Consider the following 56,493-nt stretch of genomic DNA (forward strand, 5'->3'; position numbering starts at 1 on the left):
GCACAACCTCCCCGCCGAAACGGCTCGTGATGTGCCGAAATTCGACGAGACGAACATCACTTCGCCCTCGGGTGACTTTTGGAGAGTTTAAGAACTAACTCTTGCCATGACGGCCGACTGCAAGTTACAGCTTTTTGTCATGCCCAACCGACCTATCGAAATAGGCCCCGCCGGCCTCCACACCGCCCGCGCTATCGAGCACCTACGCCTCGTGCGCAGCCAGCTCGCGACCCCGCCCGCAGTCCTGTTGCTCCCGTGGCTGACGCGCATCGCCACGCCCTACGCCACCGCCCAGTCCCCTAACCCCATCCAGGAGGCCCTTCTTGGCTGACGTGTACGACCGCTGGCACAAGTCCCACCCCAAGCCCGCCGAGGCCGAGTGCGGCGAACACAAGAGCCGTACGAAGCGGATGGTCCCCACCGCCGACCACGGCATCGGCAAGCGCTGGCAGGTCCGTTACCGCGACCTGGACGGCCATCAGCGCAAGGAGAACTTCCACACGAAGGCCGAGGCGGACAACCGCGCCGCCGAGGTCGACGTCGAAATCCGGCGCGGCTCCTACGTCGTCCCGGCCGAGACGAAGCAGACGCTCGGCGCCTACGCGCAGAAGTGGCTCGACGCGAACTCCGTCGGCCCGACGACCGCGCTCCGCTACGAGGCTACGGTCCGCAACCACATCGTCGAGCACCTCGGCCGACGCGAGCTGCGGTCCCTCAACCAGCCCTCGATCATTCAGGGTTGGATTCGCACGCTCCAAGACGCCGAACTGGAGGTGTCGACGATCGAGGGCATCTTCGACATCCTCTCCAGCATCCTCGGCATGGCCGTGGAGGACGGGCTGCTGCCGAAGAACCCCTGCAAGGCGAAGTCGGTCAAGTTGCCGACGGCGACCAAGAAGAGGATCATCCCTTGGTCGTTGGAGCGCGTGCGAGCGGTCATCGCCGCTCTCCCGAAGCGCTTCCAGGCCGGCGGCAAGCTCGCCTTCGGCTGTGGCCTGCGCCAGGGCGAGGTGTTCGGCTTCGCCGTCGAGGACATCGACTTCAAGGGCGGCTGGATCCACATCAACCGCCAGGTGCGGCTCGTCGGCACGAAGCCCGTCTTTGCCCTCCCCAAGGGCAACAAGATCCGGTCGGTGCCCCTACCGGCCCAGCTTGCCGTCGCCGTCAAGGCCCACATGAAGGAGTTCCCGGCGGTCGAGGTCACCCTGCCCTGGGCCAAGCCGGACGGTGAGCCGAAGACCTTCCACCTCCTCTTCGTCGACGCGAAGGAGCGGGCGTACAACCGCAGCGTCTTCAACATGGGCGACTGGAAGCGCGCCCTGGCCGCCGCCGGCGTGATCCCTCCCCGCGAGCGCGGCGCGCGCTACCTCCAGGCGGCCCCCGAGGACGGCATGCACGCCCTCCGGCACGCTTACGCCTCCGTACTCCTGGACGCGGGGGAAAGCATCAAGGCGCTCTCCGAGTACCTCGGTCACTCGGACCCGGGTTTCACGCTGCGGACGTACACGCACCTGCTGCCGTCCAGCGAGACCCGCACCCGCAAGGCGATCGACGACGCTTTCACGGAAACGGAAGCCGAGGCGAAAGACGACGGCCCCCCGCCCGCCGCCCAGGGCACATCCGTGCCCCCAACGAAACCAATGTGCCCTCAATGTGCCCTGGCCGTCTGACGGCCCCTCTCCGGCACTGAAAAGGGCGAGGCCCGAAGACCCCGCCCGAACCGACCAAAACCCCAGTTCAGGGCCACACCAGGCAGTACGCCTGATGCCCCGCCTCATGCAGCCGGTGCGAGAAGTCCTGCCACTCGTGCAGCAGTCGGTACACGTTGAACGCGTCCCGCGGGCCGCCCCGGTCCGGGACGGTCGACCAGATGAAGGCCGCGGCGCCGACGGCTTCCTCGCCGATGCCGCGGAGGGGGTCCACGACGGTCATGGGGAGTTTGACGACGGCGTAGTCGGGGTGCAGGACGACCAGTTCGAGGGGCGGGACCTTGTGCAGGGGGATGCCCTCGATGCCGGTCAGGACCATCGCGGCCATCGTCTCCGGCTTGATCTTGGTGAACATGCCGTTCATGCCCAGTTCGTCGCCGCCGAGTTCCTCCGGGCGCATCGAGATGGGGACGCGGGCCGCGGTCGCGCCGTCCGGTGCGCCGAAGTACTTGTAGGTCACCCCCACCCGGCCACCACTCCCGCTCCCCGCCTCCAGGCGCTCGGCCCGGGGCCCGGGGCCGCGCCGACGGCCGCCCGCGCGACCGGGGCGCCGCTCCGACGGAGGTTCCTGGGGGAGGTCCCGGGGGAGGCCCGACGGGCCGTCGGCCACGTTCCGCGGAAGGTCCGCCGCACGGTCCGGGGTACGGGGGAGGTCCGAAGGGCCGCCGCCCACGTTCCGCGGAAGGTCCGCCGCGCGGTCCGCGACCCGGTCCCCCCGAAGGTCTCTGGGGAAGTCCGCGGCCCGGTCCGCCCGGAGGTCTCTGGGAAAGTCCGCCGTCCGATCTCCCCGAACCTCTCTCGGGACGTCCACCGGCCGCTCGGCGCCCCGCTCGGTCTGCTGGTCGTGCAGACGCTCGCCCTGCCGCTCGTACCGCTCGGGCTCAGCCGCCGCACCCTGTGTGTGCCGTGCTTCGGTCGCTTCCTCCGCTTCGCGCCGGTGCCTTCCCCGCCGGGCACGTCGAGGACCGAGGTCATCGGTCCCCTCGCCCAGTCCGCCACCGCGATGCATATCTCCACCCGACTGCTTTTCTAGGACGCGTGGCCCCCGCCGCGCAACCCGATCATCGTGTCAGTGACCTCCCCCACGGCCGCCCGCCGAAACGTGCGGTGGAACAACAGTCCACGGGGATCCGCCCGGTCCCTGATCCTTCCGTGCCCAGGAGCTGTGTGTGTCAGGTCTCAGTCTCGCAGATGGCGGACCGGAGCGGCGCGGAACCGCGGGCGGGCCGTCACCACACCCGGTCGGCGGCCTACCCTGAGGAGGTCACCCTGCAACCGGAGTCCGAGAAGCCGGAGAAGCCGCACGTCATGAGCGCCCTGAGCGAAACGCCCTATCCCTACGACGCGCCCGTCTCCCAGGCGCTCTTCGACCGTGCCTCCGCCGTCACGCCCGGGGGTGTGAACTCCCCGGTGCGCGCCTTCCGCGCCGTCGGCGGCACGCCCCGCTTCATGGTGTCCGGCCGTGGCCCCTACCTCACCGACGCCGACGGGCGGGAGTACGTCGACCTCGTCTGCTCCTGGGGTCCGATGATCCTCGGCCACGCGCACCCCGAGGTCATCGCCGCCGTCCAGGAGGCCGTCGCCCGCGGTACGAGCTTCGGCACCCCCGGCGAGGGCGAGGTCGCGCTCGCCGAGGAGATCGTCGCCCGGGTCGAGCCCGTGGAGCAGGTACGGCTGGTCAGCAGCGGCACCGAGGCGACCATGAGCGCCATCCGGCTCGCCCGCGGCTTCACCGGGCGGTCCAAGGTGATCAAGTTCGCCGGCTGCTACCACGGGCACGTGGACGCCCTGCTGGCCGCCGCGGGCTCCGGCGTGGCCACCTTCGCGCTGCCCGACACCCCCGGGGTCACCGGTGCCCAGGCGAGCGACACGATCGTGCTGCCGTACAACGACCTGGAGGCCGTGCAGGAGGCGTTCCACCGCCACCCCGGCGAGATCGCCTGCGTGATCACCGAGGCATCGCCGGGCAACATGGGTGTCGTGCCGCCGGCCCCCGGGTTCAACCAGGGCCTCAGGGACGCCTGCCACAAGAACGGCGCCCTCTACATCTCCGACGAGGTCATGACCGGCTTCCGTACCAGCCGCGCCGGCTGGTACGGCGTCGACGGGGTCAAGCCCGACCTGATGACCTTCGGCAAGGTGATGGGCGGCGGGTTCCCCGCCGCCGCCTTCGGCGGCCGGGCGGACGTCATGGCGCATCTCGCGCCCGCCGGGCCCGTCTACCAGGCCGGCACCCTCTCCGGGAACCCCGTCGCCACCGCCGCCGGCGTCGCGCAGCTGCGGCTGCTGGACGAGGCGGCGTACGACACCGTCGACGCCGTCTCCGCGCAGATCCAGTCCCTGGTCACCGAGGCGCTGAGCAAGGAGGGCGTGGCGCACCGGCTGCAGAACGCGTCCAACATGTTCTCCGTGTTCTTCACCGACCGTCAGGTGCGCAACTACGAGGACGCCAAGCGGCAGGAGTCGTACCGCTTCACCGCGTTCTTCCACTCGCTGCTGTCGAACGGCGTCTACCTGCCGCCGTCGTCCTTCGAGTCCTGGTTCGTGTCCACGGCCCATGACGAGCGGGCCGTCCAGAAGATCGCCGACGCCCTTCCGGCGGCGGCCCGTGCGGCTGCGGAGGCCACCGCGTGACCATCGGAGACAGCGTGAGCGGCAGCGCCAAGGACGTCACCGTCGTCCATCTCATGCGTCACGGGGAGGTGGAGAACCCGAGCGGCGTGCTGTACGGCCGGCTGCCCGGCTACCACCTCTCCGAGCTGGGGCGGCGGATGGCCGACCGGGTCGCCGAGCACCTCGCCCCGCGCGACATCACCTACGTCTGCGCCTCCCCGCTGGAGCGGGCGCAGGAGACCGCCACCCCGATCGCCAAGGCGCACGGCCTCGACCTGGACACCGACGAGCGGCTGATCGAGGCCGAGAACGTCTTCCAGGGCAAGACCTTCGGCGTGGGCGACGGCGCGCTCCGGCGGCCGGAGAACTGGAAGCACCTCGTCAACCCGTTCCGGCCGTCCTGGGGCGAGCCCTACGTGGACCAGGTCGTACGGATGATGGGCGCGTTGAACGCGGCCAAGGACCAGGCGCGCGGCCACGAGGCGGTGCTGGTCAGTCATCAGCTGCCGGTGTGGATCGTGCGGTCGTACGTCGAGCGGCGGCGGCTGTGGCACGATCCGCGCAAGCGTCAGTGCACCCTGGCGTCGCTGACGACCTTCACCTACCTCGGCGACAAGATCGTGTCCGTGGGCTACAGCGAGCCCGCCATCGATCTGGTGCCCGCGCACCTGCGGGCCGGGGCCCAGCCGCAGAAGGGCGGCGGCAAGGCCTTCGGCGCCTGACCCGCGACGGCGCTTAGGGCACTTTTGCCTGGACTATTACGAAAAACATACAAGTTCACGGAACCGCCCCGATCGTCGCGCCCTCTGTCTGGGTGACCACCAGCACGCGCGACGAATCGGGGATTCTTCATGCGCACCGTCTCCCGGAACCTCTCCCGCAGGGGAATGCTCGGCCTCGGCGCGGGTGCGGCGGCCGCCGCCACGCTGTCCGGCTGCGGAAGCCTCACATCGTCGGACGGCGACGGGCACACGGGCGGTTCCCGTCAGGTGCAGGGCGGCAAGGGCCGGCCGGCCAAACTGATCGGCGACGGCTCCACCTCCTTCACCGGCAAGCAGCCGGGCCGGCCCGCGAAGCCCGAGCCGCTGGAGCCGGGGCAGACCCCTCCGCAGTTCGTCGTCTTCTCCTGGGACGGCGCCGGCGAGGTCGGCAACGGCCTCTTCCCGCGCTTCCTGGACCTCGCCAAGGAACACGGCGCGCACATGACCTTCTTCCTCTCGGGGCTGTACCTGCTCCCCGAGGGCAAGAAGCGGATGTACGAGCCTCCGAACAACCCGCGCGGCGCCTCCGCCATCGGCTACCTCACCGACGAGCACGTCAAGGCCACCCTCGCCAACGTCCACCGGGCGTGGCTGGAGGGCCACGAGATAGGCACCCACTTCAACGGGCACTTCTGCGGCGAGACGCACGGTTCGGTCAAGTGGTGGACGCCACAGCAGTGGCGGAGCGAGATCGAGCAGGCGAAGTCCTTCGTCAAGGAGTGGAAGACCAACACCGGCTGGCACGACCTGCCCGCGCTCCCCTTCGACTACGACAAGGAACTGGCCGGCGGCCGTACCCCCTGTCTGCTGGGCCAGGACAACCTGCTGCCCACCGCCCGCGAGCTGGGCTGGCGTTACGACGCCTCGTCCCCGGGCGGCCTCCAGGTGTGGCCGGTGAAGCGGCGGGGGATCTGGGACCTGCCGTTGCAGCAGGTGCCGTTCCCAGGGCGCAGCTTCGAAGTGCTGTCCATGGACTACAACATGCTGGCGAACCAGTCCGTGAACACCACCAAGGCGCCCGCCTACAACTACCCGGGCTGGCGCAAGCAGTCCGCGGCGGCGTACGTCGCCGGCTTCCAGCGGGCCTACGAGACGAACCGGGCGCCGTTCTTCGTCGGCAACCACTTCGAGCAGTGGAACGGCGGCATCTACATGGACTCCGTCGAGGAGGCCTTCAAGCACATCGCCGCCCAGCGGGACAAGGGCGCCGACGTGCGGCTCGTCTCCTTCAAGGAGTTCGTGGACTGGATCGACGTCCAGAAGCCCGAGGTGCTCGCCAAGCTGCGCACGCTGGGGGTCGGGCAGCAGCCCGTGGGTGGCTGGAAGACGTTCCTCGCCTGACGTGCCCGCAGATGGCCGCCGCCCGAAATGTCCCGTGTAAATAGCTCCTGAAATGCGGTTTTCCGCACCGCAGGGGGGGTGCGCGAGAACCCCGGGAGCGACATGCGAAACTTTTCACATGAGTACCCGTAGCCGCGCCGTCCTGCTCAGCGCTGTGGCCGTCACCGCGGCCCTGTCCCTGTCCGCGTGCGGTAAGGGCGGCACTTCGGGCGGCGGCGGCAACACCAACTTCGTCACCGGCAACAACGGCATCGACACCGCGCCGGCGAACGAGCGCGCCGCGGCCCCGGACCTGTCCGGCAGGACGATCGACGGCAAGAACCTGGACGTGGCCGACTACAAGGGCCAGGTCGTCGTCATCAACGTCTGGGGCTCGTGGTGCAGCCCCTGCCGGGAAGAGGCCCAGTACTTCGCCAAGGTGTCCAAGGCGTACGAGGGCAAGGGCGTGCAGTTCGTCGGGATCAACACCCGTGACACCAGCACGACTCCCGCGGTCGAGTTCGAGAAGTCGCACGGGATCACCTACCCGAGCCTGTACGACCCCACGGGCAAGCTCATGCTGCGCTTCAAGAAGGGCACCCTGAACCCCCAGCTGATCCCCTCCACGCTCGTCATCGACCGGCACGGGAAGGTCGCCGCGCGAGCCCTGGAGGCGCTGGACGACACCACGCTGCTGAAGATGCTCAAGCCGGTCGTCGCGGAGAAGTGACGTGGTCGCGACCGTGACGCTGGGCCAGACGATGACGCTGGCCGCGAACAACCAGACAGTGCTCCACGGGGCACTGCTGGTCGCGCTGCCCGTGGCCCTGCTCGGCGGCCTCGTCTCCTTCTTCTCGCCCTGCGTGCTGCCGCTGGTGCCCGGCTACCTCTCCTACGTCACCGGCGTGGTCGGCACCGACCTGGCCGAGGCCCGGCGGGGGCGCATGGTGGCCGGCGCCGCCCTGTTCGTGCTCGGCTTCAGCGCGGTGTTCGTCTCCGGCGGTGCGCTGTTCGGGTCCTTCGGCTGGACCCTCCAGGAGCACAAGGAGACGCTGTCCAAGGTGCTCGGCGTCGTCATGGTCCTCATGGGCGTCTTCTTCATGGGGCTGATGCCCTGGTTCACCCAGCGCGAGTTCCGCTTCCACAAGCGCCCCTCCACCGGCCTGGTCGGCGCGCCGATAGTGGGCGCGCTGTTCGGGATCGGCTGGACGCCCTGCATCGGTCCGACCCTCGCGTCGGTGAACATGCTGGCGATGCAGGAGTCGAGCGCCGGGCGCGGGGCCGTCCTGATGATCGCCTACTGCCTGGGCCTCGGCGTCCCCTTCGTCCTGGCGGCCGTGGCCTTCCGCAAGGCCCTGGGCGCCTTCGGCTGGGTCAAACGCCACTATGTGTGGGTGATGCGCATCGGCGGCACGATGATGATCGTGACCGGTGTGCTGCTGCTGACCGGTGCCTGGGACAGTCTGGTGCAGCAGATGCAGACCTGGTCCAACGGCTTCACTGTGGGGATCTGATCGATGAGCAAGACCGAAACCGACGCCGGCCGGGACCAGGAGGAGCTCGGCGCCGCCGGCTCCCAGCTGTCCACCGCCCCGCCCGAGGAGACACTCTCCGGCATGCCCGCCCTCGGGGTCGTCGGCTGGATCCGCTGGTTCTGGCGGCAGCTGACGTCCATGCGGGTCGCGCTGCTGCTGCTCCTGCTGCTGTCGCTCGCCGCGATCCCCGGCTCGCTGATCCCGCAGACCGGCGCCGACGTCAACAAGGTCGACGCCTTCAAGGACATGCACAAGTCGCTGGCGCCGGTCTACGACAAGCTCGGCCTGTTCCACGTCTACAGCTCGGTGTGGTTCTCCGCGATCTACATCCTGCTGTTCATCTCCCTCATCGGCTGCATCGTGCCGCGCACCTGGCAGTTCGTCGGCCAGCTGCGCGGCCGTCCGCCGGGCGCGCCCAAGCGGCTCACCCGGCTGCCCGCGTACACGACGTGGCGTACGACGGCCGAGCCCGAGGAGGTGCGCGCGGCCGCGCTCGCGCTGCTGCGCAAGCGCCGCTTCCGCGCCCACACCGAGGGCGACGCGGTCGCCGCCGAGAAGGGCTATGTGCGTGAACTGGGCAACCTGGTCTTCCACGTCGCCCTGATCGTGCTGCTGATCTCCTTCGCCTGGGGACAGATGTACAAGTCGGACGGCACCAAGCTGATGGTGGAGGGCGACGGCTTCTCCAACGCGCTGCCGATGTACGACGACTTCAAGTCGGGCAGCCTGTTCCAGCCGGACGAGCTGGTGCCCTTCAGCTTCGACCTGAAGAAGTTCACCGGCACCTACGAGGTCAGCGGGCCCAACCGGGGCACGCCCCGCACCTACCAGGCGAAGATCGACTACAGCGTGGGGGCGGACGGCGCGCGGAAGACGACGACCATCAAGGTCAACGAGCCGCTGCACATCGGCGACTCCAAGGTCTACCTCGTCAGCCACGGCTACGCCCCCGTCGTCACGGTCCGCGACGGCAAGGGCAAGATCGTCTACAAGGACGCCGTGCCCCTGCTGCCGCTCGACGGCAACGTCACGTCCAACGGCGTGGTCAAGGTGATGGACGGCTACACGAACCCGCAGGGCAAGACCGAGCAGCTCGGCTTCCAGGCGTTCTTCGTGCCCACCTTCGACCCGAAGGCCGGCACGATGCTGTCGCAGTTCCCCGCGCTGGTGAACCCGCTGCTCGCGGTGAACGCCTACCACGGCGACCTGGGCGTGGACGCGGGCATCCCGCAGAGCGTGTACCAGCTCGACAAGACCCACATGAAGGCGTTCAAGGACGACAACGGACAGCTGCTGAAGAAGCTGCTCAAGCCCGGCGACACCCTGACGCTGCCGAACGGCGCCGGCTCGATCACCTTCGAGAAGGACGTCAAGCAGTGGGCCGGCTTCGAGATCGTCCAGGAGCCGGGCAGCGCCTGGGCCCTGGCCGGCGCGCTCGCCGCCATCTTCGGCCTGGCCGCGTCCCTGTTCATCCAGCGCCGCCGCGTGTGGGTGCGGGCGGTGCGCGGTGCCGACGGCGTGACGGTCGTCGAGATGGCCGGGCTCGGCCGCAGCGAGTCCGCGAAGCTGCCGGAGGAACTGGGCGACCTCGCCGGAATCCTCTACGACCAGGCGCCGGGGACACCCGACCCCGACGACGACCCTTCCACCTCCCCCGACCCTCACGTCGTACCTGCCGAAGGGGCTGAGAAGTGACTCTCGCCGCCGCAACACAGTTGGCCGTCGCGACCAACGAGCATCTCGCGAGCATGAGCAACACGCTCATCTACTCCGCGATGGCCGTCTACACCCTGGCGTTCTTCGCCTACATCGCCGAATGGATCTTCGGTAGTCGCAGCAAGGTGGGCCGTACCGCCAACGCGCTCACCGCCGGCGCCGCCGACACCGTCCAGCGGGTGAGCCGCCCCGCCGTCACCGTCCAGAAGGCGGGCGGCACCGCCGTGCTGGAGCGTCCGAAGGTCGTCGTCCGCTCGGCGACCGGTTCCCGCGACGTGCCGGACGGGCCCGGCGCGCACGGCGGGGACGTCCAGGGCGACCTGTACGGCCGGATCGCCGTGTCGCTGACCGTGCTGGCCTTCGTGGTGCAGCTGGCCGGTGTGGTCGCCCGCGCGGCCTCGGTGCAGCGGGCGCCGTGGGGCAACATGTACGAGTTCAGCATCACGTTCACCGCGGTCGCCGTGGGCGTGTACCTGGCGCTGCTGGGTCTGAAGAAGAACGTGCGCTGGCTGGGCCTGTTCCTCACCACCACGGTGCTGCTGCTCCTCGGCCTCGCCGTGACCGTGCTCTACACGGCCAGCGACCAGCTGGTCCCGGCCCTGCACTCGTACTGGCTGTACATCCACGTCTCCACCGCGATCTTCTGCGGCGCGGTGTTCTACGTCGGCGCGGTCGCCACCATCCTGTACCTGTTCAAGGACTCGTACGAGAACAAGCTGGAGGCCGGGATCAAGCCGGGCTCCTTCGCGTCCTCGGTCCTGGAGCGGCTGCCCGCCTCCGCGTCCCTGGACAAGTTCGCCTACCGCGTCAACGCGGCCGTCTTCCCGCTGTGGACGTTCACGATCATCGCGGGCGCGATCTGGGCGGGCGACGCCTGGGGCCGTTACTGGAACTGGGACCCGAAGGAGACCTGGTCGTTCATCACCTGGGTCGCCTACGCCTGCTACCTGCACGCCCGCGCGACGGCCGGCTGGAAGGGCCGCAAGGCCGCCTACCTGGCGATGATCGCGTTCGCGTGCTGGCTGTTCAACTTCTACGGCGTGAACATCTTCGTCAGCGGCAAGCACTCCTACGCGGGCGTGTGAGCCGAGGGTCGCCCACACTGGAGTCATGAGCGGTTCCATCGCACAGGGCACCAGTCAGACCCACGGGAACACGCACATACTGCACTTCCTGGTGCGGCTCCCGAGGCCCATGGAAGACGTCTGGACGGCGGTGGCCACCCCCGAGGGGATCGGGGCGTGGTGCACCGCCGTCGGCGCTCTCGAACCCCGGCTGGACGGCGCCGTCTCGCTGCGGGGCCTCGGCTCGGGGCGGGTCACCGCCTGGGACGTGGACCGGGTCGCGGAGTACACCCTCGACGAGGGCGGCGGGCGGCTGCGGTTCCACCTGGAGCGGGACGGGGCGGCGGAGTGCGTGCTGCGCTTCACCCATGAGTTCCAGGGCGAGGGCCCCTCGGACATGGACTGGCGCCGTAAATTCGAACAACTGATCACCGTGCTGGGGTCGGCGGTGTGACGCGGGGCACCGGAACCCGGTGCCCGCCGCGGACGCCGGGCGGCGTGCACCGCTCGCGGCACGCCCGCCGGGCGGCCGGTGCCCGCGCGTACCGCCGCCCCCTGCCGCCCCGAGGCGAGGATCCCCGGCGTCGTGGGGGTCCCGCGCTCCCAGGACGCCGCCGGGCGCGGTCACCGACCGCCCGGCGTTCCCGGAGCGCGCCGTGGTGGACGCGGAGGAGCGGCGGCCCGCGTCCGGCAAGGCGTCCTGGCCCCGCCCTCAGGTCATCGGGCAGTTCTCGGTCGGGGGCTTGCCCTGCGGCCAGGCCAGCTGGACGAACTGCGTGCCGTTCTTCGAGTTGAGCCGCACGATCGGGACGGCCTTGTCATAGGGGTTGCCGTGCCCGTCCAGGCAGATCCAGCCGCTCGCCCCGTGCACCTTCAGCGGTCCCCTGACGTGCGACCAGGCGCGTCCGACAGCCGAGAGAGGGGGCGTCGTCCCGCCCCGCGGCACCGAGTGGTGGATGCCGTTCACCGCGAGCTGCATCGCGTCGTAGCCGATGATCAGCTGGCCGTCGTCGAGCGCGACCGGGCCGATCGGCCTCCGCTTGTCGTTGTCCAGCAGCCCCTTCAGGATGTCGTAGTCCGCCGTGGATCCGCCGGTCTTCGGCGGGTTCTCCGCCCAGGCGTCCGGGTGGGCGAGGGACGTGTAGAGCAGGGTGATGTTGTTCCCCAGGGCGTCCCGGTCCAGGTTCTTGTCGTAGGTGAGGTAGGAGGCCTCGTCACCGGTGAGGACCTGGAAGGAGTTGCCGGGGCAGCCGTTGTGGCCGCCCAGCGCGTTGATGAACTGCTGGAGCTGGGCGTGCCGTCCCGCGAACAGGATCGTGCGGGTGCCCTGGGTGGTGCTGCACAGCGTGGGCACGATGTTCCCGAACTCCGTCGAGGCGTCGGACCGGGCGAAGGACTGCTGTCTGTCGTACGAGATGTCCAGCAGGGAGGTGAGCGACCGCTTGAGCGAGTTCGTGTACGGGTCGCCCGGCTCGTCGTACACCAGGATGGGCTTGCTCGCGTTCTTCTTGGCGAAGGAGGCGAGCGCGCGGGCCTCGTCGGTGTTGGTCGGCGCCACCCGGGCGAGGCCGGGGTAGGGGTCCGGGTTCCTGCCGGGCCGTCCGTTGGCCAGGTCGTCGGCGGTGATGGAGGAGCCGACCACCGGGATGCGGTACTTGGTCAGTGCCGCGACGGCGTCCTTGTTGGGGTCGGTGCTCTGCCCTATGCCGACCACCGCCCGCAGCCGGTCCGCGCTCCGGGTCATGCGGTCCAGCTGATCGACCGTCGGCTTCCAGCTGTCCTTGCCCGTGCCCGAGTTGGCGAGCACCAGGCGGATCTTCGGGGGCTGCCCGGTGGGGTCGTGGTTGGCCGCGTACTGCGCGAGATAGGCGCCCTGGAGCTGGTGCTCGATGTCGTTCAGATCGGTCGGCGCGGTGGAGGTGAACGGCAGCATCAGCGCCACCGTCACGTAACTGCCCGGCTCCAGCGTGGAGTTCTCCTTGCGGATCGAATCCACCACCTGGTGGAACTGGTCCTGCCCGAAGTCGTACGGCCCGGTCGCCACGCCCAGGCACTCCTCGCCGCCCGCGGGCCGCGACACTCCCGGCGCGCACTGGCGGGCCTCGCGCATCGCGGTGCGCACCCCGAAGACCCCGGCGGCCACCAGCACCGCCGCCAGCGCCAGGGACAGATACCGGCGCAGCGGGATCTCCCACACGTGCTCGCGTACCCAGCTCCCCATGCCCCCGCCCGCCATCAGGCCTCCCCACGCCCGTCGTCCTCAGGATCCTCCGGGCCCTCCAGCGGGCGCCCGGCCAGCACGGCGGCCGGCCAGTCCCGGGAGGCCCGCCACAGCAGCGCGCCCGCCGCGGGGCGCAGATTGGACAGCTGTTCCAGCTCGAAGCGGAGCCGGTCGCACACCTTCGGGTCGGGCAGCACCAGCGGGTCCGTCAGCTCCCACACGGCGTGCAGCAGCCGTCGTATCCGCAGGTGCAGTACGGCGTCGACGTCCTGCGGCACCGGGTAGGCGGCGTCCGTCGTCCCGAGCGCGACCGCGGCCCGCCGGTCGCCGCGCCCGCCGAAGTCACGGCCCTCGGCGTCGTGCGCGTGGAAGTAGGGCGCGGACGCGATGAAGCGCAGGGTGCGCAGCCACCCGCGGATGTCCGCGGTGGCGAAGTCGTCCCGCAGCCGCGCGACCGCGGGCTCGGCGTCCCCGAGGGCGAGTTCGTGGTGCAGCCGGTAGGGCGCCTGCTCCGGCTCCGCGTAGTGCTCGATCAGCGTCTCGTGCGCGCGGCGCCAGGACGTGTGGTCCTCGTCGCGCAGATGCAGCCTCAGCAGCAGCAGCGCCCGCACGAACGGATCGCCGACGAACTGGTCCGGCACGCCGGGCAGCCCCTCCGCGGCGAGCGAGGTCTGCAGGGCGCGTATGTCCGCGGGCCCGAAGGTGTCCGGCAGCAGCGCCGTGGCCAGGGCGCGGGCCGAGCCGTGGTCGTGGGCGGCGGCCAGCACGGTCAGCTCCTCCAGGTACTCGGCCGGCACCAGCCGGTCCAGCAGCGCCTGGTGGGCGGGCAGCGCCGGCTGGTCCTCGGCCGGCCGGACCTCCGCGGTGAGCAGCTCGCCCAGCGAGGTGACCCCGGGCAGGTGCTGCGCGGCCGACTGGGCGAGCAGCACGACGCCGAGCGGGTTGCCGCCGGTCAACCGGTGTGCGGCGGAGGGGAGATGGGAGGGCACGGCGGTGTCCGCGCAGAGCGCGCCGACGATGTGCAGGGTGTCGTCGGCCCCGAGCGGGGGCAGCGCGACCAGCAGGGCGCGCGAGGAGGGAGCCGAGTCCGGTGCCCAGTCGGTGCGCCGGGCGACCTCGGCCAACTGCCGCCGTGCCGCGTTGGGCAGCTCCTCGCGTCCGTCACCGCGCCGGGCGGCCACGAAGGCGACGCGGTCGCCGATGCCCTCGGCGCGGTCGCGCAGCACGGCCGCGGTCAGCTCGGGGCCCGGTGTCGTCTGGGCGTTGTCGAGCAGCACCAAGGGCCGGCCGAGGCGCTGCATCCTCGCCATGAACCCCGTGTACGCCTCGGTCAGGTCGGCGAGCATGGCCCGGACCAGGTACCGCTCCGCGTGCTCGCGCGAGCCGCCCCCGTCGCGGAAGTGCTGGGACAGCAGGATCAGCCCGCGCTGGGCGTTGCCACCCGCGTTCGGGTACGACCGGTACCACTCGGACGCCTTCTGCTGCCGGTGGCCCGTGAACCCCTCGGCGATGGACTCCAGGGTGGCCTCGATGGCGCCCGAGACCAGCGGAGTGGTGTGGGTGGTGGCCGCGACCACCTTCGCCGCGACCTTGCCCGCCCAGCGGCCGGCGAACGCGCCGAACTTCCCGCCCCGGTCGTTCAGCAGCAGGATCCGCTCGACCTCCCGGCGGATCCGGTCCGCCTCGGCGTCGCCCCAGCCGCCCGCGGCCACCGCGACCAGGCCCGCCATCAGCCGCGGGAAGGCGATCCGCCCCGCGCCGGTCACCGGCTCGGCCAGCTGTTCGGCGATCACCAGCAGCGCCGCGGCCGACGGCGACCAGGACTCGGGCGGCCGCCCCGTGGGCGGCTCGGCGAACTGGCGTGCCGCGCAGTCGATCAACGCGACCGGCGTGTGCCCCTGGTAGGCGTCCCGCAGCGCGCCGAGCACCGCGGTCTTGCCCATTCCCCGGGCGCCGGTGAGCACCACGAAGGGCGGCTCGTCCGGGTGCTCCAGGGAGTGGGCGCGATGGCGTCCGGGGACCAGGCCCACCAGGCGCGGCGCGAGGCCGGCCGGATCCGCGTCGAAGAGCGCCCCCCGCCCGTGCAACCGTGTGTGCACCGCATCTCCCCCCTCAACAACAGTGTAGAAAGGGGTAGTTGCTCCGTGCCAGGGCCAGTGTTGCCCGGTTGGATAACGATGTGCGTTCACGACACCGCCGACAGGCGACCGTGGCCCGCCGAGGCGATGTGGTCCCGCAGCCGTTCCACGTACAGGCGCATGTTCTTCCCGGCGACGTCGGTGTCCGGGTAGCGGCCGGCCACCCACAGCCCCTCGTGCTGCCGGTTCACCCACACGCACACCTGGTCGCCGTAGGACACCCGCAGCAGCGCGTGCGCCCGCATGTCCTCCCACCGCTCGGCGCCGGGCACGGCGCGGGTGTCGACGTAGGAGACGATCGAGTACAGGTCCGGCGAGGTGGGCCGGAAGTCCGCGCCGAGCAGCGCCAGCACCCGGGCCAGCGGCATCCGGGCCAGCTTCCGGGCCGCGCCGAGTTCCGCGCGTACGGCCCGCAGGACGTCCGGGAAGCCGCGGGTGCCCGTCAGCGGTACCTCGATGGGGGCGCCGCCCACGTACCAGCCCACCGAGTCGGTCCAGCGCGAGCGCACCCGGGTGTGGAAGGGCACCACCGTCCGGTACACCGACTGCCCGCCCAGCTCCTGCACGATGAGCGCGGTCGCCGCGAGCACGCCGACGAGGCTCCCGCCGTACGGCCGGCAGTACGCCTCGAAGGCGGCCGCCGCCCGCGCGTCCGCGAGCGGCTCGCACAGCATCGACTGCCGGGGCAGCGGCGCGCCGGGCGTGAGGCCGAGGTCCACGGGGAAGGCCGGCAGCGTGCCGCCGCCGCGCCGGATGAACTCCCGCCAGCGCGCCACGGTGTCGTGCCCGCCGTCCAGCCGGTCCGCGTCGGCCCGCTCGATCTCGCAGAAGTCGACGTAACTGGCGGCGGGGGCCGGGGATTCGGCCGGGCGGCCCTCCTTGATCGCGGCGTACAGTCCGTGCACCTCGGCGGCGATCCGGGTCAGCGAGTAGGCGTCCACGTTGCTGTGGTCGAAGGCCAGGTAGACGCTGGTGGAGTCGTCGCGCACGACGGCGGTGTAGATGAGGTTGGGCCAGCGCAGGGCGTCGGCGACGGCGTCGAACCGGTCCTGGAGATGCCGGACGAGCGCGCCGGCGTCGTCGAAGTCCCCGGCCTCCTCCCGGTGCAGGGACACGTCGGCGGCATCGAGGGTGAACCGGCGCAGTTGGTCACCGGCCCAGCGGAACCCGCTGCGCAGCGTCTCGTGCCGCAGCGTCCAGGTCCGCAGTGCCTCCTGGAGCGCGTCGAGGTCGGCCCGGCCCGGCAGGTCGAAGGCGGTGCCGAGCCAGGTGGGCACGAACAGCCCGTCGTCCCGTACGCACTTGGCGGTGCGGATGTGCGACTCCTGGATGTAGGCCGGCGGCCTGGAGTCCTCCGGCAACCGCGTCGCCGCCGCCACGGTGGCCGGGCTCAGCGTCCACTCGACGAGCCGTCCCGGCCGTACCCCGCAACGCTGGATGTCAGTGATTCGCACGCGTCTCCCATCGAAGAGGGGGCCCTGCTGAATAGGGCCCCCTCCAGGGCAATGCCGTGGGAGGCGACGGGGACATGCCCGCCCGGACCATTTCAACGAAACGGGTGTCAGGCCGAACGGGGGACTGATTAACCGACGGTGACCGCGTGGGCGTCGCCGCTCAGTCGGTGCCGGAGTCCGCCGCGACCGCCCGCCAGATCCGCTCGGGCAGGAGAACGGCCGCCCGGTCGAGGTCGACGTCGTCGATCCCGGACAGCCACCGTCGGGCGATCCCGACCACCGGACCGAGGACCAGGGACTCGATCAACGGGGGTTCCAGCGGCGCGAGTTCACCCCGCTCGACATACCCCTGGATCCACTGGACGAGGGGCGGGACGCGGGCCTCCTGCGCGTCCCGCAGCCGCCGCCCGTCGGCCATGGCCCGGCGGTCGGCGTGCGCCGAGTGCAGCAGCCGTGCCGCGGCCCGGTGCTCCTGCACGAAGCCCAGGTACGCCCTGACCAGCGCCCGGATACCCGTGCGCGCCGTACGCGTGTGCTCCAGCGCGGCCAGCGTCTCCCCGAGCAGGCGCCCGAGCCACCGGTCCACCAGGGCGTCCAGCAGGCCGTCGATGCTGCCGAAGTGGTGGTAGAGGCTGCCCAGACTGACCCCGCTCGCCCGGGTGATCGCGGCAACCGTCAGCCCCTGTTCGCCCGTCTCCGCGTACACGCGGAGCGCTGCGTCCAGGAGCTGTTCGACGGTGGCCTCGCCACGCTGCTGCTTACGGCTCATTGGAATGCTTTTCTAGAAGGAAATTTTGGTTCGGTGGGCTGGAGCGCTCACACTGGTGCCACCATCCTCACATCCCGCAGGGGGAGACAGGTGAACGGGGAAGACAACGGGGTCGAGCCGCTGGACGGTGCGGACCCTCGGCGGATCGGGCCGATTCCGCTGGTGGGGCGGCTCGGCACCGGCGGCATGGGGCGGGTGTACCTCGGGGTGTACGAGGGCCGCTACGCCGCCGTGAAACAGGTGCTCCCCTCCGTCGTCGGCGAGGACAAGGACTTCGTCCGCCGCTTCGGGCACGAGCTGGACAACCTCGCCCGGCTGCCCGCCGACGCCACCGCCCGGCTGCTCGTCGGGGACAAGGACGCCCGGCCGCCGTGGTTCGCCACCGCGTACGTGCCCGGACTGACCCTGCGCGAGGCCGTCGAGGCGCACGGCGGACCGCTGCCGGGCGAGTCGCTGTGGCTGCTGCTCCGCGAGGCGGCGGCCGACCTCGCGGCGGTTCACGCCCTGGACATGGTGCACCGGGACGTCAAGCCGTCCAACGTCATGCTGACCCTCGACGGCGTGACCCTCATCGACTTCGGGGTCGCCCGCGCCGCCGACCAGAGCCAGCTGACCCGGACCGGCGTGGTGGTGGGGACCCCGGCGTACATGTCGCCCGAACAGGCGGCGGGCCAGCGGCCGTTGACCAGCGCCGTGGACGTCTTCGCCCTCGGCTCGATCGTGGCCTACGCCGGCTGCGGGCGCCCGCCGTTCGGCGACGAGTCCGGGCACGCGGTGCTGTACCGGATCGTGCACGAGGAGCCCGATCTCGGCGAACTGCGCGAGATCGACGCGGAGCTGGCCGAGGTCGTCGCCGCCTGCCTGGACAAGGACCCCGAGAACCGGCCCACGGCGGCGGACCTGGCGGACCTGGCCGCCGGACGGGCGCCGTCCGCCGAGCCGCTCTGGCCCGCGTCGATCACCGAACTCCTGCGGTCCCGGGCCGAGTTCGCGGCGCAGGTGCCACAGGTGCCGCAGGCGGAGGAGGAGGCGCGGACGGCGTCCGAGCCCGCGCCGACCGCTCCGGGTCCCGGCGGGAGCGTGCCCGGGTCGCGGCCCGCGTCCGGGTCCGAGCCCGCGGTCGTCGTGGGCGAGGGCGGGGCGAAACGGCGCGGACGGAGCCGTCGTACCAAGGTGTTCCTGGCCGTCGTGCCGGTCGTGGTCGTGGCCGGTGCCGCCACCCTCGCCGTGCAACTGGTGCCGTACGCCACCGGCCCCCACCGCGACGGCGCGGCCGGCACGCCGGGTCCCTCCGTCTCCGCGCCGGCCGGTGCCACGGCGTCCGGCGCCTCGGGAACCCCCGGGCCGACCGGCAAGGGCTCGGCGTCCCCGGCGGGGGACAAGAAGCACGACAAGAGGGCCGGGAAGGGGCAGGACGCCAAGGGCGCCGACGGCTCGGGCTCGGATTCCGGCTCCGGCTCCGGTGCCGGTGCCGGTTCGGCTTCCGGCGGTGGGTCGGGTTCCGGTACCGGTTCCGGCGGCTCGGGCACCTCCGGCGGCTCGGGCACCTCCGGCGGAGGGAGCGGCGGTTCCAGCGGCGGCACCTCGGGCGGCGGCTCCACCGGCGGTACGACCGGTGGCACCTCGGGCAGCGGCGGCTCCACGGGTGGCTCCGGTGGCTCGGGCGGTTCCACCGGAGGCTCCTTCCGCCTCAAGAACGCCGAGAACGGCGAGTGCGTCACCCAGGTCTACGGCGCCGCCGCCCTCGGCGGCTGCGACGCCGCCACCGCCCGCTGGACCTTCCGCAGCGCCTCCGGCGGCACCGTGAAGATCATCAACGTCTCCACGGGCGCCTGCCTCAGCGCCAACATGAAGGGCCAGAACGTGTTCGTCGGCGACTGCGGCAGCGTCAGCTCCGCGATCCTGTGGCACACCGGCTCCGGCAACACGCTGAGCACGGCGTTCGACGGCGGCTGCCTCGCCCTGTCCTTCGGGAGCAACATCTCCACCCAGACCTGCCGGCCGGGCACGGCCGCCCAGAACTGGGCGAGGACCTGACGCCGCCGCCGTACCCGTCAGCCGCCGATCATCCCGACGACCGCCCGCACCGCCTCGGCGACCGGCTGCCCCACCGTCCCGACCATCGACGCGATCCCGGCGACGGCCATGAGCGCCCGCTGGCGTTCCTGGGCGGGCACGGCCGCGTCGGTGGTCGCCGCCCGCACGGACTCGTCGAGCAGCGCCGCGCTGGACTCCGGCACCCGCGTCCGCAACTCCGCGACCAGGCGCCGGAGTTCGGCGAGTGCCGCGACCAGCGCGGGGTCCTGCGCCGGCTGCGCGCCGCCCATGTTCTTGACGATGCCCTTGTTGCCCTGGCCGCCGTACATGTTCACGTTGTCGCCGTAGTGGTAGCTGTCGCCGCTCATGACCCGATCCCCACGTTTCCGCTGCCGCCGTACATGTTGACGTTGTCGCCGAAGTAGTAGTTCCTGGGCGAGACGGTGAGGCTGTGCACCGTCACCCGCAGCTCGGTGTCCGGGTGTTCGATGGCGTACGAGAGCTGCCCCACGAGCTGGTCCAGGTATCCCCGGTCCGGGCTGGTGACCAGCGCGGTGGACGCGCCCGAGGTCTCCACCGCGAGGACGTACTGCGAGGGCGCGGTCAGGACGCCGAGCATGTCGATCAGGAAGAAGATCTCGGCGAGGGCGGCGACGATCCACACGAAGCCGACGTAGCCGGCCGCGCCGGACCGCCCGTCCGACCCGCCCAGCGCCAGCACGGGCAGGCTGGGCAGCATCACGAGCATCGCGACCGCGAGGGTCCCGGCGCTGTACCGCAGGAACCGCAGCACCGCCTCCTTGCGCTTGGGACGCAGGTCGAAGGAGTAGACGCGGGCGATGTTGGCCAGCGGGTAGACGGCCCTGCCGATCCACAGGATGCGCTTGCTGACGCGCAGGTCGAGCGTCTGCGGCGTCTGGTGCGGCGGGGGCGCGGGCACGTCCGGCATGGGGGGCGCGGAGGCCGGCGCCGAAGCGGGCGGCGGTCCGGGTGGCGGTCCGGGCGGCGGGGTGGCCGGCGCGGGTGGTAAGTCCTGTGCGGGGCGCTCGGGCCCCTGGCCGTACTGCATCTGCTGTCGTCCCCCAGAGGTCGGGCAGAAGTGACTGCTCGGTGACCGACCATTAACGCGAGCCGAGCGCGGCCCTGGCAAGTGGTTAAGCACACCCCGTCCGGCCGCGGGCCGGGGCCCGGTGGACGGGTTCGGGCGGGCCGTGGCAGATACTGGGACGCATGGCTTACGACGATCTTCGCTCCCTGCTGCGGGCCCTGGAGCGCGAGGGAGACCTCAAGCGCATCAAGGCCGAGGTCGACCCCTACCTGGAAGTCGGGGAGATCGTCGACCGGGTGCAGAAGTCCGGCGGCCCGGCGCTGCTCTTCGAGAACGTCAAGGGCTCGGCGATGCCGCTGGCCATGAACGTCTTCGGCACCGACCGACGGCTGCTCAAGGCGCTCGGCCTGACGTCGTACGGCGAGATCTCCGACAAGATCGGCGGCCTGCTGCGGCCCGAGCTGCCGCACGGCTTCGTCGGTGTGCGCGAGGCATTCGGCAAGCTGGGCGCGATGGCGCACGTGCCGCCGAGGAAGATCAAGGAAGCGCCGGTGCAGGAGGTCGTCCTGCGGGGCGACGACGTCGACCTCGACCGGCTCCCCGCGCTGTTCACCTGGCCCGAGGACGGCGGCTCCTTCTTCAACCTGGGCCTGACCCACACCAAGGACCCCGAGAGCGGCATCCGCAACCTCGGCCTCTACCGCCTCCAGCGCCACGACAAGCGCACCATCGGCATGCACTGGCAGATCCACAAGGACAGCCGGAACCACTACCAGGTCGCCGCCCGCCGGGGCGAGCGGCTGCCGGTCGCCATCGCCTTCGGCTGCCCCCCGGCCGTCACCTACGCCTCCACCGCGCCGCTGCCCGGCGACATCGACGAGTACCTGTTCGCCGGGTTCATCGCGGGCAAGCGGATCGAGATGGTCGACTGCAAGACGGTCCCGCTCCAGGTACCGGCCAACGCCGAGGTCGTCCTGGAGGGCTGGCTGGAGCCCGGCGAGATGCTGCCCGAGGGCCCCTTCGGCGACCACACCGGCTTCTACACCCCGCAGGAGCCGTTCCCCGCGCTGAAGATCGACTGCGTGACGATGCGGAAGCGACCGCTGCTCCAGTCGATCGTGGTCGGCCGCCCGCCGACCGAGGACGGCCCGCTCGGCCGCGCCACGGAGCGCTTCTTCCTGCCGCTGCTGAAGATCATCGTGCCGGACATCGTGGACTACCACCTGCCCGAGGCCGGCGGCTTCCACAACTGCGCGATCGTCTCGATCGACAAGAAGTACCCGAAGCACGCGCAGAAGGTCATGCACGCGGTCTGGGGTGCGCACATGATGTCGCTCACCAAGCTGATCGTGGTCGTGGACGCGGACTGCGACGTCCACGACCTGCACGAGGTCGCCTGGCGCGCCCTCGGCAACACCGACTACGCCCGTGACCTCACGGTCGTGGAAGGCCCCGTGGACCACCTCGACCACGCCTCCTACCAGCAGTTCTGGGGCGGCAAGGCCGGGATCGACGCCACCCGCAAGTGGCCGGAGGAGGGCTACACGCGCGACGGCGGGTGGCCGGAGATGGTCCTGTCGGACCCGGATACGGCGGCCCTGGTCGACCGCCGCTGGAAGGAGTACGGCCTGTGAGCACGGCCGCCGCAATCCCCCGGCCGGGACGCACCAAGGCGTTCCTGCGCCTGGTGATGATCGAGCACTCGGTCTTCGCGCTGCCCTTCGCCTACATCGCCTCGCTGACGGCGATGTTCGAGCTGGACAAGGACATCCACTGGGCCCGGCTGCTGCTGGTCACGGTCTGCATGGTCGGTCTGCGCACCTTCGCGATGGCCGTGAACCGGATCATCGACCGGGAGATCGACGCCCGTAACCCGCGCACGGCCCACCGCGAACTGGTGACCGGCGCGATGTCGGTACGGCACGCCTGGACGGGCGCGCTGGTCGCGCTGGTGGTCTTCCTGGGCGCGGCGGCGCTCCTGAACCCGCTCTGCCTGGCCCTCGCCCCCGTCGCGGTGATCCCGATGGTGGTCTACCCCTACGGGAAGCGGTTCACGAACTTCCCGCAGGCCATCCTGGGGATCGCCCAGGCCATGGGCCCCATCGGCGGCTGGCTCGCCATCTCGGGCAGCTGGTCCTGGGACGCGGTGATCCTCGGCCTCGCGGTCGGCGTCTGGATCGGCGGCTTCGACCTGATCTACGCCTGCCAGGACGTGGAGACCGACCGGGCGATCGGCGTGAAGTCGGTCCCGGCCCGCTTCGGCATCCCGGCCGCCATCCGGGGTGCCCGCGTCTGCCACGCGATCACCACCGCGCTGTTCGTCTGGTACGCCCTCGCGACCCACGCCGGCGCCTTCTTCTGGCTCGGCCTGGTGATCGTCGCCGGGGCCTTCCTGTACGAGCACAGCATCGTGCGCCCGCACGACCTGTCCCGCCTCAACCGGGCGTTCTTCAGCGTCAACGGGTTCATCGGCATCGCGCTTTTCGTGTGCGCCCTGCTGGACCTGCTGGTCCGGGGCCTCACGGTCCGATGACGCCCGAACAAGGGGCCTCGGCCCGCTTCTTGCGCCCACCCGGCCTGAGCCCGGGTGGGCGCGCCGGTACGCTCAAGGTGTGAACGCAGGAGAAACGCGGCGCGTGCCTTGGATCGTGGGGGTGTCCGGTGCTTCCGGGACACCGTATGCGGCTGCCGTGCTGCGGGCGCTGCTGGGGGCGGGGGAGGCGGTGGACCTGGTGGTCAGCCGGGCCTCCCGGCTGACGCTGCTGGACGAGACGGGGATCTCGTTCCGGGACGCCCACTGGCAGGACGACCTGCGGGAATGGCTGGCCCGTGGTGCCGACGGCAAGCCCGGGACCTTCGATGTGGACCTCGGCGGGGTGCGGTACTGGAACGCGGGTGACCTCGCGGCGGGACCGTCGTCGGGGTCGTACCCGGCGAAGGGCATGCTGATCGTGCCCGCCTCCACGGCCTGTGTGGCCGGGGTCGCGCTGGGCCTGTCCAAGGACCTGCTCCAGCGCACGGCGAGCGTCACACTGAAGGAACGCCGCACCCTCGTCGTCGCCGTGCGGGAGACCCCCCTGAACGGTCAGACCCTGCGGCACCTCGTCGCCCTGGACGACGCCGGCGCCTCGGTCGTCCCCGCCTCGCCGGCCTTCTACGCGGGTGCCACGCACATCCAGGATCTGGTGGACTTCGTCGCCGGGCGGGTGCTGGACGCGGCGGGCGTCGAACACGGCCTGTACCGGCGCTGGCGGGGCGGGCTGGGCGGCGGCTCCACCCGCCAGGAGCAGTAGCGCCGGCGGCAGCAGTAGCGCCGGCGGCAGCAGTAGCGCCGGTGGCAGCAGTAGCGCTCTACCCCTCATCACTCGAGAACTCTTCAGCGGAAGGCTTCGATCGCATGGACGCGGTGGACAGGCAGCTCATCCAGGCCCTGAGGGAGAACGGCCGGGCCTCCTACGCGGAGCTGGGGCGCCTCGTCGGCCTGTCGGGCCCGAGCGTCACGGACCGCATCAACCGGCTGGAGGCGGCCGGGGTCATCACCGGTTACCGCGCCACGGTCGACGCGGCCTCGCTCGGCCTCGGCGTCACCGCCCTGATCGGCATCTCGCTGTCCGACGCGGCCGACCACGAGGACGTGGCGCAGCGGCTGCGGGACCTCAAGGAGATCGAGGACTGCTGGTTCATCGCCGGTGACGACTCCTTCATGCTCAAGGCGCGCGCGGCGGACGTGGACGGTCTGGAGCGGATCATCCGCCGGCTCAGCGGGACGAAGGGCGTGTCGCGGACCCGTACCACCATCGTGCTGTCCACGAAGTGGGAGAACCGGGTCGGGGAGCTGCCGGAAGAGGTGTAGGGATACCGTAGGCCGAGCTGTCGTAGAAAGGTGTTGGCATGGACGTCGGGCTCAAGCGCGAGCTGGAGGAGAAGGTCCGCTCCGGTGAGCGGCTGACCCGCGAGGACGGCATCGCGCTGTACGAGTCGGACGACCTGGCCTGGCTCGGCGGTCTGGCGCACGAGGTGCGGACGCGCAAGAACGGCGACGTCGTGCACTTCAACGTCAACCGGCACCTGAACATGACGAACGTGTGCACGGCCTCCTGCGCGTACTGCTCCTTCCAGCGCAAGCCGGGGGAGAAGGACGCGTACACGATGCGCATCGAGGAGGCCGTCAAGCTCGCGAAGGCGATGGAGACGGAGAACCTCACCGAGCTGCACATCGTCAACGGGCTGCACCCGAACCTGCCGTGGCGCTACTACCCGCGCTCGCTGCGCGAGCTGAAGGCGGCGCTCCCGAACGTCTCCCTCAAGGCCTTCACGGCGACGGAGATCCACCACTTCGAGACGATCTCCGGGCTGTCGGCCTCGGAGATCCTGGACGAGCTGATCGACGCGGGTCTGGAGTCGCTCACCGGCGGTGGCGCGGAGATCTTCGACTGGGAGGTCCGCCGGCACATCGTGGACCACCGGACCCACTGGGAGGACTGGTCCCGGATCCACCGGCTGGCGCACGAGAAGGGTCTGAAGACCCCGGCCACGATGCTCTACGGCCACATCGAGGAGCCGCGCCACCGCGTCGACCACGTGCTGCGCCTCCGCGAGCTCCAGGACGAGACCGGCGGCTTCCAGGTCTTCATCCCCCTGCGCTACCAGCACGACTTCGTGGACATGAAGGACGGCAAGGTCCGCAACCGCCTCCAGGCGCGGACGACGATGGCGACGGGTGCCGAGGCCCTGAAGACCTTCGCGGTCTCCCGCCTGCTGTTCGACAACGTCCCGCACGTGAAGGTCTTCTGGGTCATGCACGGCGTCCAGACCGCCCAGCTGGCCCTCCAGCACGGCGCGGACGACATGGACGGGTCGGTCGTCGAGTACAAGATCACCCACGACGCCGACAACTACGGCACCCCGAACAAGCTGACCCGCGAGGACCTCCTGGACCTCATCCGCGACGCCGGGTTCCGCCCCGTGGAACGCAACACGCGCTACGAGATCATCCGCGAGTACGACCCCGCCGATCCGGCACGCCGGGACTCCCCCCAGCCGATGCGCGTCTGACGACCTCTCGCCCACCCATCCGTCCCGGCCGGCCGGCGGGTGGGCGGTAACCGTCCGGCCGGGGCGAGCGGGCCCCGCCCAAGGGGGCGCGGGGAACCGCGCGGCCGGCCACGACCGGCCCGCACCCGGCGAACACGCCTCCTCAACTCCAGCTGGGCGACGGCCCGTACGCCGGCTTGTACGGAATCGGCCGGCCGGTGTGCGCGTCGAGCACGACCCGGTCGCCCACCGGCTGCGCCAAGCGGACCGTCACCTGGCGCGGCCTCGCCTGCTTGGTGCAGTCGCCGTGCTCCTGGTTCTCGACGGCGCCGGAGAGCACGACGCTGCCGGCGGTCTCCAGGACGGTCACCACGGGCCCGTCGTCGCAGACGCCGTCGAGGGCGATCACCGTCACCGAACGCCCGTCCACCGCGATCCGGACCACCCGGTCGAGGGGCTGCCCCGGGACCCCGCCGCCCGGTCCGATCGGCGGCCGGGGGAGCGGTGACGCGGTGACGGCGGCCCGCGTGAGCGGGTCCGCGTAGCCCTCCAGGGAGAACAGCCAGGCAGGGACCACCGCCGGGCCCCGGCTGGTGGCCACGGTCATCCGGCCCGGCTTCGCACCGGTCACGGTGAGGTGCGGCTTTCCGTCGACGCGACCGCCCGCCAGGGCGTCGTACGACTCCGCCGCCCCCACCATCGGCCGTGTGACCGACCTGCCCCCGGCCCACGTCACCCGCCCGTTCTCCGGTCCGGCACCGGGCAGCGCGCCCCGCGGGACCACGGCGTGGTCCCGAAGGGCCTCCTCTTCCGCCCGGCTCCGCAGACCGCCCCGCGGCAACTGGAGCACGTCCCCCCTGGGGTGGTAACCGGCCCGCCACGCGGCCGCGGCGGCCGACCCGTCCCACCCCTTCGCGACCCGGGCGGCCCGGCGCGCGGACGCCGTCCCGTCGTCACCGGCGCCCTCGTGCCCACCGCAGCCGGCGACGGCCGCCAAGGCCGCCGCCCCGAACAGGCTCACCGAGCGCAGCATCCGTACCCGCACGGGGGCCCCTCCCGGAAAACGCGCGCTTCCCTCCCGGCGACACCGGTCCTACCCAGGAGTGAGCCCTGCCGTTCACGCTCCCCCCGGACGGGTACCCGGAGGACATGCCCTCCGCGACCACCCCCGAGGACGCCTACACCGCCGCCCCCTTCGTTCCCGCCCGCGGTGGGCTCGACGCGCTGCGCAGGGCGGCGGCCGACTGCCGGGGCTGTCCCCTGCACGGCCCGGCCACCCAGACCGTCTTCGGGGAGGGGGACGCGGACGCCCGCGTGATGCTCGTGGGGGAGCAGCCCGGTGATCAGGAGGACCGCCAGGGCAGGCCCTTCGTGGGGCCGGCCGGGCGGCTTCTGCACCGGGCGCTGGAGGAGGCCGGTCTGGACCCGGCGGAGGCGTACGTCACCAACGCGGTCAAGCACTTCAAGTTCGCGCAGACCGAGCCCCGCAAGCGGAGGATCCACCGCGCCCCGACCCTGCGGGAGATGACCGCCTGCGCCCCCTGGCTGGCGAGGGAACTGGCGCTGGTGGAGCCGGAACTGGTCGTCATCCTCGGTGCCACCGCGGGCAAGGCCCTCCTCGGGTCGTCCTTCAGGGTCGGGCAGGTCCGCGGCACCGTCATCGAGCGGGACATCCACGGCCGCCCCGAACGCCTCCTTCCCACCGTCCACCCGTCCTCCGTGCTCCGGGCCGACGACCGCGACACGGCCTACCGGGGGCTCCTGGACGATCTGAAAGTCGCCGCACGCGCCCTTGGTAATGGATAAGATGCGCTTGTGGCCCTTACCTTCACTCTGGAACCTCCTCTCACCCCCGCACTCCGCGACGGCCTCCTCGACCTGTGGACGGACGTGTCGAACGCGGGCGGTGCCGTCGGTTTCGTCCCTCCGGTCCGCCGCGAGGAGACAAGGCCCGAGCTGGTGCGCCACCTGGTGCAGATGGCCGAGGGCCGCACCCGGCTCCTCGTCGGCCAGGACGCGCACGGCACGCCGGTCGCCGCCGCGTTCCTCACCTCGAACCCACAGCACCTGAACGCGCACTGGCTGTCGCTGTACTCCGTGATGGTGCACCCCCGCCACCAGGGCGAGGGCCACGGCCGCGATCTGCTGGCCGCCGCCGAGGACGCGGCCCGCGCGACGGACGGCATCGAGGCGATCCGCCTGTCCTGCCGGGGCGGCCAGGGCCTGGAGCGGTTCTACGCCTCCTGCGGCTACAAGGAGGTCGGCCGCGTTCCCGGCGCCGTACGCGTCGCGCCGGACGACGACCGCGACGAGATCTTCATGCTCCTGTCCCTGGGCCGCTGAGCCACCCCCTCCCGACCCCGCTGCATGGTCGCCCGCCTGGCGTGCTTCACTGGACGATGACCCCTTTTGGAATCGGACGAGTGGATTGAGATGCTCCGCTACACGCTGATGCGCCTCGGTATCTTCGCGGGCTGCCTCCTGGTCGTCTGGGGAGCCGTCTACTCCGGCATCTTCCCGCGCGGCTTCGGCGCCTCCAACGGCCTGTGGGTGCTGCTGCTCGCCCTGGTCATCTCGGCGCCGATCAGCTGGGTGGCGCTGCGCAAGGAGCGGGACCGGGCGTCGATGCAGGTCGTGGGCCGCGTCGACCGCATGAAGGCGAACCTGGAGGCGAACCGCAGCCAGGAGGACGTCGCCGACGACGGCGCGCGGGCGCAGAGCCAGCCGTCCTGACGACACCCATCGCCCCCCGGCCAAGATCGCCGAAGGGCGGATGACGGCCCCGGCATCCCTCTAGTCTTGCCCTCATGGGTGACGGCAGGACCAAACGGATGCCGAGGGTGGAGCGCGAGCGGCAGATGCTCGACGCCGCCGTGGAGGTCATCGCCCGGCACGGGTACACGGCCGCGTCGATGGACGAGATCGCCGAACTGGCGGGTGTCTCCAAGCCGTTGGTCTACCTCTACCTCAACTCCAAGGACGACCTCTTCACCGCGTGCATCCGCCGCGAGGCCGCCGCCCTGACCGAGGCCGTCCGCGCGGCGGTCCGCCCCTGTCTCCCCGCAGACCGCCAACTCTGGGACGGTGTCCAGGCGTTCTTCGCCTACACCGCCGAACACCCCGACGGCTGGACCGTCCTCCACCTCCAAGCCCGCACCCACGGCCCGCGCTTCGCGGCCGAGGCCGACGCCATGCGCGCGGAGATGACCGCCTTCGTCACCCGCCTGATCGCCTCCGCCGCCCAGGAGTCCACCCACTCCCGCGACCTCCCCGCCGCCGAGATCGAGGGCCTCGCGATGGCCCTGATCGGCGCGGCGGAGTCCCTCGCGGACTGGGCCAACACGACCGAGGGCATCACCGCCCCGCAGGCCGCCGCCACCCTGATGAACTTCGCCTGGTCCGGCCTGGGCGACCTGATGTCGGGCAACCGCTGGGCGACCCCGGTCGGCCTGGCCTGAGACGGACCCCGCGCGCGGTCGGCGGCGAGCGGGCGTCGCGCGGCGGATTCCCGGGGGCCGGCCACACCCCGACCTGATGATCCGGAGCGGTGGTGAGCCGCGGGCGCGTGCCTCGCCGCCGCGGCCGACGAGAGGGAGAAGCCCATGGCGACGTTCGTCCTCGTGCCCGGTGGCCGGCACGGCTCGTGGTCGTTCGAGGCGGTGGTACCGCTGCGGGAGCGCGCCGGTCACACCGTGGATCGCGCTCACCTCACCGGCGCCACGCTGGTCGGCCACAGCTACGGCGGGATGGTGATCGCCGCCGCCGACCGCGCCCGCGGACGGGTCTCCCGCCTCGTGCACCTCGACGCCTAGGTGCCGCGCGACGGCGAGTCGTGCTGGTGGTCGACCACCGAGCGCTACCGGCAGGCGTTCATCGCCGGCGGCGCGATCCCAGGGCCGACCTCCCCCAGCCGCCGGCAGCCTCCCCGTACGCCGGGCCGCCGGACAGGTCCTGCGCGGGCCGGGTCCCGGCAGGCCCTACGGCGCCTCGCTCACCGTTCCGGACAGGTGCAGGCGGTCCCCGGCGCCGCGCAGTTCGAACCCGCGGCCCCGCGATCCGTACCGCACCACTCCCGGCAACGGCACCGGCGCCCGGAACTCCACCCGGACCAGGGAACCGTCGGACACCTCCCCGTACGCCGCCACGCACCGGGCCGCCGTCCACATGCCGTGCGCGATCGCCCGGCGGAAGCCGAAGAGGCGGGCCGTGAGGGCGGTGAGGTGGATGGGGTTGCGGTCGCCCGAGACGGAGGCGTAGGCGCGGCCGAGGTTCCCGGGCACCTCCCACTCCTGGCGGCGGGGGAGGGGGCTCGCCCGCTCCGGGGGCGACGCGCGCGTGCCCTCACCCGCCGTCCGGTGCCGGGACAGGTACGTGCTGCGGGACTCCCACACCGGTTTCCCCGCCAGCCGTGCCTCCGTCACCACCGTCGCCTCCGTTCCTCGGCGGTGCGGGGCCAATCCCGATACGTACACCGTGAGTTCGTACGACCCCGAGACCGGCAGCGCCGCATGGCGCACGATCTCGATCGACGTGTGCACCAGCCCCGGCAGGGGGAGGGGGAAGTCGCGCGCGCCGAGCAGCCGCATGGCCAGCGGGAAGGCGAGGACATGGGGGTAGGGGAGGGGCAGGGTGGCGGCCGGGGCGGGAAAGGCGCACAGGCGGGAGTAGGCCGAGAGGCGGGAGCCGTCGGCGCGGGCGTCCCGCAGGACCAGGCGGGTGCGGGCGTACGGCGCCCCCGGCGACGGCCGTTTGCGCAGGGAGCGCACCGCGCCACCCAGCAGGACCGGAAGCAGGGCCGGCGGTTTGTCGAGGACGGTCGACATCAAATCCCCCGGAGACGGGAACAATTTCTTTACGCGGTAGTAAAGTTACCGTAGGTAAGCACAGGTGGGCCAGTGACGGAAGCTGCGACCGCCCGGCGCGACCCGTCCCCGGACCACCCCCGGACCACCTCCGGACCGTCCCCGGAACCGCACGAAGCCCCCACAACGGGCCCGTACGATCACTCGCCTGACCGGCGGTAACCCCTCAGCTCGTTCGCCGCGCGCCCCGGCCGCCGGTGATCGCCTCGCCGTACGCCCGAGGAGCCGCACGTGTCCCCCCACCACCCCCTCGACCCCCCTGTGTCCGCCGTGGATTACGACGGCGTACCGGTACTCGTCGCCCCCGGGACACGGCGGCTCGACGGAGCCGTACGGGAAGTGGTCGTACCGCCCTTCGCGGCGCCGGTGACCCATGGGTCGCTGGCCGACCTGCCGTTCGACAACGCCGCCGAGGACCCGGGCGCGGTCGTCCTCAGCCGCAGGCTCCCCGGCGGCCACTGGAAGGACATCACCGCCGCGCGGTTCGCCGAGGAGGCGCTGGCGGCGGCCAAGGGGCTGATCGCGGAGGGGCTCGTACCCGGAGACCGGATCGCGATCATGGCGCGCACGACGTACGAGTGGACGCTGCTCGACTTCGCCGCGTGGGCCGCGGGGCTCGTCACCGTCCCCGTCTATCCCACCTCCTCCGTCTTCCAGACCCGGTGGATCCTGCACGACTCCGGCGCCGTCGCCCTCGTGACGGAGACGGCCGCCCAGGCCGCCGCGCTCGGACCCGAGCTGCAACACCTGCCCGGTCTGCGGCACTTGTGGGTCATGGAGAAGGGGCACGTGGAGCGGCTCGCCGACGCGGGGGTGACCGTGCCCGAGGGGGAGATCGGGGTGCGGCGCGGCATGCTCGGGCCCGACACCCTCGCCACGCTCGTCTACACCTCCGGCACCACCGGCCGCCCCAAGGGCTGCGCCCTCTCGCACGGCAACTTCTTCGCCGAGGTCGACAACGCGATCGAACTCCTCCACCCCGTCTTCAAGCAGCACGACAACGACCCCTCCGTGCTGCTCTTCCTCCCCCTCTCGCACGTCTTCGGGCGCATGGTCGCCATCGCCTGCGTCCGCGCCCGCGTCCGCCTCGGACACGCACCCAGCCTCAGGGCCGACGACCTGCTGCCCGACCTCGCCGCCTTCCGGCCCACCTGTCTGCTCACCATCCCCTACATGCTGGAGAAGATCTTCAACTCCGCGCGCGCGAAGGCCGAGTCGGGCGGCCGGGGTGCCGCCTTCGACCGCGCCGCCGCCGTCGCCCGGCGCTACGGCGAGGCGCTCCAGGCCCGCCAGGCGGGCACCGGCGGCGGGCCCGGCCGCGCGCTCAAGACCCAGCGCGGCTTCTACGACCCGCTCGTCTACCGCCGCATCCGCGCCGCGATGGGCGGCCGTGTCCGGCACGTCATCTGCGGCGGCTCGCCGCTCGGGCGCGGTCTCGCCGCGTTCTACGCCGGGGCGGGCATCGGGATCTACGAGGGGTACGGCCTCACGGAGACCACCGGCGCCACCACCGTCACGCCGCCGCTCAAGCCCCGTCTGGGCACTGTGGGCTGGCCGCTGCCCGGCACCCGGGTGCGGATCGCCGCCGACGGGGAGATCCTGATCGCCGGCGACCATGTGCTGCGCGGCTACTGGGACCCGCAGGCCGGCGGCGTCGTCCCCGCCACCCGCGACGGCTGGCTGCACACGGGGGACCTGGGCGAGCTGGACGACGAGGGCTACCTCACCATCACCGGGCGCAAGAAGGAACTCCTCATCACCTCCGGCGGCAAGTCGGTCGCCCCCGCCCCGCTGGAGAACTGGCTGCGCCAACACCCCCTGATCTCCCAGGTGATGCTCGTCGGCGACGACCGCCCCTACGTCGCCGCCCTCCTCACGCTCGACCCCGACGGCATCGTCCACTGGCGGCAGATGAACGGCAGGCACCCGGTACCACCCGAACTGATCGCGGACGACCTGGAGTTGCGGACCCTCCTCCAGCGCGCCGTCGACGACGCCAACCGCCTCGTCTCCCGCCCCGAGTCCATCCGCCGCTTCACCGTCCTCCCCGTCGACTTCACGGAGGAGGCAGGGCACCTCACCCCCTCCCTGAAGCTCCGGCGACGGCAGATCCTGGCGGACTTCGCCCGAGAGGTGGAGGGGCTGTACGAGGGGGCGTGAGCGGGGCACCGGCCCCCCGCGGTGGCGAAATCGCCGCCAACGCGCCTTTTCTCGACGGTACTTGGCAGGAGCTTTGCTGTGAAAACCCGGTAGTCGGGTGACAACGGGCCGCGGTTTGACTGCACACTGACAAGCACGGGGCGCACGTTCCCCCCACTGGTGGCCGCCAGTCACGTCTGCACCGCGAGTCCGCGAGAAGGAGCAGCATGTCTGCAACGATCCGCCTCACCGCCGCCACAGCCGTAGCCGCCGCCGTCCTGTCCGCGCTGGCGACCTCCCCCGCGGCGGCCGTCGCCGCGCCGGCGCTGCGCATGACCCCGGTCAGCGGGCACATCAGCAGCCACCACCTGGTTGGCGGCATCAGGAACAGCACCAGCTCCAACTGGGCCGGCTACGCCGCGACCGGCACGACGTTCACCAGCGTCTCCGCGAGCTGGGTGCAGCCGGCGGTCAGCTGCTCCAGCGCGACCACGTACTCCTCGTTCTGGGTCGGCATCGACGGTGACGGCAGCAACTCGGTGGAGCAGACGGGCACCGAGGCGGACTGCTCCGGCGGCCGGGCGGTCTACTCGTCCTGGTACGAGATGTACCCGGCTTACCCCGTCAACTACAGCAACACGGTGAGCGCCGGCGACCACTTCACCGCCACCGTCAGCCGCAGCGGCAGCACGTACACGCTCACCCTCTCGGACACCACCAGGGGCTGGACGAAGACCACCACGAAGACGCAGAGCGGCCTGTCCAACGCCTCCGCCGAGGTCATCGCCGAGGCACCGTCCAGCTCCACCGGTGTGCTGCCGCTGTCGAACTTCGGCACCGCGAGCTTCACCGGCGCCACGGCCAACGGCCAGGCGATCGGCAACTACTCGCCCGACAAGATCGACATGGCCTCGGGCAGCACCACCAAGGCCACGACCTCCTCGCTGAGCGGCGGGGAGAACTTCTCGGTCACCTACAACCACAGCTGAGCCGCGGCTCGCTCCGGCGGGGCGGTCCCGGGCGCTACGGCGTCCCGGGGCCGCCCCGCTTTCCGGGTGACAGCGGGATCTCGGCCCACACCGTCTTGCCCACGACGCGCTCGCGCACGCCCCAGGTCCGGGCGAGGGCGTCCACGACGATCAGGCCGCGGCCGTGTTCGTCCCCCGGGGCGGCGCGGAGCACCTTCAGGGGCCGGTCGCCCCGGGTGTCGCTCACCTCGATGCGCAGCGTGTCCTCCTCGGGCAGGAGCGTCAGCCTCAGCTCGAAGTCCCGGCCGGGTACGCGACCGTGGGTGACGGCGTTGGTCGCGAGTTCGGAGACGAGGAGCTGGGCGGTGTTGTTCAGCGGTCCGTCGTAGCAGTAGCCCCAGTTGTCGAGCGAGGTTCCGGTGAGCCGCCGGGCCAGTCGGGCGCCGCGGGGAGTGGCGCTGAGCCGCTGGACCAACTCTTTCAGGGGGGTGGAGATTTCCGGATTCACATCACCGAGCGTGGCCGGTCCTCCCTACGCTGACCAGGAGAAACCCGGCGACTCTGCGTAGTCGTACGGATGCGAGTCGGCGCGTGTACGGAATGGGCGGAGGGCGGAGTGGTAGCGGAGCAGGAGCGGCGGCCGGAGACACCTGGTGAGGAAAACGGGGCGGCGGGTGTCTTCGCCATGGTGGGCAGGCAGTTGAAGCTACTGCGGGAGCGGGCGGGGCTCAGCCAGTCGGAGTTCGGGGCACTGGTCGGCTACGGCCCGGATCAGATCTCGGCCATGGAGCGGGGAGTACGGACCCCGAGGCCGGAGTTCCTGATCAAGGCGGACCCGATCCTCGGCGCCAGCAGGATGCTGATCGCGGTCATCCCCGACGTGGAGGAGGCGATGACCAGGGCACGGACGCGGCATCCCGAGTGGTACCGGGACTATGCGGGTCTGGAGGCGCAGGCGGTATCCCTGCACGACTACAGCACGATGGGTGTACTCGGCTTGTTGCAGACCGAGGAGTACGCCAGTGCGGTCTTCATGCAGAGGTACCCGCCCCTTGACGAGGAGACGATCGAGAAGCGGGTGGCCGACCGACTCTCGCGACAGCAGATCTTCGAGCGGTGGCCACTGCCGGAGTTCAGCTTCGTCATGGAGCAGGCGGTCCTGGCGCGACCGATCGGCGGCCCCGAGGTGCACAAGGGGCAGCTTCGCCACCTGCTGCACATCGGCCGCATGCGCAACGTGCAGTTGCAGGTGATGCCCACCGGCCGGGTCGAACACCCGTGCCTGGACAACTCCTTCACCTTGCTCACGCCGAAGGGTAAGGACCAGGTTGGTTACATGGAGAGCCATGGATACCCGCGTCTGATCACCGAGCGTGAAGAGGTCCGCACCCTGGCCGCTCGCTATGGAATCATCCGGGCTCAGGCCCTTAACCCCCGCGAGTCCCTGGAGCTGATCGAGGAGATGCTGGAAGAGCGATGACTTCACAGACGAACTGGTTCAAGTCCAGCTACAGCAGCGGTGAGGGAGGCCAGTGCCTTGAAGCCGCGTACGCCTGGCGCAAATCGAGCTACAGCGGCGGCGAAGGCGGCGATTGCGTCGAGGTCGCCTCGCACCCCACCGCCATCCACGTCCGCGACTCCAAGCAGCCCGCCGCGCACCTCACCATCCGCCCCGCCACCTGGGCATCCTTCCTCGCAGTTGCCCAAGTGCAAGCAAGGTGAGTCATTGACGGGTCGGTGGGGCGGTGGGGCGAGTACCGTACGGGGCGTGCCGTGCGCAACCAACCGCTGGGGAATCGTCCGGGACCGGATCGGTAACGCCCGCTCGTAGCCTGCCTTTCCACCCTCGCCGACTTCGTCATCCGAGCAGAGGTATGAAAGAAGACAACGACGTCAGCCGGATCTTTCTGCTGAACCCGGACCCGCGCCTCCTCAGCGAGGCACACCGGTCCGGTGTGCAAGTGCGCTCGGCTCGCGTCGACCCGCACGACGAGTCCGCGCTGCGGCCCCTCCTGGAGGAGGCCGCGGCCGCCGGGCTCTTCGTCAATCCCGCGCGCGCCCTGCGACTGCTCGCGGCCCCGGACGCCGTACAGCGCCTGGTCAGGGACAACCGGCTGTCGCCGGACGCCGGCGCGGTCTGCGGCGCGCCCCGGCTGACCGTGGAGACGCTGACCGTGCACGGGATGCACCAGACCGTGGGGATCACGGCCCGGACGCGGTACGGTCTGCTCTCCCCGGCCCCGCTGACGGAGGACACCGCGGCGGAGGTACGGGCCGTGGTGACCGCGCTGCTGGACCTGACCGGGTACCAGTACGGACCCGCCCACACCGGCGTCACCCTCACCCGGCGGGGCCCGGTGATCACCGGCTGCCGGGCGGGCCTCGCGGACGATCCGATTCCGGAACTGCTGAGGACGGCGGGGGGATTCGATCTCGCCGCCGGAGCCGTGCGGGTCTTGGCCGGAAAGCTCGTGGAGGCGGTACGGCCGGAAAGGTTCGCCGCGGCGGTGGAATCCAGCCGGCCGCCGGGTTCCGCGGCCATGCTGCCGGATGTCCGGTTCGTGCCGGCCCCCGGAGCCCGCTGCCCCGGGCACCTCGTGGTATGGGCCGACTCCCCGGCGGGCGCGGCCCAGCGGGTCACCTCGCTCGGCGCGCTCGGCGCGGGCGAGGCGAGCTGACCGCGGCCTGGGGAACGGATCGGTAACGAACCGGTACCAGTCCGTCCCACTGTTGATACGTCGCCGGAAGAAGGACGACGACGCCAGCGACGTCAACAGGAGGCGGAGCAAGGATGCTGAAGTTCTCGATCCTCGGGGCACTGCAGGTCCGTACCGTGTCCGGGCCGGCGGAGATCTGCGGCGACCTACAGCGCACCCTCGTACAGACGCTGCTGGTCAGCGAGGGGCAGCCGGTTTCCGGGGAGAGCCTGGTCGAGGAGATGTGGGGCGAGGCCGCACCGGACAACCAGGCCAACGCCCTCCAAGCGCACGTGAGCAGGCTTCGACGGAAGCTGAAGGCCCTGGAACCGGGGCGTCCGGTATCTCGGGTGACGATTCATCCCTCCGGTTACCGGCTGACCGTGGACGAGGACGAAGTGGACGCCGCCGAGTTCGTGCGGACCGTACGGGAGGCCGAGTCGGCGTCGCTGGACGACGCCGAGGGCACCGCCCGGATGCTGGGGCAGGCGCTCGCGCTGTGGCGGGGGCCGGTGTTCGGCGGGTTCGCCGGCGGGACCCTGTGCCAGCTGGCCGGGGCGCGCTACGAGGAGTACCGGATGCGGGCGATGGAGCTGCGCTTCGACGCCGAACTGCGGCTCGGACGGCATGCGGCGGTGCTCGCGGAGCTGGCCGAGGCCCATACCAACCACCCGTTGCGTGAACGGTTCTGTGAGCAGTTGATGGTCGCCCTCTACTGCTCGGGGCGGCAGGCGGACGCGCTCGACGTGTTCCGCCGGATGCGCCGCCAGCTCGACGAGGAACTGGGGATCCAGCCCTCGCCCGCGCTGCGCCGGGTGGAGAGCGCGATCCTCCGTCATGATCCAGCCCTCTTCGGCGATGCGCGTTCCACCCTCCTCCAGATCGCCTGAGGTGGTTAGCCTGTTCGCCAGGACCGAGGAAGACCCCAGGTAGCCGGAATCGCCTCCTTCGTGTTACTCGTTCGGGTACAACCTAGGGTGGTCCCGAACATCTCGGGCCGGACGGTGCGGCGGGGCGGAGGGGACGGGTTCGTGGAATTGGCGGCATCCGGTCGTCCTGTCGTGCGCTTCAACATCCTCGGCTCGCTCGAAGGCTGGTGCGGCGAGCGCCGGTTGCGGCTGGGCAGTCCGACGCAGGAGCGGGTGCTGGTCACCCTCCTGCTCGAACCCGGCCGCATGGTCCCGATGGCCCGGCTGGTCGCCGCGGCGTGGGACGACGAGCCACCGCAGACCGCGAGCCACCAGATACGCAAGTGCGTCGCCGCGCTGCGCACCCGCATCCCGGACGGCGCGGCCCTGATCGCCACCGACGGAGCCGGCTACCGGGCCACGCTGGGCGCACACCAGCTGGACCTGCACGAGTTCACCGAGCGGTCCAGGCAGGCGCGGCAGGCGGTGGCGGCCAGCCGGCCCGAGGAGGCCGTCGGCCATCTGCGGTCCTGCCTGGAGCTGTGGCGGGGCCCGGTGATGGCGGGCGCGGGCGGGTCCGTGATCAGCGCGGCCTCGGCGGCCCTCGAAGAGCGCCACATGGCGGTCGCCGAGCAGTACTTCGAACTCCAGCTGGAGCTGGGGCAGTCCGGCGAGCTCGTGGGCCCCCTGAGAGAGCTGGTGACCGCGCACCCGCTGCGGGAGACCCTGCGCGGGCGGCTGATGGTGGCCCTGTACCGGGCCGGGCGGCAGGCCGAGGCGCTGGAGGAGTTCGGGCGGGTGCGCGACCTGCTGGTGGAGGAGCTGGGCATCGACCCGGGTGCCGAACTCACCCGGCTCTACGAGGCGATCCTGCGCGACAGCCCCGAAGTGGCCCCCCGGGTACCGCAGTCGGTGGCCGACCGTGCCGCCCTGCTGGTCCCCGCGCCGTACACCACCCAGACGTCCGGCTCCGAGCCCGCGCCCTGCACCCTGCCGTACGACCTGCCGGACTTCACCGGCCGCGACGAGGAACTGTCCCGGCTGGTCACCGTGGGCTGCGCCCCGGCCACCGGCGGCACCCGGATCGTCGGCGTGGACGGCATGGGCGGCAGCGGCAAGACCGCGCTCGCGGTGCACGCCGCCCATCTGCTGGCCCCCGAGTATCCCGACGGACAGCTCTTCGTGGACCTGCGCGGCTTCAGTCCGGGCGAGAAGGCCCAGGAGCCGGGGGCCGTGCTGCATTCCTTACTGCACACGCTGGGCATACCGGACGATCGAATACCGGACGATCTGGAACGCCGCACCACCTTCTGGCGGACCGTTTCCGCGCAGCGGAAGTTATTGCTGCTGCTTGACAACGCTGCCGACGCCGCCCAGGTCCGTCCCCTGCTGCCGGCCTCCGAGGACTGCCTCGCCATCGTCACCAGCCGGGTCCGGATGCTCGACCTCGACGGCTCCGAGTGGCTGTCGCTGGGACTCCTGTCGGCCGGTGACAGCGCCACCCTGCTCACCCGGATGCTGGGTGCCGACCGCACCGCCGCCGAGCCCCGGGCCGTGGACCGGCTGGCACGGCTGTGCGGGGGGCTGCCGCTCGCCCTGCGCATCACCACCGCACGGCTGCGCAACCGGCCCCGCTGGACCGTGCAGTACCTGGTCGACCGGCTCGCCGACGAGACCCGGCGGCTGCGCGAGCTGAGTGCCGGGGAGCGCAGCGTCGAGGCCACGCTCCGGCTGTCGTACCAGGCGATGGACGAGGACCAGCGCGGTGCCTTCCGGCTGCTCGGGCTGCACCCCGGCAGCGCCATCGACGTGCCCTCCGCCGCCGCCCTGCTCGGCACCGACGGCCACGAGGCCGAGGACCTGCTGGAGTGCCTGCTCGACGCGCACCTGCTGGAACAGCACGAGGCGGGCCTGTACGGCTTCCACGACCTGGTGCGCACCTACGCGCTCAGCGTCCGCGAGGTGGAGGACGACGAGGAGTCCGCCGTCGAGCGCCTCGTGGCGTACTACATCGAGACCACGGACCGGGCCTGCGAGACCCTCTTCCCCGGCCGCAGCCGCTACGGCGACGCCCCGGCCAAGAGCGTGCCCGACCTGCCCCGCCTGGACGACGGCGAGCAGGCCCTGCGCTGGTTCGACCGGGAGTACGAGGCGCTGCTCGCGGTCGTCGCCCAGGCCGGCACCCAGGGCCTGCACCGCCCGGCCGCCCTGCTCGCCCGCAACCTGCTCTTCTACCTGGACCTGCGCGGCCGCTACGAGGAGTTCCGGGTCGTCGGCCGGATCGGGGTCGCCGCCTGCCGCCGGCTGGAGAACCCCGCGCTGCTCGGCATCAGCCTGTGCAACCTGGCGGTGGCGCACTGGTGGCTCGGTGACTTCCAGGACGGCATCACCACCGCCCAGGAGGGCCTGGAGCTGTCCCAGGGCAGCGATCCGCGATCCGAGGCGATGTGCCTGGACGTGCTCGGCCTGCTGCACGGCTCCCTCGGCAACTTCGAGCAGGCCCGCGCCTACCTGGACCAGGGCATCGCGCTGCACCGGGAGCTGGGCCTGTCCCGGATGGAGGCGCAGGCGCTGGTCAACCTCTCCACCGTGCAGATCTGGACCGGTCACTACGCGGAGGGCGCCCGCAACGCGGCCCGCGCCACCGAGCTGAACCGGCGCCTGGGCGAGCGCAGCAACGAGATCCACTCCCTGACCTTCCTCGCCCTCGCCCACCTCGGCACCGGCGAGGACGAACGGGCGCGCGCCTGCCTCGCCCAGGCCCTGGAGCTGTGCGACGAGTCCCGCAAGCCGGCCAACGTCGCCGTCGTCCTCGCCCACTGGGCGCGGGTCTGCCAGCGGCTCGGCGATCTCCGCTCGGCCGCGGAGCACGCCGAGCGGGCGCTCGACCTGGTCTCCGCGGAGGGCACGGCGCTGCGCCAGGCGACGGTGTCCAACGTGGTGGGGCTCGTCCATCTGCGCAGCGGGGCGCCGGAGCGGGCGATGGAACTGCACGGGCAGGCCCACGAACTGGCCTCCCGGCACGGGTACCGGATAGAGATCGCCCACGCCCTGCACGGGATGGCGGAGGCGGCGCAGGCGCTGGACGACGAGAAGACGGCCGAGCGGCACAGCGCCGAGGCACGGGCCCTGTACGACGCGATGGGGGTCACGGAGGCCGGGCGGCGGCTGTAGCGCCCGGCCGGCGTCCGGCCGACCCGCATCGCGTCGTACGGGAGGGCAACGGCAACGGCACCGGGGGTGCGGGACCCGGCCGGTGCCGTTGAGCGCTCTGTGCGGGGGAGCGGTGGTGCGGGTTCGGGGAAGGCGGGGGGACGGCGCACTGCGGGGGGCGCCGCCGGGGTGCGGGCGGACGGTCAGGAGCCGACGACGCCCGGACCGCGGTCGTCGGCCAGCACGGTGCCCGGGTGGCCGTCGGTGCCGTGCACCACGGCCTGGTGCAGCCCGGTGGCGGGCAGGGCCGCGGCGGCACCCAGGGTGAGGACGCCCGCGCCGGCCAGAGCCGCCAGAACCGTCTTCGTACGCAGTGCGATGGAACGCATGTGCAACCCCTTGTGAGAGACGGACCGTAGTTCCGGTCGCCGGGCTCTCCCCGACGCCACGACCGATCTTTGGGTTAGGCGGTCCCCATGCCGTCCCCGCTGGGTACCGGGGCCAGGGAGGCTGTCGGTACCCCTGTTCGACGACGCAGGTCAGGACGGGTGTCGGAAGGGTGTCAGGCGGGTTTGGTGACGCCCAGGAAGGCCTGTGGGACGCGGGCGACACCCGTGCCGAGCGTTTCGTCGGGCTCGCGGACGGTGCGGAAGACGGGCGTGAACCCCGCTCGCGTCAGCAGCCGGACCATGTCCTCGGGCCGGCGCCGCCGGAAGTCCAGTGTCACCGGGTGGCCCCAGGGGTCCGCCAGTCGCAGGGGCTCCTCGCCCACCTGGAAGGCCAGCAGCAGCTGCCCGCCGGGGGCGAGGACGCGGTACAGCTCGGCGAACAGGTCCGGGAGCCGCTCGTCCGGGGTGTGGATGGAGGAGTACCAGGAGACGGCACCGGCGAGCCCTCCGTCGGGGAGCGGGAGATCCAGCATGGAGCCCTGCCCGAAACACAGCCCGGGGTGCTCGCGGCGGGCCACGTCGAGCATGGCGGCGGAGAGGTCGAGCCCGAAGGCGTCCAGGCCCAGGGCGGCGAGGTGCCCGGTGACCGCGCCGGTACCGCAGCCGAGGTCCGCGACCGTGCCGCCGGGGCCCACCAGCTCGGCGAAGGCGGCGAGCAGGGCCCGCTCCAGCGGCTTGTCGGCGAGGGGATTCGCGAAGTGCTCGGCGTAGTCCTCGGCGACGGTGTCGTAGAAGGCGCGGGTGGAGGCGAGGAAGTCCGGGAAGTCCCGAGTCCGGTCCTGGGACTGGTCCTGGGACTGGTCCTGGGTTTGATCCTTCGTTTCGGCCATGAGCACCGAACGTAGTCCGTGAACGAATAGGGAACGGCGGAAGAAATTGCTCCGGATGCGGGGAAAGGCAGGAGCCCCGTTGCCGAAGACGGCACGGGGCTCCTTGGGTACTGCTCTCAGGTTCTGCGATCAGGCAGTGATCAGACGGGGGTGACGTTCTCCGCCTGGGGGCCCTTCGGGCCCTGCGTCACGTCGAAGGACACCTGCTGGTTCTCCTCGAGGGAGCGGAAGCCGGTGGCGTTGATCGCGGAGTAGTGAACGAAGACGTCGGGGCCGCCGCCCTCCTGGGCGATGAAGCCAAAGCCCTTTTCGGCGTTGAACCACTTAACGGTTCCGGTAGCCATAAGCCCTCCTTGGGCTCAAAAGGGTTTGCCCTGCTCCAGAACCTGCAAGTGCGAAAACGTGCTGCACCACTGCATTCGTCTGAAAACGACGAGAGCCCGCGGTCACATGCTCCGCAGGCTCTGTACTGCAAGGGAAACCAAACTGCAACTTGCGGCGAGCCTAGCATGCGGGCAGCCGAAAGCAATAGAGGGCAAGATCACTTCACCCGGATGTTTGAAAGTCGGTAACCCGTTTGACGGCGGGGCCGGTCCAAGCACCGTACCAGCCGAGGGCTAGAGTCCCGCGATGTGGACATTTCTCGCACCCGGCCGCGCGTCGGCCACATCCAGTTCCTGAACTGCCTGCCCCTCTACTGGGGGCTCGCGAGAACCGGCACCCTCCTCGACTTCCAGCTGACCAAGGACACGCCGGAGAAGCTCAGCGAGCGGCTGATCCAAGGGGAGCTCGACGTCGCCCCGGTCACCCTGGTCGAGTACCTGAAGAACTCGGACGATCTGGTCGCCTTCCCGGACATCGCGGTCGGCTGCGACGGTCCGGTGATGTCCTGCGTGATCGTCTCGCAGGTCCCGCTGGAGCGGCTGGACGGCGCCAAGGTCGCCCTCGGCTCGACCTCCCGCACCTCGGTCCGCCTCGCGCAGCTCCTGCTGGCCGAGCGGTACGGCGTCCGGCCCGAGTACTACACGTGCCCGCCCGACCTCAGCCTGATGATGCAGGAGGCCGAGGCCGCCGTGCTGATCGGCGACGCGGCCCTGCGCGCCAACCTGCACGACGGCCCGCGCTACGGTCTCGCCGTGCACGACCTGGGCGCGCTGTGGAAGGAGTGGACCGGTCTGCCGTTCGTCTTCGCGGTGTGGGCGGCCCGGCGGGACTACCTGGAGCGCGAACCGCTCATCACCCACCAGGTGCACCAGGCCTTCCTGGAGTCCAAGAAGATCTCCCTCGAAGAGGTCGACAAGGTCGCCGAGCAGGCGGCCCACTGGGAGGCCTTCGACGCGGAGACCCTCGCCAGGTACTTCACCACCCTCGACTTCAGCTTCGGCGAGCCGCAGCTGGCCGCGGTCGCCGAGTTCGCCCGCCGGGTCGGCCCGACGACGGGCTTCCCGGCGGACGTGAAGGTGGATCTGCTCCAGCCGTAATCACTACGCTGCGGGGGATCGGGACCGGGACCCCGCTGGGGACGGGGACTTCGCTCAGGGGCGGACCTCGCTCAGGGGCGGACCTCGCTCAAGGGCTTCGCTCGGGGGCGGGACCGAGACCGGGGCCTGCCCTGAGGACGGAGCCGGGACCGGGAGTCGGATACGGACCGGGACCGGGATCGACGGGGACTCGGGCCGGGGTCGCGGGACCGGGGCTTGGCGGACGGGGGAGAGGGGCAGGCCGTGCGGGCGGGCGATCCGGGTGCCGCGGGGGACGCGGGCGGCGCGGGGGAGCCGGGACGGCCGGCCGGGCCCGGCGGTCCTGCCGGACGGCCGGCGGGACCGGGTGGCCCGAACGGGCGGCCGGCGGGGTCGGGTGGTCCGGATGGGCGGGACGGTCCGGACGGCGCGGTCCGCGGCCCCGGTGACAGGCCGGGTTCCGGGCCGGGGCCCGGGTCCGCGTTCGGGTCCGGGACGGGCGACGGCTCGGGGTCCGGGACGGGGTCCGGTGCGGGGTTCGGGCCGGGTGGCGGGTCCGTGTTCGGGACGGGTGACGGCTCGGGGTCCGGCTCGGGGTCCGGTGCGGGGTTCGGGCCGGTGGCCGGGTCGGGTGGCGGGTCCGGGCGCGGCGGGCCGGGCATGCGGCCGCTCGCCGACGACGAACCGGTGACCATCGGGCCGTACCGGCTGCTCGGGCGGCTCGGGGCCGGCGGGATGGGGCGGGTCTACCTCGGTCGCAGCGCGGGGGGCCGCACGGTCGCCGTCAAGATCGTGCACCCGCACTTCGCGCTGGACGAGGAGTTCCGTGCCCGCTTCCGCCGCGAGGTGGAGGCCGCGCGCCGGGTCGGCGGCGCCTGGACCGCGCCGGTGCTGGACGCGGACCCCGACGCCCCGGTGCCCTGGGTCGCCACCGCCTACGCGGCGGGACCCTCCCTCGCCTCGGCCGTCACCGGCACCGGTCCGCTGCCCGAGCACACGGTACGAGCCCTCGCCGCCGGCCTCGCCGAGGCGCTGGCAGCCGTCCACGCCCTGGGCCTGGTCCACCGCGACGTCAAGCCGTCCAACGTGCTGCTCACCCTGGACGGTCCCCTCCTGATCGACTTCGGCATCGCACGGGCCACGGACGGCACGGCGTCCCTGACCGCGACCGGCGCGTCGGTCGGCTCGCCGGGGTACATGGCCCCGGAACAGATCCTCGGCAAGAGCGCGACCGGGGCTGCGGACGTCTTCTCGCTGGGCGCGGTACTGACGTACGCGGCGACCGGGGAGTCGCCGTTCCCGGGGAACTCGTCGGCGGCGCTGCTGTACAAGGTGGTGCACGAGGAGCCGGAACTGGGAGCGCTGGGCGGCGAGTTGCGGGCGGTCGCGGAAGCGTGCCTCGCGAAGGACCCGTCGGCCCGCCCGGCTCCGGCGGAGGTGAGCCGCCGACTCGCTCCCGACGGCGCGGCCCGCTCGATAGCCGGGGGCTGGCTGCCGGGCCCCCTGGTGGAGCAGGTCAGCCGGAGTGCGGTCCAGCTGCTCAACCTGGACACGGCGGAGACGGTCCACTCGGGACCGGTCGCTTTCGACGGGCCGTCGGTGGAGGGGACCGGGGTGGGTCCGATTCCGAGTCCGAGTCCGATTCCGGCTCCGGCTCCGGCTCCGGCTCAGAGTCCGATTCCGGGTGCGGGTGCGGGTGCGGGTGCCGTGCCGGGTGAGGGCCCGGGGTGGGACGCGGATGCCGTGACGGGTGAGTTCGGGCCGGCGCCGGTGATGGGGCCCGCTCCCTCGACGCCCGCGCGGAGGCTCCCGCCCGCGTCCGGATTCCCGGCTGTGCCGACTGCCGGGTCCGGGTCTCCGGCCGAGCCGGCTTCCGCCTCTGGTTTCCCGGCCGCGTCGGGCTCGGGTTCCGGCTTCCCGGCCCCGCCGGCCCCCGCGTCCGGGTTCCCGGTCCCGCCTGCCCACGTCCCCGGCTTCCCTGCCCCGCCCGCCCACGCCCCCGCGCCGCCCGGCACGCCGACCGTCGTGCCCGCGCCCCGGGACGGGGACGGCGCGCGGCCCGGGAAGCTTTCGGTGAGCGTGGCGGCGAGCGCGTCACCCCCGGACACCGGCGGCGGGCGCCGGATCAGCTGCACGGTGGCGCTCGCGGTCGCCGGTGCGCTGGCCGTGGCGACGGTCGGGGTGGGCGCCCTGCTGCGCCCGTGGTCCGGCGGCCACACCAGCGAGGCGGGCGGCGCGCCCAACCCCGCGGCGAGTTCGGCGACTCCGGGCGCGACACCCCCCGGCGACTCCGCGCCCCAGCCCAGCGGCACCTCCACGGACCCTCCCCAGGGGGGCTCCGCCGGAGGTGGGACCAAGGGCCCCGGCGCGATACCGGCCCGCTATCTCGGGACGTGGGAGGGCCAGGCCACCGCCCTGGACGGCGGCCGGCACCTCGGCACTTACCGGCTCACCGTCCACCAGGCCGCGGTGGGTGCGGAGTTGGGCCGTCTGAGACGGACGGACCAGCGGGGCAGGGTCTGTACCGACGTCCTCACACTGAGACGGGCCACCGCCTCCCGGCTCACCGCCACCTCGGCCGGCCACGACGGCTGCGACCCCGCGACCCACGTGGTGGAGCTGACGCCCACCTACGGCGACCTGACGTACACCTCGGACAGCGAGACACAGGGCAACCCGGTGGCGGTGCTGACGAAGGCCGGTTAGGACTCGTCGGCCGGTCGGGTGACGGCTACTCGTCCGCGCCGTCGGACCCCGGGTCGCAGGACATGGGGAGGCATCCCGAACCGGTGCTCATGAACATGGACGACTCGTTCTGCACACCCACGCCGACCCACCAGTGCGACCTGGGGAGTCTTCCCCCGACCGGGGCCACCGTCGAGTCCGGGACACTTCTCCCCACCGCCGCCCTCGACCGACGTGGCGGCCGATCCGGCGGTGGGCCGGACCGCGTCGAGCGTCTCCGGCGCGAGCGACTGCGCCTTCCTCACCACCGACGTGGGGTCCGTGCCACCGCCGGGACCTCCCCAGCCCGTGGTCACCGCCGGCGCGGCCAGTGCCACGGCCACGGCTCCTCCGGACAACGGCTCCCTCGTTCTCACGACCCATCCATCGAAGAAGTGTTCCGAAGCGCGCGCCACGCCCTCGCCGCCGGCCTTCGGATCGTCACGGACGTGACGGGATCGGCCGTCCGCCGCCCCGGGATCTCTGTAGTCTCTCAGCGTCCCGAGCACGACTTCTCCCGCTCATCCGACCCAGGACAGCTGTCATGGCGCGACGCAGGATCCCAGCCCCGACCGGTTCCCGGCCCGTGTACGTGTCGAGCCGGGATGGGTGACGTGCCGCTGTGGGCCGCCGCCGCGCTGTGGGGTGCGGTGGCGGGAGCGCTGCTGCCCAGGGCCGCCTACCGGTTCGCCGTGCCGGTGGGGGAGGCGTGGCGCGTCCGATGCCCGGGGGAACACGTACTGCGGGGATGGCTCGGACCGGTGGACTGCGGGGAGTGCGCGCGGCAGGGCGCGCCCTTCGCTCCTCTCTCCGCCGTCACCGCCCTCCTGTGCGCCGCCCTCGCCGCGGCGACCGGCCCGAGGCCCGAGCTGCCGGTCTGGCTGCTGCTCGCGCCGGTGGGCGTGCTGCTGGGCGTGGTCGACGTCCGGGTGCGGCGGCTGCCCGACGTGCTGACGCTGCCGCTCGCCGCCGCCGCCCTCGCGCTGCTGGGCCTCGCCTCGCTGCTCCCCGGACACGCCGGGCACTGGTCCACCGCGTGGGGCGGGGCGTGCGCGCTCGGGGTCGGGTACGCCGTGCTGCATCTGGTGAACCCGGACGGGATGGGGCTCGGGGACGCGAAGCTGGCCCTGGGGATGGGGGCCGTGCTCGGGTGGTACGGGTGGAGTGCCGTACTGCTGGGGACCTTCGCCGCGGTCCTTGCCGGGGCGCTGTACGGCGGTGCGCTCGTCGCGGTGCGGCGGGCCCGGCGGAGGGCGGGGATCGCCTTCGGGCCGTTCCTGTTGGGAGGGACGCTCGCCGGGGTGCTGATCGGCGCGTATACGGCGCTGTCGTAGGCTGGTCCGGTCCGTCCGTACCCCTTACGAAAGGGCCCCCCGGTGACCGAGAAGGCCGACCTCCAGTCCGTCCTCGACCGTGCCGCCGCCGGCGGGCGGATCACCCCGGAAGAGGCCGTCGCCCTCTACCGCGACGCCCCGCTGCACGCGCTGGGCGCGGCCGCCGACGCCGTACGCCGCCGTCAGTACGCCGGCATCGAGCACATCGCGACGTACATCATCGAGCGCAACATCAACTACACGAACGTGTGTGTCACGGCGTGCAGGTTCTGCGCCTTCTACGCGGCGCCCAAGGACACGGACAAGGGCTGGACCCGCGACCTGGACGACATCCTGCGCCGCTGCGCGGAGACCGTCGAGCTGGGCGGCACCCAGATCATGTTCCAGGGCGGCCACCACCCGGACTACGGCGTCGAGTACTACGAGCGGCACTTCAAGGCCATCAAGGACGCCTTCCCCCAGCTGGTGATCCACTCGCTGGGCGCGTCCGAGGTCGAGCACATGGCCCGGATCAGCGGGGTGTCGGTCGAGGAGGCCATCACCCGGATCCACGCCGCCGGTCTCGACTCCTTCGCCGGCGCCGGCGCCGAGCTGCTGCCCGAGCGGCCGCGCAAGGCCATCGCCCCGCTCAAGGAGAGCGGCGAGCGCTGGCTGGAGATCATGGAGACGGCGCACAACCTGGGCGTGGAGTCCACCTCCACCATGCTGATGGGCACGGGCGAGACCAACGCCGAGCGCATCGAGCACCTGCGGATGATCCGTGACGTGCAGGACCGCACGGGCGGCTTCCGCGCGTTCATCCCGTACACGTACCAGCCCGAGAACAACCACCTCAAGGGCCGTACCCAGGCGACCCTCTTCGAGTACCTGCGGATGATCGCCATCGCCCGGCTGTTCCTCGACAACGTCCGGCACATCCAGGGCTCCTGGCTCACCACGGGCAAGGAAGTCGGCCAGCTGTCCCTGCACTACGGCGCGGACGACCTCGGCTCGATCATGCTGGAGGAGAACGTGGTCTCCTCGGCCGGCGCCAAGCACCGGTCCAACCGGCTGGAGATCATCGACCTCATCCGCAAGGCGGGGCGGGTGCCCGCGCAGCGTGCGACGACGTACGAGCACCTCGTCGTGCACGACGACCCGGCCGACGACCCCGTCGACGACCGCGTGGTCTCCCACATCTCCTCCACGGCGATCGAGGGCGGCACCGCGCACCCCGAGCTGAAGCTGCTCTCCGCCAACTGAGCGCGCCGTGCTGACGATCCACGCGGACTCCACGGGGCACGCGCTCGCCGTCGAGGGCGCTCGGGTGGTGGCCGCGGGCGATGTCCGGGAGCTGGCCGACGCGTATCCGCGGGCACGGGTGCGGCGGTGGCCGGGCATCCTGACGCCCGGCTTCGTCAACCTCCACGGCACGGAGCTGCTGGAGGAGACGTACCACCCGGACCCCCGGGAGGCCGGGGAGCTGGGCACCGGACCGCTGACGGGCGACGCGCTCGCCGCCCTGGCGTTGGACGACGTCCGGTGGGGCGGGAGTGCCCGGCGCGGGGTGCAGCGGATGCTGGCGCACGGGACGGTGGCGGTGGCGTGCGAGGCCCTGCGCAGGCCAGCCGTCGTGGACGCGGTACGGCGCACCGGGCTGGACCTGGTGAGCCGCACGGGCCGTCCCGGCGGGGTGCCCTCCCTGGACCCCCTCGCGTGCGGGCTGCCCCCGGAGGTGCCGTCGCCGCGTGAGCCGGGTTCCGCCGCCCGCTTCGCCGTCTTCGACGTGTCCGACGCGTCGGAACTCGCCGAGCGCGGGGCGTCGACGTGCGTGGCGACGGTGATCGGGGGCCGGCTGCTGTACCGGCGCCGCTGACGCCGGTCCTCCCGGCGACCGGCGAGGACCCGGACACGCCCGACCCGGAGCCGCCCGCCGGGACCGGGCTGCGACAATGGCCGGGTGACCCGCGCATCCCTGGACAAGCAGCCGCACGAAGTCGCCTCGATGTTCGACAACGTGGCGGAACGGTACGACCTGACCAACGACGTGCTGTCCCTGGGACAGGACCGCCGCTGGCGCAAGGAAGTGGCCCAGGCCGTCGACGCCCGCCCCGCGCAGAAGATCCTGGACCTCGCCGCCGGCACCGCCACCTCCTCCCTCCCCTTCGCCCGCACCGGCGCGTACGTCGTGCCCTGCGACTTCTCGCTCGGCATGCTCCAGGTCGGCAAGAAGCGTCACACCTGGCTGCCGTTCACGGCGGGCGACGCGACGAAGCTGCCGTTCAAGGACGACACCTTCGACGCCGTGACGATCTCCTTCGGCCTGCGCAACGTGCAGGACACCGATGCCGCGCTGCGCGAGATGTACCGCGTCACCAGGCCCGGCGGGCGCGTCGTGATCTGCGAGTTCTCGCACCCGACCTGGACGCCCTTCCGGACCGTCTACACCGAGTACCTGATGCGCGCCCTGCCCCCGGTCGCGCGCGCCGTGTCCTCGAACCCGGACGCGTACGTCTACCTCGCCGAGTCCATCCGCGCCTGGCCGGACCAGCCCGGCCTCGCCGAACGGCTCGGCAAGGCGGGCTGGTCCAGGGTGGCCTGGCGCAACCTCACCGGTGGCGTGGTCGCCCTGCACCGCGGCTTCAAGGACTGACTCTCAGCGGCCGATCATCTCGAACGCGTCCCCCGGTTCCCCCAGTTCCCGAGGGAGCCCGCCCGTCGGCGGCCGGGGGACGCGCGGTTCGCGTACGCCCCCGCCGCCCTCCCCCTCCGCGAAGTCGAACCACACGTACACCATCGAGTCCACCGGGACCGCCGCGCCGGGCTGCGGGTACTGGCGTACGACGTAGTCCACCACCGCCCGTTGGAAGTCGGGGCGGTCCGGCGCGGCCAGGAGAAGGCCCCGGGCCCGAGCGCTCTCTCGCGCGTCCACGGCCATCAGACCGACCAGCCGTGGCACACGTACTTCGGGTGTTTTGGGTGTTGCGTGCACAGATGTCACCCCCAGCGGTACTGGCAGGGTAGCCCCGGTGCGTCCCGGCCGGAAGGAGCCGGTGTCGTACTGTGACAGACGGCTACTCCGCGTCACCGTTAGAAGAGTCGAGCGCCAGTCGGAAGCAGAGCGCCTCCTCGTCCAGGACCGGGTGCGGATAGGTCTCCGCGGGACGCATGCCCAGGCGCCGGGTCACCGCGATGGACCGCTCGTTGCCCGGCCGTACCATCGCCACCACCTCCGGCACCCCCGCCTCCCGTACGCGCCGCAGGGTCTCGCGCGCGGCGGCGGTGACGTACCCCTTGCCCCAGTGCGCACGGCCGAGCCGCCAGCCGATCTCGATCGCGCCGACCGGGCCCCACTCGGGACGCCAGGGCTGGGCGCCGGTGAAGCCGAGGACCTCGTCGGACTCGTCCAGGATCGTCCAGAGGCAGAAGCCGAGTTCCGCGTCGTGCCGCCGCTGGCGCGCGGTCAGTTCCTCGTACACCGACATCCCGGCGGGCTTGCCGCCGTGGAACTCCATCACCTCGGGATCGGCGAAGACCCGGTGCCAGGCGAGGGCGTCCTCATGGGTGGGAACACGCAGCCGCAGCGCGGGGAGAGGTCGGTTCACAGGGCAGCCCTTCAGCCGGGTGATCTATTCCGCTGAATAGACTGCCCATGTCCAGTGCCGGTCGGCACGCAGATTTCGAACTTGGGGAGATCCCGCCGTGACCGAGCCCCTCTCCGACCACTCCGCCGATGTGATCGTCGTGGGCGCGGGGCCAGCCGGCTCCGCGACCGCGTACCACCTGGCCAAGGCCGGTCTCGACGTCCTGCTCCTGGAGAAGACGGAGTTCCCGCGCGAGAAGGTGTGCGGTGACGGCCTCACGCCCCGCGCGGTCAAGCAGCTCGTCGCCATGGGCATCGACGTCTCCGAGGAGGCCGGCTGGCTGCGCAACAAGGGTCTGCGCATCATCGGCGGCGGCTCCCGCCTCCAGCTGGACTGGCCGGACCTCGCGGCCTACCCGAACTACGGACTCGTGCGCAAGCGCGACGACTTCGACGAGATCCTGGCCCGAAACGCCCAGAAGGCGGGCGCGCGGCTGTACGAGCGCTGCAACGTCTCCGGGCCGATCGTCGACGAGCGCACCGGCCGCATCACCGGTGTGACCGCCAAGCTCGGCGAGGAGAAACGCGAGGTCCGCTACCACGCGCCGCTCGTCGTCGCGGCCGACGGCAACTCCACCCGGCTGTCGCTGGCGATGGGCCTGCACCGCCGCGAGGACCGGCCGATGGGCGTCGCGGTGCGCACGTACTTCACCTCGCCCCGCCACGACGACGACTACCTGGAGTCCTGGCTGGAGCTGTGGGACCGGCGCGGCCCCCAGGAGCGGCTGCTGCCCGGCTACGGCTGGATCTTCGGCATGGGCGACGGCACGTCCAACGTCGGCCTCGGCGTCCTCAACACCTCCGCCGCCTTCAAGGAACTGGACTGGCGGGAGATCCTCAAGGCATGGTGCGCGTCCATGCCCGAGGACTGGGGCTACACCCCCGAGAACATGACCGGCCCGATCCGCGGCGCCGCGCTGCCGATGGCCTTCAACCGCCAGCCCCACTACACCCGCGGGCTGCTGCTGGTCGGTGACGCCGGCGGCCTGGTGAACCCCTTCAACGGCGAGGGCATCGCCTACGCCATGGAGTCCGGCCGGATCGCCGCCGACGTCGTCGTCCAGGCGCACGCGCGGGCGACGCCTGCGCAGCGCGAGATCGCACTGCAGCGCTACCCGCGCGTCCTCAAGGACACCTACGGCGGCTACTACAACCTCGGCCGCGCCTTCGTGAAGCTCATCGGCAACCCCAAGGTCATGCAGATCGCCACCCAGCGCGGCCTGACCCACCCGGTCCTGATGAAGTTCACCCTGAAGCTCCTGGCCAACCTGACCGACCCCACGGGCGGCGACGCGATGGACCGGATCATCAACGGCCTGACGAAGGTGACCCCGAAGGCCTGATCAGGCGCCGAACGCGGCCTCCTTGGCGGACCTGCGGGCGTACACCTCCTCCCGCCGGTCCGCCATCTGCCGCAGCGCGTCCTTCTTCTCCCGCTTGGTCAACCGGTCGAGGTAGATGTACCCGTCCGTGTGATCCGTCTCGTGGGCGAGGCAGCGCGCGAAGTAGCCGGTGCCCTCGATCTCCACGGGGTCGCCGTCCCGGTCCTGCCCGCGCACGACGGCCCGGTCCGGCCGCGGCACGGCCATCACCGCGCCCGGCACCGAGAGACACCCCTCGCCCTCGTCCAGCAGCCGCCGGCCGCCGAGGGGCGATTCCAGTACGGGGTTGACGATGTGTCCGACATGCCGGTTTCCGTCGTCATCGGGGCAGTCGTACACGAAAAGGCGCAGATCGACCCCGATCTGATTCGCCGCGAGTCCCGCCCCCTCGGCGACGTACATCGTGCGGAACATGTCGTCGATGAGCGCCGCGAGGTCGGGCCCGAACTCCGTGACGTCCCGGCACGGCTTGTGCAGCACCGCCTCGCCGACCTCGGTGATCCGGCGCACCGCTCCGCGCCCGGCCTCGGGGGCGTACCGGGGGAACTCGGCGACAGGGGCGCCCTGAACGAACACGCGTGGCATCGCGTCTTCTCCTTCACTCGTGGACGGCCGCCGTGCGGCGGCCGAGCCCCGAGCATGCCAGGGAACGCCGCGGGGCCGCTGCCCCCGAGCGGCTGCGGCCCCGCACAAGGCGCGCGAAGCGCCTCAAGTACGCGAAACGGTCGGGATGCCTCAGAGCACCCGCACGGCACCGGTCGGCTGGTCGTACGACAGCGGGTGCTCCGCGACGCCGTCCGACGGGTTCTGCGCGCCGACGAACATGCCGCCGCCCACGTACACCGCCACGTGGTACGCGCTGCCCGCGCTGCCCCAGTACAGGATGTCGCCCGGCTGGAGGTTGCTCAGCGAGACCTGGGTACCGGCGGTCGACTGGTCCTGGGAGACGCGCGGCAGGCTCACGCCGACCTGCTTGAAGGCGGTCTGCACGAGGCCCGAGCAGTCGTACGCGGAGGGGCCGGTGGCGCCGGAGACGTACGCCTTGCCCAGCTGCGACTTGACGAAGCTGACGACGGCCGCGGCGGAACCGGTGGCCGTGGAGGAGCTGGTGCTCGTGCTCGTGGTGGTGGAGCCGGTGGAGGCGCTCGCCGAGAGGGTCGTACGGGCCGTGCTGCGGGAGGCGCGCTCGGCGGCCGCCTTGCGGGCGGCCTCCTCGGCCTTCTTCTTGGCCTCGGCGGCCTTCTTCTTGGCCTCGGCGAGGTCCGCCTTGGCCTGCTTCGCGGCCTTCGCGGCGGCCGCGTCGCGCTCGGCCTGGAGCTGGTAGTTCGCCGCGGCCTGCTGCGTGGCGTCCGCGGACTGGGCCGCCTGGGCGGCCAGGTCGGCCGTCAGGGTGGGAAGTTCGAGGGTCTGCGTCACCGGCTCGGCGGCGCTGGCCGAACCGGCGGACCCGGCGACGGCCAGGGTGCTGAGGACGCCACCGGCAACTCCGGCCCGCATCGCGAGGGACGACGCGCTGCGGCGGGGCTTCCGGTGGCTGCGTATGTGAGCGGTGTGGGACATGGGAACAACCGGTATCAGGGGCTCCTCCGTATCTTCAAGAAACGTGTGCTGCGCCACAGTTGCCCAATCGAGACCTCAAACCTCGGGCGTGTCGTCCTTTATTGACGCCGTAACGGACATTGCGGACGCCCGTGATCAAGCCCTTGATCACGGTCTTTGATCATTACGTCCGAATTGCCCCACGCTTACCACCGGTTGGGGTGGTTGGCCAAGCTCGGTTCCTGAGAGGCTGCTGTGACTGTGACCGAGGTCACGGAACGGTCGCGCGAGGGCCGGCGTCCCGCGCGTGCGGAGTTCGTGAACGCGCGCACGCGCTTCCCCTCCCGTCCACACCGCACCTCCTGTCTCCCTCTGACGTGTGAACGGGATCCACTATCAAGATCGAGTGTCCAACGCCAATTTGCATGCAAGCGAACTCTCTTGATATTGAGACGCCGCCCCCGGCCTGCGGTGACGGGCGGGAATGTCACTTCTGGTGATCAACTGAACGCTTCGCGTATGAAGATCACCCATCATCCGACTTCATGATCCTTCGTCAGGTGGTGGAGATCACAAAGCTTGTGGAATACCCCGTGTCGCAGATCACAGATCGGCGGGCATAAGATGCGAGGCAGTTGGGCTTGTGACCTGCTTCACATGTTCTCGATCTTCGCCGGGACGAGCGGGGTTCGTGGGGCCGGTGGGGCGGATGTGAGCCCAGCGAACCGCCAGCAGTCAGTGCCGACTGAGAGGAGCGAGGAGCGGTGAACGCGTATGCGCCCATCCTCGTACTGGGAGCCCTCGGGGCAGGCTTTGCGATCTTCTCCGTGGTCATGGCCACGCTGATCGGTCCGAAGCGGTACAACCGCGCCAAGCTCGAAGCCTACGAGTGCGGTATCGAGCCGACCCCCACGCCGGCCGGCGGCGGGCGCTTCCCCATCAAGTACTACCTGACGGCGATGCTCTTCATCGTCTTCGACATCGAGATCGTCTTCCTCTACCCCTGGGCCGTCACCTTCGACGCCCTGGGGCTTTTCGGGCTCGTGGAGATGCTGCTCTTCGTGCTCACCGTCTTCGTCGCGTACGCGTACGTATGGCGGCGCGGCGGCCTGGAATGGGACTGAGGGGCCTTATAAGACATGGGACTCGAAGAAAAGCTGCCGAGCGGCTTCCTGCTGACCACCGTCGAACAGGCCGCGGGCTGGGTGCGCAAGGCATCCGTCTTCCCGGCCACCTTCGGCCTGGCCTGTTGTGCCATCGAGATGATGACCACCGGCGCCGGCCGTTACGACCTCGCGCGCTTCGGCATGGAGGTGTTCCGCGGCTCGCCGCGCCAGGCGGACCTGATGATCGTGGCCGGCCGGGTCAGCCAGAAGATGGCGCCGGTACTGCGGCAGGTCTACGACCAGATGCCGAACCCCAAGTGGGTGATCTCCATGGGCGTCTGCGCCTCCTCCGGCGGCATGTTCAACAACTACGCGATCGTCCAGGGCGTCGACCACATCGTCCCGGTCGACATCTACCTCCCCGGCTGCCCGCCCCGCCCCGAGATGCTGATGGACGCGATCCTCAAGCTCCACCAGAAGATCCAGTCCTCCAAGCTCGGCGTGAACGCGGAGGAAGCGGCCCGCGAGGCGGAGGAGGCGGCGCTCAAGGCCCTGCCCACCATCGAGATGAAGGGGCTGCTGCGGTGAGCGACGCCAACGGCACCCACGGCGGCGGAGCGAACGGGGTGAACCCCGAGAAGGACCTCTCCGCCTCCAACCTCCCCGGCCAGCGCGGCCAGGGCGGTGAGGAGATCCGCGTCCAGCGCGGCATGTTCGGCGCCGACAACGGCGGGGACACCTCCGGCTACGGCGGCCTGGTCCGCTCGATCCGCCTGCCCGGACCGGCGAACCGGCCCTACGGGGGATGGTTCGACGAGGTCGCCGACGAGCTGGAGGGCGCCCTGGAGGAACAGGGCCTGCTGCCGGACAACGCCATCGAGAAGACGGTGGTCGACCGCGGCGAGCTCACCTTCCACATCGAGCGCGAGCACCTGCTCCGCGTCGCCCGCACCCTGCGCGACGACCCCGCCCTGCGCTTCGAACTGTGCACCGGCGTCAGCGGTGTGCACTACCCGCACGACAAGGGCCGCGAGCTGCACGCCGTCTACCACCTGCGCTCGATCACCCACAACCGGCTGATCCGGCTGGAGGTCAGCGCCCCCGACGCCGACCCGCGCATCCCGTCCCTCGTCTCCGTGTACCCCACCAACGACTGGCACGAGCGCGAGACCTACGACTTCTTCGGAATCGTCTTCGACGGCCACCCGGCCCTCACGCGGATCATGATGCCGGACGACTGGCAGGGCCACCCGCAGCGCAAGGACTACCCGCTCGGCGGCATCCCCGTCGAGTACAAGGGCGCCCAGATCCCGGCTCCGGACCAGCGGAGGTCGTACTCGTGAGCAGCACCCAGTCAGCAGCCTCCCGGGAAACCACCGAGGGCACCGTCTACACGGTCACCGGTGGCGACTGGGACGAGGTCGTCCAGTCCGCGGCCCGCGCCGACGACGAGCGCATCGTCGTCAACATGGGGCCCCAGCACCCCTCCACCCACGGGGTGCTCCGGCTCATCCTGGAGATCGAGGGCGAGACGGTCACCGAGGCCCGCTGCGGCATCGGCTACCTGCACACCGGCATCGAGAAGAACCTCGAATACCGCACGTGGACGCAGGGCACGACCTTCGTCACGCGCATGGACTACCTGACGTCCTTCTTCAACGAGACCGCCTACTGTCTCGCCGTCGAGAAACTCCTCGGCATCGAGGACGACGTCACCGAGCGCGCCAAGATCATCCGGGTCCTCCTGATGGAGCTGAACCGGCTCTCCTCCCACCTGGTGTGCATCGCCACCGGCGGCATGGAACTGGGCGCGACCACGATCATGATCTACGGCTTCCGTGATCGTGAAATGATTCTCGACCTCTACGAGCTGATCACCGGCCTGCGGATGAACCACGCGTA

At 71.6% G+C, this 56,493-nt stretch carries 56 protein-coding genes (1 of these 56 running past the window's edge); 39 read left to right on the forward strand and 17 right to left on the reverse strand.

What is annotated here, in order from left to right; genetic code table 11:
- The first annotated feature begins 139 nt into the window (after positions 1-139).
- On the forward strand, positions 140-331 hold the full coding sequence (locus QSK45_RS30905; RefSeq protein WP_285562189.1) for a hypothetical protein: 192 nt from the start codon (positions 140-142) through the stop codon (positions 329-331).
- A 1-nt stretch (position 332) separates the two neighbouring features.
- Positions 333-1,670 carry a site-specific integrase gene (locus QSK45_RS30910; RefSeq protein WP_285562267.1) on the forward strand — a complete coding sequence of 446 codons (1,338 nt, stop codon included), beginning with the start codon at positions 333-335 and terminating at the stop codon, positions 1,668-1,670.
- Between the two features lie 67 nt (positions 1,671-1,737).
- Here QSK45_RS30910 and QSK45_RS30915 read toward each other — a convergent pair whose 3' ends face one another.
- Positions 1,738-2,175 carry a hypothetical protein gene (locus QSK45_RS30915; RefSeq protein WP_046417215.1) on the reverse strand — a complete coding sequence of 146 codons (438 nt, stop codon included), beginning with the start codon at positions 2,173-2,175 and terminating at the stop codon, positions 1,738-1,740.
- A gap of 851 nt (positions 2,176-3,026) precedes the next feature.
- Between QSK45_RS30915 and hemL the strand changes: the two genes are divergently transcribed.
- From hemL to QSK45_RS30955, 8 genes are all read left to right on the forward strand, one after another.
- Positions 3,027-4,343 (forward strand): glutamate-1-semialdehyde 2,1-aminomutase, encoded by a 1,317-nt coding sequence (hemL, locus tag QSK45_RS30920; RefSeq protein ID WP_285562268.1) that lies wholly within the window; start codon positions 3,027-3,029, stop codon positions 4,341-4,343.
- Positions 4,344-4,396: 53 nt separating this feature from the next.
- Entirely contained in the window at positions 4,397-5,044 is a 648-nt protein-coding gene (locus tag QSK45_RS30925; RefSeq protein WP_285562269.1) for a histidine phosphatase family protein, read from the forward strand.
- 129 nt (positions 5,045-5,173) lie between these two features.
- Entirely contained in the window at positions 5,174-6,424 is a 1,251-nt protein-coding gene (locus QSK45_RS30930; RefSeq protein ID WP_285562190.1) for a polysaccharide deacetylase family protein, read from the forward strand.
- 118 nt (positions 6,425-6,542) lie between these two features.
- Positions 6,543-7,133: a TlpA family protein disulfide reductase gene (locus QSK45_RS30935; protein ID WP_285562191.1), complete on the forward strand. Its 591-nt coding sequence runs from the start codon at positions 6,543-6,545 to the stop codon at positions 7,131-7,133.
- 31 nt (positions 7,134-7,164) lie between these two features.
- Positions 7,165-7,917, forward strand: a complete 753-nt coding sequence (locus QSK45_RS30940) for a cytochrome c biogenesis CcdA family protein (RefSeq protein ID WP_285562270.1) — start codon at positions 7,165-7,167, stop codon at positions 7,915-7,917.
- A 3-nt stretch (positions 7,918-7,920) separates the two neighbouring features.
- Complete coding sequence (gene resB / locus QSK45_RS30945) at positions 7,921-9,633, forward strand: cytochrome c biogenesis protein ResB (protein ID WP_285562192.1); 1,713 nt, start codon at positions 7,921-7,923, stop codon at positions 9,631-9,633.
- On the forward strand, positions 9,630-10,739 hold the full coding sequence (gene ccsB / locus QSK45_RS30950; RefSeq protein ID WP_285562193.1) for a c-type cytochrome biogenesis protein CcsB: 1,110 nt from the start codon (positions 9,630-9,632) through the stop codon (positions 10,737-10,739). Before resB ends, ccsB begins: the two co-directional genes overlap by 4 nt.
- Positions 10,740-10,764: 25 nt before the next feature.
- Complete coding sequence (locus QSK45_RS30955) at positions 10,765-11,172, forward strand: SRPBCC family protein (RefSeq protein ID WP_285562194.1); 408 nt, start codon at positions 10,765-10,767, stop codon at positions 11,170-11,172.
- 258 nt (positions 11,173-11,430) lie between these two features.
- Here the strand turns inward: QSK45_RS30955 and QSK45_RS30960 are convergent, their stop codons facing one another.
- From QSK45_RS30960 to QSK45_RS30975, 4 genes are all read right to left on the reverse strand, one after another.
- Positions 11,431-12,954, reverse strand: a complete 1,524-nt coding sequence (locus QSK45_RS30960) for a type 1 periplasmic-binding domain-containing protein (protein ID WP_285562195.1) — start codon at positions 12,952-12,954, stop codon at positions 11,431-11,433.
- Positions 12,954-15,038, reverse strand: coding sequence for a hypothetical protein (locus tag QSK45_RS30965; RefSeq protein ID WP_285562196.1), 2,085 nt, complete (start codon positions 15,036-15,038; stop codon positions 12,954-12,956). The genes QSK45_RS30960 and QSK45_RS30965 overlap by 1 nt, the downstream gene beginning before the upstream one ends.
- 86 nt (positions 15,039-15,124) lie before the next feature.
- Positions 15,125-16,531, reverse strand: coding sequence for a condensation domain-containing protein (locus QSK45_RS30970; RefSeq protein ID WP_285562197.1), 1,407 nt, complete (start codon positions 16,529-16,531; stop codon positions 15,125-15,127).
- Between the two features lie 160 nt (positions 16,532-16,691).
- Positions 16,692-17,300, reverse strand: coding sequence for a TetR/AcrR family transcriptional regulator (locus QSK45_RS30975; protein ID WP_285562198.1), 609 nt, complete (start codon positions 17,298-17,300; stop codon positions 16,692-16,694).
- A 90-nt stretch (positions 17,301-17,390) separates the two neighbouring features.
- Here QSK45_RS30975 and QSK45_RS30980 point away from each other — a divergent pair, with 90 nt between their 5' ends.
- Entirely contained in the window at positions 17,391-19,337 is a 1,947-nt protein-coding gene (locus tag QSK45_RS30980; protein ID WP_285562199.1) for a protein kinase domain-containing protein, read from the forward strand.
- Positions 19,338-19,354: 17 nt separating this feature from the next.
- Here the strand turns inward: QSK45_RS30980 and QSK45_RS30985 are convergent, their stop codons facing one another.
- Positions 19,355-19,705, reverse strand: coding sequence for a hypothetical protein (locus QSK45_RS30985; RefSeq protein ID WP_285562200.1), 351 nt, complete (start codon positions 19,703-19,705; stop codon positions 19,355-19,357).
- On the reverse strand, positions 19,702-20,286 hold the full coding sequence (locus QSK45_RS30990; protein WP_285562201.1) for a DUF6232 family protein: 585 nt from the start codon (positions 20,284-20,286) through the stop codon (positions 19,702-19,704). The genes QSK45_RS30985 and QSK45_RS30990 overlap by 4 nt, the downstream gene beginning before the upstream one ends.
- Before the next feature lie 281 nt (positions 20,287-20,567).
- On the opposite strand from QSK45_RS30990, the gene QSK45_RS30995 reads away from it, so the two are divergent.
- The 5 genes from QSK45_RS30995 to mqnE all read left to right on the forward strand — a co-directional run bounded on the left by QSK45_RS30995 (position 20,568) and on the right by mqnE (position 25,440).
- Positions 20,568-22,019 carry a menaquinone biosynthesis decarboxylase gene (locus QSK45_RS30995; RefSeq protein WP_285562202.1) on the forward strand — a complete coding sequence of 484 codons (1,452 nt, stop codon included), beginning with the start codon at positions 20,568-20,570 and terminating at the stop codon, positions 22,017-22,019.
- Entirely contained in the window at positions 22,016-22,918 is a 903-nt protein-coding gene (mqnP, locus tag QSK45_RS31000; protein ID WP_285562203.1) for a menaquinone biosynthesis prenyltransferase MqnP, read from the forward strand. Before QSK45_RS30995 ends, mqnP begins: the two co-directional genes overlap by 4 nt.
- Before the next feature lie 103 nt (positions 22,919-23,021).
- On the forward strand, positions 23,022-23,678 hold the full coding sequence (locus QSK45_RS31005) for a UbiX family flavin prenyltransferase (RefSeq protein ID WP_285562204.1): 657 nt from the start codon (positions 23,022-23,024) through the stop codon (positions 23,676-23,678).
- A gap of 104 nt (positions 23,679-23,782) precedes the next feature.
- Positions 23,783-24,238 carry an Lrp/AsnC family transcriptional regulator gene (locus QSK45_RS31010; protein WP_285562205.1) on the forward strand — a complete coding sequence of 152 codons (456 nt, stop codon included), beginning with the start codon at positions 23,783-23,785 and terminating at the stop codon, positions 24,236-24,238.
- Positions 24,239-24,276: 38 nt separating this feature from the next.
- Complete coding sequence (mqnE, locus tag QSK45_RS31015; RefSeq protein WP_285562206.1) at positions 24,277-25,440, forward strand: aminofutalosine synthase MqnE; 1,164 nt, start codon at positions 24,277-24,279, stop codon at positions 25,438-25,440.
- A gap of 142 nt (positions 25,441-25,582) precedes the next feature.
- Here mqnE and QSK45_RS31020 read toward each other — a convergent pair whose 3' ends face one another.
- Positions 25,583-26,464 (reverse strand): hypothetical protein, encoded by an 882-nt coding sequence (locus QSK45_RS31020; RefSeq protein WP_490993640.1) that lies wholly within the window; start codon positions 26,462-26,464, stop codon positions 25,583-25,585.
- A 104-nt stretch (positions 26,465-26,568) separates the two neighbouring features.
- Between QSK45_RS31020 and QSK45_RS31025 the strand changes: the two genes are divergently transcribed.
- The 5 genes from QSK45_RS31025 to QSK45_RS31045 all read left to right on the forward strand — a co-directional run bounded on the left by QSK45_RS31025 (position 26,569) and on the right by QSK45_RS31045 (position 29,231).
- Positions 26,569-27,225: a UdgX family uracil-DNA binding protein gene (locus QSK45_RS31025; RefSeq protein ID WP_285562207.1), complete on the forward strand. Its 657-nt coding sequence runs from the start codon at positions 26,569-26,571 to the stop codon at positions 27,223-27,225.
- A gap of 9 nt (positions 27,226-27,234) precedes the next feature.
- Positions 27,235-27,762 (forward strand): GNAT family N-acetyltransferase, encoded by a 528-nt coding sequence (locus tag QSK45_RS31030; RefSeq protein WP_285562208.1) that lies wholly within the window; start codon positions 27,235-27,237, stop codon positions 27,760-27,762.
- 90 nt (positions 27,763-27,852) lie between these two features.
- A complete protein-coding gene (locus tag QSK45_RS31035) occupies positions 27,853-28,152 on the forward strand; it encodes a DUF4229 domain-containing protein (protein WP_285562209.1) in 300 nt (99 codons plus the stop codon).
- Between the two features lie 74 nt (positions 28,153-28,226).
- The gene (locus QSK45_RS31040; RefSeq protein ID WP_285562210.1) at positions 28,227-28,877 is read left to right on the forward strand and encodes a TetR/AcrR family transcriptional regulator; all 651 of its coding nucleotides are present in this window, start codon (positions 28,227-28,229) and stop codon (positions 28,875-28,877) included.
- Between the two features lie 144 nt (positions 28,878-29,021).
- Complete coding sequence (locus QSK45_RS31045; protein WP_285562211.1) at positions 29,022-29,231, forward strand: hypothetical protein; 210 nt, start codon at positions 29,022-29,024, stop codon at positions 29,229-29,231.
- A gap of 165 nt (positions 29,232-29,396) precedes the next feature.
- Here the strand turns inward: QSK45_RS31045 and QSK45_RS31050 are convergent, their stop codons facing one another.
- On the reverse strand, positions 29,397-30,242 hold the full coding sequence (locus QSK45_RS31050) for a MaoC family dehydratase (RefSeq protein ID WP_285562212.1): 846 nt from the start codon (positions 30,240-30,242) through the stop codon (positions 29,397-29,399).
- Between the two features lie 270 nt (positions 30,243-30,512).
- Here QSK45_RS31050 and QSK45_RS31055 point away from each other — a divergent pair, with 270 nt between their 5' ends.
- Complete coding sequence (locus tag QSK45_RS31055; protein WP_285562213.1) at positions 30,513-32,441, forward strand: AMP-dependent synthetase/ligase; 1,929 nt, start codon at positions 30,513-30,515, stop codon at positions 32,439-32,441.
- Positions 32,442-32,647: 206 nt separating this feature from the next.
- Positions 32,648-33,409, forward strand: a complete 762-nt coding sequence (locus QSK45_RS31060) for a G1 family glutamic endopeptidase (protein ID WP_285562214.1) — start codon at positions 32,648-32,650, stop codon at positions 33,407-33,409.
- A 34-nt stretch (positions 33,410-33,443) separates the two neighbouring features.
- Here QSK45_RS31060 and QSK45_RS31065 read toward each other — a convergent pair whose 3' ends face one another.
- Entirely contained in the window at positions 33,444-33,896 is a 453-nt protein-coding gene (locus tag QSK45_RS31065; protein ID WP_285562215.1) for an ATP-binding protein, read from the reverse strand.
- Positions 33,897-33,965: 69 nt separating this feature from the next.
- Here QSK45_RS31065 and QSK45_RS31070 point away from each other — a divergent pair, with 69 nt between their 5' ends.
- From QSK45_RS31070 to QSK45_RS31090, 5 genes are all read left to right on the forward strand, one after another.
- Positions 33,966-34,868, forward strand: coding sequence for a helix-turn-helix domain-containing protein (locus QSK45_RS31070; RefSeq protein ID WP_285562216.1), 903 nt, complete (start codon positions 33,966-33,968; stop codon positions 34,866-34,868).
- Positions 34,865-35,110, forward strand: a complete 246-nt coding sequence (locus QSK45_RS31075) for a DUF397 domain-containing protein (protein WP_285562217.1) — start codon at positions 34,865-34,867, stop codon at positions 35,108-35,110. The genes QSK45_RS31070 and QSK45_RS31075 overlap by 4 nt, the downstream gene beginning before the upstream one ends.
- A gap of 152 nt (positions 35,111-35,262) precedes the next feature.
- Positions 35,263-36,066, forward strand: a complete 804-nt coding sequence (locus QSK45_RS31080; protein WP_285562218.1) for a hypothetical protein — start codon at positions 35,263-35,265, stop codon at positions 36,064-36,066.
- A gap of 113 nt (positions 36,067-36,179) precedes the next feature.
- Positions 36,180-36,974, forward strand: a complete 795-nt coding sequence (locus tag QSK45_RS31085) for an AfsR/SARP family transcriptional regulator (RefSeq protein WP_285562219.1) — start codon at positions 36,180-36,182, stop codon at positions 36,972-36,974.
- A 171-nt stretch (positions 36,975-37,145) separates the two neighbouring features.
- Positions 37,146-40,166 (forward strand): AfsR/SARP family transcriptional regulator, encoded by a 3,021-nt coding sequence (locus QSK45_RS31090; RefSeq protein ID WP_285562220.1) that lies wholly within the window; start codon positions 37,146-37,148, stop codon positions 40,164-40,166.
- Between the two features lie 182 nt (positions 40,167-40,348).
- On the opposite strand, the gene QSK45_RS31095 is transcribed toward QSK45_RS31090, so the two are convergent.
- The 3 genes from QSK45_RS31095 to QSK45_RS31105 all read right to left on the reverse strand — a co-directional run bounded on the left by QSK45_RS31095 (position 40,349) and on the right by QSK45_RS31105 (position 41,768).
- A complete protein-coding gene (locus QSK45_RS31095) occupies positions 40,349-40,534 on the reverse strand; it encodes a hypothetical protein (RefSeq protein WP_285562221.1) in 186 nt (61 codons plus the stop codon).
- 173 nt (positions 40,535-40,707) lie between these two features.
- The gene (locus QSK45_RS31100) at positions 40,708-41,424 is read right to left on the reverse strand and encodes a class I SAM-dependent methyltransferase (protein WP_285562222.1); all 717 of its coding nucleotides are present in this window, start codon (positions 41,422-41,424) and stop codon (positions 40,708-40,710) included.
- 140 nt (positions 41,425-41,564) lie between these two features.
- Positions 41,565-41,768, reverse strand: coding sequence for a cold-shock protein (locus QSK45_RS31105; RefSeq protein WP_004984723.1), 204 nt, complete (start codon positions 41,766-41,768; stop codon positions 41,565-41,567).
- 288 nt (positions 41,769-42,056) lie between these two features.
- Here QSK45_RS31105 and QSK45_RS31110 point away from each other — a divergent pair, with 288 nt between their 5' ends.
- The 6 genes from QSK45_RS31110 (at position 42,057) to QSK45_RS31135 (ending at position 49,574) form a co-directional block, all read left to right on the forward strand.
- Entirely contained in the window at positions 42,057-42,905 is an 849-nt protein-coding gene (locus QSK45_RS31110) for a menaquinone biosynthetic enzyme MqnA/MqnD family protein (protein WP_285562223.1), read from the forward strand.
- A 639-nt stretch (positions 42,906-43,544) separates the two neighbouring features.
- Entirely contained in the window at positions 43,545-45,590 is a 2,046-nt protein-coding gene (locus QSK45_RS31115; protein ID WP_285562224.1) for a serine/threonine-protein kinase, read from the forward strand.
- Between the two features lie 623 nt (positions 45,591-46,213).
- Positions 46,214-46,942 carry a prepilin peptidase gene (locus QSK45_RS31120; RefSeq protein ID WP_285562225.1) on the forward strand — a complete coding sequence of 243 codons (729 nt, stop codon included), beginning with the start codon at positions 46,214-46,216 and terminating at the stop codon, positions 46,940-46,942.
- Positions 46,943-46,984: 42 nt separating this feature from the next.
- Entirely contained in the window at positions 46,985-48,184 is a 1,200-nt protein-coding gene (gene mqnC / locus QSK45_RS31125; protein WP_285562226.1) for a cyclic dehypoxanthinyl futalosine synthase, read from the forward strand.
- Positions 48,185-48,191: 7 nt separating this feature from the next.
- Complete coding sequence (locus QSK45_RS31130) at positions 48,192-48,797, forward strand: hypothetical protein (RefSeq protein ID WP_285562227.1); 606 nt, start codon at positions 48,192-48,194, stop codon at positions 48,795-48,797.
- 84 nt (positions 48,798-48,881) lie between these two features.
- On the forward strand, positions 48,882-49,574 hold the full coding sequence (locus QSK45_RS31135; protein ID WP_285562228.1) for a demethylmenaquinone methyltransferase: 693 nt from the start codon (positions 48,882-48,884) through the stop codon (positions 49,572-49,574).
- Between the two features lie 3 nt (positions 49,575-49,577).
- Here the strand turns inward: QSK45_RS31135 and QSK45_RS31140 are convergent, their stop codons facing one another.
- Both QSK45_RS31140 and QSK45_RS31145 read right to left on the reverse strand, forming a co-directional pair.
- Entirely contained in the window at positions 49,578-49,913 is a 336-nt protein-coding gene (locus tag QSK45_RS31140; protein ID WP_285562229.1) for a PASTA domain-containing protein, read from the reverse strand.
- Positions 49,914-49,995: 82 nt separating this feature from the next.
- Positions 49,996-50,526, reverse strand: a complete 531-nt coding sequence (locus QSK45_RS31145; RefSeq protein WP_285562230.1) for a GNAT family N-acetyltransferase — start codon at positions 50,524-50,526, stop codon at positions 49,996-49,998.
- Between the two features lie 97 nt (positions 50,527-50,623).
- Between QSK45_RS31145 and QSK45_RS31150 the strand changes: the two genes are divergently transcribed.
- Positions 50,624-51,907, forward strand: coding sequence for a geranylgeranyl reductase family protein (locus QSK45_RS31150; RefSeq protein ID WP_285562231.1), 1,284 nt, complete (start codon positions 50,624-50,626; stop codon positions 51,905-51,907).
- Here QSK45_RS31150 and def read toward each other — a convergent pair whose 3' ends face one another.
- Together def and QSK45_RS31160 are read right to left on the reverse strand one after the other, a co-directional pair.
- Complete coding sequence (gene def, locus QSK45_RS31155) at positions 51,908-52,531, reverse strand: peptide deformylase (protein ID WP_285562232.1); 624 nt, start codon at positions 52,529-52,531, stop codon at positions 51,908-51,910.
- Between the two features lie 150 nt (positions 52,532-52,681).
- Positions 52,682-53,506, reverse strand: coding sequence for a C40 family peptidase (locus QSK45_RS31160; RefSeq protein ID WP_285562233.1), 825 nt, complete (start codon positions 53,504-53,506; stop codon positions 52,682-52,684).
- Between the two features lie 743 nt (positions 53,507-54,249).
- Here QSK45_RS31160 and QSK45_RS31165 point away from each other — a divergent pair.
- The 4 genes in view from QSK45_RS31165 to QSK45_RS31180 are tightly spaced (at most 15 nt apart) and all read left to right on the forward strand, a layout consistent with a single transcriptional unit that may run on beyond the window.
- A complete protein-coding gene (locus tag QSK45_RS31165; protein ID WP_030494815.1) occupies positions 54,250-54,609 on the forward strand; it encodes an NADH-quinone oxidoreductase subunit A in 360 nt (119 codons plus the stop codon).
- 15 nt (positions 54,610-54,624) lie between these two features.
- Complete coding sequence (locus tag QSK45_RS31170) at positions 54,625-55,179, forward strand: NuoB/complex I 20 kDa subunit family protein (protein WP_007383964.1); 555 nt, start codon at positions 54,625-54,627, stop codon at positions 55,177-55,179.
- Positions 55,176-55,934, forward strand: a complete 759-nt coding sequence (locus QSK45_RS31175) for an NADH-quinone oxidoreductase subunit C (RefSeq protein ID WP_285562234.1) — start codon at positions 55,176-55,178, stop codon at positions 55,932-55,934. Before QSK45_RS31170 ends, QSK45_RS31175 begins: the two co-directional genes overlap by 4 nt.
- Positions 55,931-56,493: the 5' end (the start) of an NADH-quinone oxidoreductase subunit D gene (locus QSK45_RS31180; protein WP_285562235.1), read on the forward strand. 763 nt of this gene lie beyond the right edge of the window; only the first 563 of its 1,326 coding nucleotides appear in the window; its start codon is at positions 55,931-55,933; its stop codon lies off the right edge, out of view. Before QSK45_RS31175 ends, QSK45_RS31180 begins: the two co-directional genes overlap by 4 nt.

Source organism: Streptomyces hygroscopicus subsp. hygroscopicus (assembly GCF_030269125.1).
Lineage (GTDB): Bacteria > Actinomycetota > Actinomycetes > Streptomycetales > Streptomycetaceae > Streptomyces > Streptomyces hygroscopicus_C.

Excerpts from the sequence above, each read along its gene's own strand:
- QSK45_RS30905 (WP_285562189.1), top strand. The coding sequence starts at position 140 with ATGCCCAACCGACCTATCGAAATAGGCCCCGCCGGCCTCCACACCGCC.
- QSK45_RS30925 (WP_285562269.1), top strand. The coding sequence starts at position 4,397 with ATGCGTCACGGGGAGGTGGAGAACCCGAGCGGCGTGCTGTACGGCCGG.
- QSK45_RS30930 (WP_285562190.1), top strand. The coding sequence starts at position 5,174 with ATGCGCACCGTCTCCCGGAACCTCTCCCGCAGGGGAATGCTCGGCCTC.
- QSK45_RS30935 (WP_285562191.1), top strand. The coding sequence starts at position 6,543 with ATGAGTACCCGTAGCCGCGCCGTCCTGCTCAGCGCTGTGGCCGTCACC.
- QSK45_RS30940 (WP_285562270.1), top strand. The coding sequence starts at position 7,165 with ATGACGCTGGCCGCGAACAACCAGACAGTGCTCCACGGGGCACTGCTG.
- resB (WP_285562192.1), top strand. The coding sequence starts at position 7,921 with ATGAGCAAGACCGAAACCGACGCCGGCCGGGACCAGGAGGAGCTCGGC.
- QSK45_RS30955 (WP_285562194.1), top strand. The coding sequence starts at position 10,765 with ATGAGCGGTTCCATCGCACAGGGCACCAGTCAGACCCACGGGAACACG.
- QSK45_RS30960 (WP_285562195.1), bottom strand. The coding sequence starts at position 12,954 with ATGGCGGGCGGGGGCATGGGGAGCTGGGTACGCGAGCACGTGTGGGAG.
- QSK45_RS30975 (WP_285562198.1), bottom strand. The coding sequence starts at position 17,300 with ATGAGCCGTAAGCAGCAGCGTGGCGAGGCCACCGTCGAACAGCTCCTG.
- QSK45_RS30985 (WP_285562200.1), bottom strand. The coding sequence starts at position 19,705 with ATGAGCGGCGACAGCTACCACTACGGCGACAACGTGAACATGTACGGC.
- QSK45_RS30990 (WP_285562201.1), bottom strand. The coding sequence starts at position 20,286 with ATGCCGGACGTGCCCGCGCCCCCGCCGCACCAGACGCCGCAGACGCTC.
- QSK45_RS30995 (WP_285562202.1), top strand. The coding sequence starts at position 20,568 with ATGGCTTACGACGATCTTCGCTCCCTGCTGCGGGCCCTGGAGCGCGAG.
- QSK45_RS31010 (WP_285562205.1), top strand. The coding sequence starts at position 23,783 with ATGGACGCGGTGGACAGGCAGCTCATCCAGGCCCTGAGGGAGAACGGC.
- mqnE (WP_285562206.1), top strand. The coding sequence starts at position 24,277 with ATGGACGTCGGGCTCAAGCGCGAGCTGGAGGAGAAGGTCCGCTCCGGT.
- QSK45_RS31025 (WP_285562207.1), top strand. The coding sequence starts at position 26,569 with ATGCCCTCCGCGACCACCCCCGAGGACGCCTACACCGCCGCCCCCTTC.
- QSK45_RS31035 (WP_285562209.1), top strand. The coding sequence starts at position 27,853 with ATGCTCCGCTACACGCTGATGCGCCTCGGTATCTTCGCGGGCTGCCTC.
- QSK45_RS31040 (WP_285562210.1), top strand. The coding sequence starts at position 28,227 with ATGGGTGACGGCAGGACCAAACGGATGCCGAGGGTGGAGCGCGAGCGG.
- QSK45_RS31045 (WP_285562211.1), top strand. The coding sequence starts at position 29,022 with ATGGCGACGTTCGTCCTCGTGCCCGGTGGCCGGCACGGCTCGTGGTCG.
- QSK45_RS31050 (WP_285562212.1), bottom strand. The coding sequence starts at position 30,242 with ATGTCGACCGTCCTCGACAAACCGCCGGCCCTGCTTCCGGTCCTGCTG.
- QSK45_RS31060 (WP_285562214.1), top strand. The coding sequence starts at position 32,648 with ATGTCTGCAACGATCCGCCTCACCGCCGCCACAGCCGTAGCCGCCGCC.
- QSK45_RS31070 (WP_285562216.1), top strand. The coding sequence starts at position 33,966 with ATGCGAGTCGGCGCGTGTACGGAATGGGCGGAGGGCGGAGTGGTAGCG.
- QSK45_RS31075 (WP_285562217.1), top strand. The coding sequence starts at position 34,865 with ATGACTTCACAGACGAACTGGTTCAAGTCCAGCTACAGCAGCGGTGAG.
- QSK45_RS31080 (WP_285562218.1), top strand. The coding sequence starts at position 35,263 with ATGAAAGAAGACAACGACGTCAGCCGGATCTTTCTGCTGAACCCGGAC.
- QSK45_RS31085 (WP_285562219.1), top strand. The coding sequence starts at position 36,180 with ATGCTGAAGTTCTCGATCCTCGGGGCACTGCAGGTCCGTACCGTGTCC.
- QSK45_RS31095 (WP_285562221.1), bottom strand. The coding sequence starts at position 40,534 with ATGCGTTCCATCGCACTGCGTACGAAGACGGTTCTGGCGGCTCTGGCC.
- QSK45_RS31100 (WP_285562222.1), bottom strand. The coding sequence starts at position 41,424 with ATGGCCGAAACGAAGGATCAAACCCAGGACCAGTCCCAGGACCAGTCC.
- QSK45_RS31105 (WP_004984723.1), bottom strand. The coding sequence starts at position 41,768 with ATGGCTACCGGAACCGTTAAGTGGTTCAACGCCGAAAAGGGCTTTGGC.
- QSK45_RS31115 (WP_285562224.1), top strand. The coding sequence starts at position 43,545 with ATGCGGCCGCTCGCCGACGACGAACCGGTGACCATCGGGCCGTACCGG.
- QSK45_RS31120 (WP_285562225.1), top strand. The coding sequence starts at position 46,214 with ATGGGTGACGTGCCGCTGTGGGCCGCCGCCGCGCTGTGGGGTGCGGTG.
- def (WP_285562232.1), bottom strand. The coding sequence starts at position 52,531 with ATGCCACGCGTGTTCGTTCAGGGCGCCCCTGTCGCCGAGTTCCCCCGG.
- QSK45_RS31160 (WP_285562233.1), bottom strand. The coding sequence starts at position 53,506 with ATGTCCCACACCGCTCACATACGCAGCCACCGGAAGCCCCGCCGCAGC.
- QSK45_RS31170 (WP_007383964.1), top strand. The coding sequence starts at position 54,625 with ATGGGACTCGAAGAAAAGCTGCCGAGCGGCTTCCTGCTGACCACCGTC.